This is a genomic window from Brevundimonas sp. (assembly GCF_013912005.1).
GTDB lineage: Bacteria > Pseudomonadota > Alphaproteobacteria > Caulobacterales > Caulobacteraceae > Brevundimonas.
Genome location: NZ_JACESB010000003.1, coordinates 167500 through 223200, shown reverse-complemented (window position 1 = coordinate 223200; position 55701 = coordinate 167500). Strand labels below are relative to the sequence as shown.

The following is a 55701-nucleotide window of genomic DNA, read 5'->3' as shown; positions in this document are numbered from 1 at the left end:
CTCGGACGTGCTGGAGTTCGACGGCGTGTCGATGCGCGGCCTGCCGCCGGGGTACACCAACATCCTGATCAACGGCCGTCGCGCGCCGGGCGGCGAGGACGACGGCGCCTTCTTCGTCGACCGCATCCCGGCCGAGCTGGTCGAGCGCATCGAGATCATCCGCAGCCCGCGCGCCGACCAGCCGTCGGACGGCGTGGCCGGCGCGATCAACGTGGTGCTCAAGGAAGGGGCGCAGCTGGAAGGCGGCGTGGTCCGCGGCGGCGTGCTCGTCAACGAGGACGGCGAGATGCGCGGCGCCGGCTCGGTCGCCTGGGCGGGCGGGACCGACAACACCTCGCTCTGGGTGGCGCTCAACTACCAGGGTCGCCGGAATCCGAAGGAGAAGCGGTCCGAGCGCTATGACGACGATCCGGCGAACGGCGGCGCGCTCGACAACATCGAGCTGCAGGACGACACGCGCGACGGCGAGGACCTGTCGGCCAACGCCGAGTTCACCGTTCGCTTCGACAACGGCCGGCTGCGCTTCAACGGCCTCGCGGTCGACACCGACCGCGACGAGGACGAGACCTCGCTGACCTACGTCGATAACGGCTCCGGCGTGTTCGACGAGCTGGACGAGACCGAGGTGCAGGCCGAGCGGATCAGCCAGCAGACCTACGCCCTCGGCATGGACGGCGAGTTCGACGTCGGACCGGGCGAGCTCGACTTCAAGGCTGGCTGGTCCGGCTTCCGGGAAGACAGCAGCAGCCGCACCGACGTGGCCGATCCCGGCGACCCGCTGGAGCTGGATGAATACGTCGAGCTGGACATCACCGACGATGAATACGAGTTCGGCGCGGCCTACACCCTGGGCGAGGGCGCCTTCCGGCTGAAGTTCGGCGCCGACTACCTGATCAAGGAGCGGGACGCGGCCGAGGTCGAGTTCGACATCTCGGGCGGCATGGTCGACGATCCGGATCCGGAGCCGGGCGCCATCTACAGCATCGAGGAGACCCGGCTGGAGCCGTTCGTGCGCGGGACCTTCGAGCTGAGCCCCGCCCTCACCCTCGACGTCGGCCTGCGCTACGAGTCGATGGACCGGGAGGTGACCAGCGATCTCGGGACGGTCGAGTCCGACGCGAGCGAGCTCTTCCCGTCGGCGCACCTGACCTGGTCGCCCACCAGCCGCGACCAGTTCCGCGCCTCCTGGGCGCGGACCCAGCGCCGGCCGGACTACAGCTTCCTGGCGCCCTATCTCGCCGACGAAGAGCCGGGCGACGAGGACGCCCTGCAGGGCAACCCGCTGCTCGAAAGCGAGTTCGCCAACGGCTTCGACCTCGGCTACGAGCACCGGATCGGCCGGCGCGGCGTCGTCGGCGTGAACCTGTTCTACCGCGAGATCGAGAACCTGATCGAGCTGGTCGACACGGGCCGGGAGGTCAACGAGGACGGGGATCCGCCGGCCGCCGGCGACGACGTCTACAACCTGTTCGAGCCGCGCAACATCGGCGACGGCACGACCTGGGGCGTCGAGGTCGACTTCTCGGCCCCGCTGGACTTCGTCGGCCTGCCGGAGACCGGGGTGTTCTTCAACTACACCTGGCTGGAGAGCGAGGTGGTCGACCCCTGGACCGGCGTCGAGCGTCAGTTCCGCAACCAGCCGTCGAACGTCTACAACCTCGGCTTCATCCAGAACCTCCCGTCGTGGGGCGCCAGCTTCGGCGCCAGCCTCTATGGCCGCGACGAGGGCTATGAGTCGGGTCTCGATGAGCTGGTCGAGGTCGAGTACGACCAGGACCTCGAGGCGTTCGTGGAGAAGCGCTTCGGCGACCGCATCGTGGTCCGCCTCTCCGCCATCAACCTGCTCGACAAGGAAAAGCGGGAGACGTTCTGGAAGTACGACGGCGACTCCGTCGAGGAGATCCTCGACAACCGCGCGAACGGGGACCTGGACGAGTTCGAGCTGGAGAGCGAGCGCTCGGGCGTGCTGTACCAGCTGACGGTCCGCGCCACGTTCTGATCCCGCACAGGTCCGGCCGGAAGGTTTCCGGCTGGACCGCCCGGGAAACCGCGGCTAGGTCGCCTTGGGGGCGAATGCGGGCTGTTCCGGTTCGCCCCTTGCAAGGTGTCTCCCGGACCGGCGCAGCGGCGCCAGAACGGGACAGTCAGGGCGTATGTTTCTCGAGGGCCAGATCAACTGGGTGTGGGTTCTGGGCGGGCTGGCCGCGGCCGGCTGGCTGCTGGGGTTTGTCGCGCTCTGGTTCGCCTGGACCAACCGGTCGCGTCACGTCGACGCCTCGGGCCAGCTCGACCTGGTGCAGAGGGTCGCCGAGGAATCGCAGAAGCGCCTGTTCGAGACCCTCAACGCCATCCCCGTCGCCCTCGTCGAGACCGACAAACAGGGGAAGTTCGTCTTCGCCAACCGTGCGGCGCACCAGCTGCTGGGGCGGCGCGACGCGGAGCTGATCGGGCTGCGTTTTCACTCGGCGACCTGGGGCATCACCTTCCCCGACGGGCGGCCGGTGCCGCCGGATCTGCTTCCCAGCGCCCGGGCCCTGCGCGGGCAGACGGTGAAGAGCTTCCAGCACCTGATCGCCAACCCGGCCAGCCGCCGCAAGATGCTGGTCTCGGTCACGGCGATGCCGATCGAGAACGAATGGGGCGAGATCACCGGCTCGACCGCGGCCATCGTCGAGACCGAGGGCCTGACCACCCCCGAGCCGCAGCCCGTCCCGTCGCAGACGACCGACGACGTCACCCGGCGGGTCTTCGACGCCGCGTCCAGCGCCCTGGTGGTCGTCTCCGCCGACGGAGCCGTGCGCGAGATCAACAACACCGCCCGCGCCCTTCTCGGACGGGAGCCGGCGGGCGGCGACTTCGCCGATCTGTTCCTCGCCGAGGACGAACGCGCCGAGGGCCGGCGCATCCTGCGTGGCGCGATCGACGTCCCGCCCGGAGAGGCGGAGCCGATCGTGTCCCGCCGCCAGGCGGACGGGGCCGTCCGCTGGTCGATCCTGCCGCTGCCGGACGCGGACGGACAGGTCGACGCCCTGCTGCTCGCCGGCGAGCGAGCGGAGGAGACGGCGGCTGCGGCGCCCGCCGGCGATGAGGCCGGGGTTCCGCCCGCCCCCGCGACGGACGAGGCCCTGCGGCTGCAGGCCGAGCTCGATGAGGCCCGGCGGATTGCGGAAGCGGCCGGCGCCGAGGCCGCTGAGGCCCGCGCCCGGGCTCAAGCCGCGCTCGACGAGGCCCGAAAGGCGCAGGAGGCCGCACAGGCGGAGCTGCAGGGCGGACGCCGGATGGAGAGCGTCGGCCGGCTGACCGGAGGGCTGGCGCACGATTTCAACGCCCTGCTCGGCGTCATGACGGGAGCCTTGGACATGATGCTGCGGCAGGCGGACGACCCCGGCCGCGTGCGTCGCCTCGGGGAGGCGGCGCTGGCCGCCGGCCGCCGCGGCGAGGCGCTCACCCGCCGCCTGACCGCCTTCGCCCAGGGCGACGACGAGCCGGTCCTGCCCCTTCTCGACGCCGGCCTCCTGCTGCGCGGTCTCGAAACCCGCCTGCGCGCCATGGTCGGCCCCGGCGTGGACCTGATGGTCGAGGCCCCGGCGCAGCCGGCGATGGCCCGGATCGACCCGGTGGCCTTCGAGGGGGCCGTGCAGGCCCTGACCCGGAACGCCGTCGAGGCCGTCGGCGGCCAGGGTTCGGTCGCGGTGCGACTGGAGCGGCAGCTCGAGGGCGGGCTGCGGCTCAGCGTGCGCGACACGGGCCCCGGCATGGACCGGGAGCTGGCCGCCCGCGCCGTCGAGCCCTTCTTCACGACCCGCGAGGGCGCGGCGGGGCTGGGCCTGTCCCAGGCCTACGCCTTCGCCCGCCAGTCGGGCGGCGTGCTGTCGATCGAGAGCCAGCCGGGTTCCGGCGCCGAGGTGTCGATCACCCTTCCGGACGCCGCCTGATCCTGCCTATCGCCGTTCGCCGTCGGCCGGTGTAGGCTGGTTAACGGAGAGGGAGTGCGGGTCATGAAAGTGCTGAGACTCATCGTGGCGGCGGCGGTGCTGGGCTATGCGGCCTGGCTGGCGTGGCCCTGGCTGGCCCCGCTGCTGGGGTCCGCGGCCCCGGAGGCGCCGATGGCCATGCGGAGCGCCGCCGAGGCGGGGGCGCCGCTGTTCGGCCTCGTGCCGGCCTGGGCGGTCCTGGCCGCCGCCATCCTCCTCTATGTGGTGGCGGCGCTGATGCTGGGCTCCGGCAATTCGCGGGCGGCGGTGGCCTATTTCCTCGGTTTCATCGCCGACGCGATCCTTCGCCTGGCCATGGACGGACGGCTGCCGGGCGCGGGGGCGCCCGCTGCGGAGGCCTCGGGCGCGGCCCTCCGCGGCCCGCCGGCGGGTCTGCCGGTCGATCCGCTGTGGCTGGCGCTGGGCGCGCTGCTGCTGCTCGGCGTTCTGGTGGTCGTCGCCGGCCGCCGCATCCGCCGCAAGCGCCTGCCAGGGCAGTTCGCCTACTGAGACGTCTGCGCGCGGGCGGTTGACCGGCGCGGCGGGGTCGCTAGGTTCCGGCCGCCTCCCCGCCCCAGCAGCCCAGAGACCCCCATGGCCGAAGCCGCAAACTACGACGTCGTCATCATCGGGGGCGGACCGGGCGGCTACAACGCCGCCATCCGCGCGGGCCAGCTGGGCCTGAAGGTCGCCTGCGTCGAGATGCGCGACACGCTCGGCGGCACCTGCCTGAACGTGGGCTGCATGCCCTCCAAGGCCCTGCTGCACGCCTCGGAGCTGTTCGAGGCGGCGACGAAGGAATTCCCGAAACTGGGCATCGAGGTCGGGGCGCCGAAGCTCAACCTCGACCAGATGATGGGCCAGAAGGCCGAGAGCGTCTCGGCCCTGACCAAGGGCATCGAATTCCTGTTCAAGAAGAACAAGGTCGAGTGGATCAGGGGCCGGGGACGGATCACCGGCCCGGGGGCGGTCGAGGTGACGGCGGCGGACGGAACCGTCACGACCCTGTCGGCGAAGAACATCCTGATCGCCACCGGTTCCGAGCCGACCCCGCTGCCGGGAGTCGCCTTCGAGGACGGCAAGGTGGTCGACTCCACCGGCGCCCTGTCGCTGGCGGCCGTGCCGAAGAAGCTGATCGTGGTCGGCGCCGGCATCATCGGTCTGGAGCTCGGCTCGGTGTGGCGCCGCCTCGGCGCGGAGGTGACCGTGGTCGAATACCTCGACCGCATCACCCCCGGCATGGACCTCGATGTCGCCAGGGCCTTTCAGCGCTCGCTGACCAAGCAGGGCATGAGCTTCCGGCTGGGCATGAAGGTCACCGGCGGGAAGACCGGCAAGGACGGCGTCGAGCTGACCGTCGAACCGGCCGCCGGCGGCGCGGCGGAGACCCTGAAGGGGGACGTGGTGCTGGTGGCCATCGGCCGCCGTCCCTACACCGAGGGGCTGGGCCTCGAGACGGTCGGGATCGAGCCCGACAAGCGCGGCTTCATCGCCAACGACCACTTCCGCACCAACGCCGGCGGCGTCTGGGTGATCGGCGACGTGACCCACGGGCCGATGCTGGCCCACAAGGCCGAGGAGGACGGCGTCGCGGCGATCGAGCTGATCGCGGGCAAGCCCGGCCACGTCGACTACGACCTGGTGCCGAGCGTCGTCTACACCGCTCCCGAGGTGGCCTGGGTCGGCAAGACCGAGGAGCAGCTGAAGGAGGCCGGCGTCGCCTACAAGGCCGGCAAATTCCCCTTCACCGCCAACAGCCGCGCGAAGATCAATCACGAGACCGACGGCTTCGTGAAGGTGCTGGCCGACGCCGCCACCGACCGCATCCTCGGGGTGCACATCTTCGGCCCGCAGGCCGGCGAGATGATCGGCGAGGCCTGCGTCGCCATGGCCTTCGGCGGGGCGTCGGAGGACATCGCCCGCATCTGCCACCCGCACCCGACCCGTTCCGAGGCCGTCCGCCAGGCGGCCATGGGCGTCGAGGGCTGGACCATGCAGGCCTGAGCCGGCTCAGCCGCGCAGCGTATCCTCGACCGATCGGGTCGTCTGCCGCCGCAGGCCGCGGAAGGTCACCGACCCGGCGTCGAAATCCATGGCGACATGGCGGAACCGGCCCAGCAGGTCGGCCCCGATAAGCAGGGCCGGCCGGTCGTCCAGCTCCAGCGTGCCGAAGCAATGCAGGTCGGCGAAGAGCAGCGGCGTCGGCCCGAGCCGGTTCGCGCCCAGACGGAGGTCGGACACCCGGGCCAGATCCGCTGACAGGCTCTGGCCGGTCACGCCGTAGAGCGGCACCCGCTGCGCCAGCCGTCCGAACTCGCTGCGGCGGGCGGCGACCGCCCGCTGAAGCCGCCCGTTGCCGATCGAATACTGGGCCCCGCTGTCGATGAAGGCCGCCGTCGGCACCCCCTCCACCGCCACCTGGGTCAGGATGAGCTGTCCGAACCGGCCGCGGACGGTGCGCACGCCGGCGCGGGGGAGGCGGGTGCCCGTCGTCATGTCCGCGCCGCCCATCAGGATGCGGACGCCGGGGATGCTCAGGCTGGCCGAGCGCCGGCTGACGTCGAAGCTCAGGCGGAAGCGGCCCAGCACGTCCAGCCCCAGCAGGCCGTCCGCGCCCAGATTGTCCGCCGGCAGCACCGGACAGACCAGATCGTGGAAGTTGAGGCCGCTGAGCTGGAGGCGATGGACGGCGACGCTGTCGGTGCGTGTCGCCGTGGTGATGCCGTGGACCAGCACCGGCGCCCGTTGCGGCAGGGCCAGCTCGGCCGCGACCGCATCGGAAACCGCCGTCGCCGCGGCGCCGGTGTCGATGACGAAGGTGAACGGTCCGCGCCCGTTCACGGTCACCGCCGCGCCGACCCGCGTGAACAGGTTGGCGAGCAGCTGCACCGGCTGCGCCGCGTCGGGCGCCGGCGGCGGCTCCTGGGCCCGGACCGGCGACCGGGACAGGGCGAGACCGGCCGCCCCCGCGCCCAGACCCGCCAGCATCCAGCGCCGATCCGGTCCCCTCATCCCTCTCTCCGCCGCGGCCCCCCGCCGCACGAACCCGCACTGTAGGCGCAGAGGGAGAGAACTGGCCAGTGCGCCGGATCAGGCGCGGGGGTGGGCGGCGGCGTAGGCGTCGAGCAGCCGGGCGGCGTCGACGGCGGTGTACTTCTGGGTGGTCGACAGGCTGGCGTGGCCTAGCAGCTGCTGGATCGATCGCAGGTCGGCGCCGGCCCCCAGCAGATGGGTGGCGAAGCTGTGGCGCAGGGCGTGCGGCGTCGCGCTGGCGGGCAGGCCCAGCCGGCCGCGCAGCCGCTGCATGGCGGCCTGCACCTGCCGCGGACCGAGCGGGCCGCCGCGCCGCGCCCGGAACAGCGCGTCGTCCGGAGCCAGCGGCCAGGGCTGCAGGGCGAGGTAGGCGTCGACCGCCTCGCGCACCGCGGGCAGCACCGGAGCCAGCCGGATCTTGCCGCCCTTGCCGAGGATGCGCAGGGCCTCGGACAGGGGCGCGTCCCGGCGGGTCAGGGCCAGGGCTTCGGAGATGCGCAGGCCGCAGCCGTAGAGCAGGGTCAGGACGGCCCGGTCGCGGGCGGCCTCCCAGGGCTCCACGTCCGGATCGGCCTGCGTCTCCTGCAGCAGGCCGCGGGCCTGATCCTCGCTCACCGGCCGCGGCAGGGTCGGCTTGATCCGCGGGCCGCGGACGAGCGCCAGCTGCGGCGCGGGCGTGGCCAGGCGGCGGTCGAGGAAGGCGTGAAAGGTGCGGATCGCCGCCAGGGTCTGGCCGATCGAGCGGGCGGCGAGGGGGCGGTCGCCGCCGCGCCGGGCGGCGAGGTGGGCGCGCACCTCGGCCGCCGTGACCGAGCCCAGGTCCGCGAGACGCAGGGCCTCGCCCCGGTGCTGCGCCAGGAAGGCCAGGTACAGCCGCCCGATGTGGCCGTAGGCCTCGAGGGTGCGCGGCGACAGCCGACGCTCGTGGGCGAGGTGCTCCAGCCAGGCGGCGAGCGCCTGCTCCGCGCTCAGCTGAGGATCGGCCATCGTTCGGCCGTCCGTTCGACGACCCGGGCGATGAAGGCGACGAGTTCGCAGCCCATGTTCGGCGTGAAGCCGTCCGGCTCGGACGAGCCGAAGGCGCAAAGACCCGCCCGCGCCGCCGTTCCGGAACCCGGGAAGTGCGGCGTCATCCGGATCAGGGCCACCGAGCGGACCTCGTCGGCGGCGGCCCCGAACAGGTTCAGCCCGTCGAAGTGCGGGCCCAGCCAGGCGAGGCCGTGCTCCCCGAGCAGGGCGTCGACCCGTCCGGCCTCGAGCGTCTTCCAGCCGAACGGCGCGCCGCCCGGCTTCTCCAGGGCCACCGCCGCGCCGGCGAGGCCGAAGCGGCCCTGGACCGCGGCGTCGAGCCGCCGGGCCAGGTCGGACAGGTTGCGCGCCTCCATCAGGTCGAGGGCGGCGACGTGGGTCTGGGTCTGGGCGGCGAAATTGGCGCGGGCGATCGCCTCGATGCGCTTGCGGGCGTCCGCCTCCCGCTCCGCGGCCGCCTCGAGACGGGTCAGGGCGGCGCGGCCGAAGTCGACCACGTTGCGGCCGTGCGGCTTCAGGCCGATCTCCTCGAGCAGGGAGCGGTCGTCGAGCAGGGTCTGCGGATTGGCCTGCAGCCAGGCCCGGATCTCCGGCCAGTGCGGCTCGGTCGGGGCGTCGGCGGAGAGGTCAGGCGATGCGCTCACGAAGACCTCTCCCCGAGGCGACTCTTACAGGATGGACTGGCCGGTCTTGCCCCAGTCGGCTAGGAAGGCATCAAGCCCCTTGTCGGTTAACGGGTGCTTGACCAGGGCCTTGAAAACGTCGGCCGGCAGGGTGGCGGCGTCGGCGCCGGCGAGGGCCGCCGCCGAGACGTGCGAGGGGTTGCGCAGGGAGGCGGCCAGCACCTCGGTCTCGAAACCGTGGATGTCGTACAGGGTGCGGATCTCCTCCAGCAGGGCCACGCCGTCGGCGCCGTGGTCCTCCAGCCGCCCCACGAAGGGCGAGATGAAGGTGGCGCCGGCCTTGGCGGCCAGCAGGGCCTGGGCGGCGGAGAAGCACAGGGTGACGTTGGTCTTCACGCCGCGCTCGGCGAAGGCGCGGGTGGCGCGCAGGCCGTCCCAGGTCAGCGGCAGCTTGACCACCACGTTCGGGGCGATGGCGGCGAGCTTCTCGCCTTCGCGGACCATGGTCTCGAAGTCGGTCGCCACCGCCTCGGCGGAGATCGGCCCCTCGACGAGGGCGCAAATCTCGGCGATGACCTCGGCGATGTTCCGGCCCGACTTGGCGATCAGCGACGGATTGGTGGTGACGCCGTCCACCATTCCGGTGGGGACCATGTCCTTGATGACGGCGACGTCGGCGGTGTCGAGGAAGAGTTTCATGCGCGGGCTTCTAGCCCTTCGGAGCCGCCGGTGAAAGTCGCCTCCGTCCTGATTCCCCTGCCGGTGCCCGAGGCCTTCGACTACGAGGTCCCGGAGGGGCTGGAGGTCGCGCGCGGCGACCAGGTCTCCGTCCCGCTGGGACCGAGGCTGGTGCGGGGCGTGGTGGCGGAGGCGCGCGAGACGACCGGCTCGAACCGGCGGCTGAAGGCCGTGGCCGGGCGCCTCGACGAGCCGGCCCTGCCGGAGCGGACGGTGGACTTCGTCGAATGGGCGGCCCGCTGGACCCTCAGCGCGCCGGGCGAGATGGCGGCGGCGGCGCTGAAGGGGCTCCGCGCCCCCCGGCCCCGCCCGGAGCGGCGGGTGCGGCGGGTCGGTCAGCGGCTGCCGGCCCGGCCGACCGCGGCCCGCACGGGCGTGCTGGAGGCCCTCGGGGCGCGGGCGATGCCCGCCGCCGACCTCGCCCGTCTCGCCGGCGTCTCTCCCGGCGTGATCAAGGGCCTTGTGGACGAGGGCGTGCTGGAGGTGGTCGAGATCGCGGCGACGGCCGCCTTCGATCGTCCGGACCCGGAGCATGCCCCCGCGGCGCTCAATCCCGACCAGGCTGTGGCCGCCCGGGCCCTCGCGGAGGCCGCAAGCGACGGCCGTTTCGCCCCCTTCCTGCTCGACGGCGTCACCGGCTCGGGCAAGACCGAAGCCTATCTGGAGGCGGCGGCGCAGGCCCTGAGGGCGGATCCCGGGGCGCAGATCCTGATCCTGTTGCCCGAGATCGCCCTGACCCAGGCGGTGATCGAGCGCATCGCCGCCCGCTTCGGCGCGGCCCCGGCCGAGTGGCACTCCGGGGTCGCGCCGCCGCGCCGTCGGCAGGTGTGGGAGGCGGTGCGGGCCGGGCGATGCAGCATCGTGGTCGGGGCCCGCTCGGCCCTGTTCCTGCCGTTTGTCCGTCTACGGATGATCGTGGTGGACGAAGAGCACGACGGCTCGTTCAAGCAGGAGGAGGGGCTGGTCTACCATGGCCGCGACCTGGCCGTGGCCCGGGCCCGGATCGAGGCGGCGACCGTGGTCCTGGCCTCGGCCACGCCGTCGCTGGAGACGCTGTGGAACGCCCGCCACGGCCGCTACGGCTGGCTCAAGCTGGGCGCCCGCCACGGGGCGGCGGTGCTCCCCGAGATCCGTCTGGTCGACCTGCGGGAATGCCCGCCCGATCCGCAGACCTGGCTGTCGCAGCCGCTGCGCGAGGCGATCGGCGAAACCCTGCTGAAAGGCGAGCAGAGCCTGCTGTTCCTCAACCGGCGCGGCTACGCGCCGGTGGTGCTGTGCCGCGCCTGCGGCCACCGGCTGACGGCGCCGGACACCGACAGCTGGCTGGTCGAGCATCGCTACACCGGCCGGCTGGTGTGCCACCTGACCGGCTTCTCCATGCCGCGGCCGAAGCTGTGTCCCGCCTGCGGCGCGGAGGAGTCGCTGGTGTCGGTGGGCCCCGGCGTCGAGCGGGTCGAGGAGGAGGTGCGCCAGCTGTTCCCCGAGGCGCGCACGGCGGTGTTCAGCTCCGACACCGTCCCCGACGGCCGCGCCGCCCGCGAGCTGATCCGCCGCATGGCCGAGGGCGAGATCGACATCCTCGTCGCCACCCAGGCGGCGGCCAAGGGCCACAACTTCCCGCGCCTGACGCTGGTCGGCGTGGTCGACGCCGACCTCGGCCTCAGGGGCGGCGACCTGCGGGCGGCCGAGCGCACCTTCCAGCTGCTCACCCAGGCGACCGGCCGGGCCGGCCGGGCCGAGCGGCCGGGCCGCGCCCTGCTGCAGACCTGGACCCCGGAGCACCCGGTGCTACAGGCGCTGGCGGCCGGCGACCGCGACGCCTTCGTCGAGGCCGAGATGGCCGAGCGCGAGGCGGCGTCGCTGCCGCCGCACGGCCGTCTGGCGGCGCTGATCCTGTCCGGGGAGAACCCGCAGGCGGTGGAGAAGGCGGCGCGCGACCTGGCCGAAGCCATCCCCAACGCCGACCGGCTGGAGGTCTACGGCCCGGCCGATGCGCCGCTCGCGCTGGTGCGGGGACGCCGCCGCAAGCGGCTGCTGGTGCGGGCCGACCGGGACGTCGACCTGCAGGCCTTCCTGCGCACCTGGCTGGGACGGGTGAAGATCCCGGCCTCGGTGCGGCTGAACGTGGACGTGGACCCCTACAGCTTCCTGTGAGCCCGGCGCGCGGCGTCAGGCGGCGTCGTCGACCTTGCCGGCGGCGGCCTGCTTCTCCTTGAAGGCGCGCATGCCGGCGGCGATCAGCTCGGCGGCCTCGCCGGCGTCGCCCCAGCCCTTGACCGTGACCGACTTGCCCTTCTCCAGGTCCTTGTAGCGGGTGAAGAAGTGCTCGATCTGCTCGACCAGGATGGCCGGGAGCTGCCGGTAGCTGGCGATGTCGGTGTAGTACGGGTTCAGCTTGTCGACCGGCACCGCCAGGATCTTCTCGTCCCCGCCCGCCTCGTCGACCATCTTGAGAACGCCGATCGGCCGCGAGCGGATGATGCAGCCCGGCACCACCGGGGTCGGGTTCAGCACGATCACGTCGCAGGGATCGCCGTCGTCGGACAGGGTGTGCGGCACGAAGCCGTAGTTGCCCGGATAGTACATGGCGGTGTGCAGGAAACGGTCGACGAACAGGGCGCCCGAGGCCTTGTCCATCTCGTACTTCACCGGCAGGCCGCCCTGCGGAATCTCGATGACCACATTGACGTCCCAGGGAGGGTTGGGACCGACGGGAACGGCGTCGAGGTTCATGACGGGCTCGTCTGTGTGCAGCTGCGAACGGGGAGGCGGGCGTGATAGGCGCGGCGGGCGGCGGACGCAAGGCGCGGCCGTGAGGGAAAGCGGCTTGAGCGGCCGGCGGTTGCGCGTCAGCATCGGCCGGCCGCCTCCGGAGCCCCGATGACCGCCCTCGACTACGCCGCCCTCGCCCTGTTCCTGGTGTGCTGGCTCGGCTACGGCCCGCTGCTGAAGCTGCTGGCCCACCGCACCGGCACCCTCAACGACGACATGATGGTGGTGCGCCGGGCGTGGATGAGCGCCATGGTGCGCCGCGAGGTGCGCATCGTCGACAGCCAGCTGATGGGCCACACCATCAATTCGGCCGGCTTCTTCGCCTCGACCAACCTGCTGCTGATCGCCGCGGTGGCGGGTATCCTGTTCGGCGGCGAGCAGGCGCTTCGCGGGGTGGCCGAAGTCGGCGCCGGGGATGTGCCGCGGCGGCTGCTGGAGGCCAAGCTGGCCCTGGTGCTGGTGTGCCTCGCCCGCGGTCTGCTCGACTTCATCTGGGCGATCCGGCAGCTGAACTACGCCCTGGCCGTGATCGGGGCGACGCCGGAGTCGGACTCCGCCGCGGGGGCGCAGGGTCTGGGCGAAGCCGCCGCCGCCCTGCTCAACCCGGCCCTCAGCGCCTTCAGCCAAGGGGTGCGCGGCTACTATTTCGCCCTCGCGGCGGCGGCCTGGCTGTTCGGCTCCGCCTGGCTGGCGGCGGCGGTGGCGGCCGCCTTCTGCCTGCTGGTCTGGCGTCAGGCCGCCTCGCCCGCGGCCCGCGCCATCCGCGCGGCGCGGCGCCTGCTGGAGCCCTGACCACGGCCGACCGTGAAGCCTGTTCGCATGCGCCGTGAAAAGCGGGTCAGATTTTCCGCTGTAAGCGTTTACTTGGCGAGCATACGGCCGAAGCGTGCCGTTACATCGTGTGAACGCGGGTGCGAAATGCCGACTTGACGATTTGTGCGCTGCACACTAGCTTTCCTGACGACGCCGCGAGGCGTCATGCCCTTCCTGGGCGTTTCCTCCCTAAAGACTTCAAGGCCGCGCCCCCGGGCGCGGCTTTTTTTCCGTCCCGTCGCCCGCGTCCAGCAGGCCGGCGATGACCCGCGCCACGCCGCGGGCGGCGCGCTCCCAGCCGGGGCCGGGGCGGCCGGCCGCCTCGTCCCAGTAGAGGGCGCGGTTGAGCTCGATCTGGATGGCGTGGAAGCCCTCGGCCGGCCGGCCCCACAGCTGGGTGCTCCAGCCGCCGGCGTAGGGCCGGTTCAAGGCCACCCGCCAGCCGAGAGCCTCGAAGGCCCGGCGCAGCCGCCGCGTCAGGGCGGCGTCGCAGGCGGCGCCGTGGCGGTCGCCGAGGACCACGTCCGGGCCGCGCACCCCCGGGGAGCCGGTGGCCCGGGCCGGCATCGAGTGCCAGTCGACCAGCACCGCCTCGCCCTGCCGCGCGTGCGCCGCCGCCATCTCCGCCGCCAGGGCGGCGTGGTAGGGGGCGTGGACCCGGGCCAGCCGGGCGTCGGCCTCGGCCAGCGACAGCTGGCGCGCGTACAGGGGGCGGCCGTCGCCGGTGAGGCGCGGGATCACCCCGTAGCCCGCCGCCGCGCGCGGCGAGGCCGGGCCGGGCGCGTCGGCGACAAGGACCGGATCGAGGTCGTCGGGCGCGCGGTTGAGGTCGACATAGGCGCGACTCCACTGGCCGAGCACCAGCACCGCGCCCGCCGCCGCCCCGGGGGCGATCAGCCGGTCCACCCGGGCGTCGCCGGCGCTGTGCAGGCTGGCGGCCGCCAGGGCCGGGTCGGGCGCGAAGTCGTCCGGCAGGAACAGGCCCGAGTGGGGCGAGGCGAAGACGAAGCGGCCGGGGGCCGGCGGGCGGACCACCGCCACCGGGGGCGGGGCGTCCCCGTCTCCCCTCCTGTGTTCGCCCCCTGCGCCGGACATGGCTCCCGCATACCCTGTTTCGCCGCCCGATCCACAGGCGCGCGCGCGGCCGTTCGCCGGAGCGGTGTTTTTCATGGCGGGTTTACCGGTCGGCGCGTAGCGTTCCGGTTTGACGACCCCGGGGCGGACGAACACACGAATGGCGCGCATCCTTCTGGCCGAAGACGACACCTCGCTTCGCGGCTTCCTGACCCGCGCGCTCGAGCGGGCCGGCCACTCGGTGGTCGACTGCGAGAACGGGGACGACGCCATCGACGCCCTCGACCAGGGACCGTGGGACCTGCTGCTGACCGACATCGTCATGCCCGGGGCCGACGGCATCGAGGTCGCCCGCGTCGCCGCGGCGCGCCAGCCGGGCATCCGCATCATGTTCATCACCGGCTTCGCCGCCGTCGCCCTGTCGGCGGCCCAGGCCAGCCCCCAGGCCAAGGTGCTGTCCAAGCCGGTGCACCTGCGCGACCTCGTCGGCGAGGTCGAACGGATGGTCGCGGCCTGAGGTCCTAGCCGCCGCCGCGGCGGCGTTGCGGATCGGTCGTTTGGCTCTTGCGGCGCCCGGCGCGGCCGGGTTATAGACCGCGCCTTCCCGCCCCCGGGACCTCCGAGGGCCGTCACGGCGGACGCGTAGCTCAGCGGGAGAGCACTACGTTGACATCGTAGGGGTCACAGGTTCAATCCCTGTCGCGTCCACCATTCTTTTCCATCAGTTAGCCAGTCTGCAGCCCCTCTCCACGTGGGCCTGCCGATGAGTGGTCATCAATGCTGAATCTGCCCGATGGGGACGATTCCCGGCGTGGAGGTTGTCCGTCCGCTCAGCGCCTCATGGCGCCTGCGCCGGCGACCAGGTGATCTTGCCGAGCGGTTGTTGTTGTCACCCGCATGCACCCCTCCCGCCGGGGTCTGGGCGATGGCCGCCGAGGGCGCCCGTCGTGTCAGATCGGAGGCGGCCTGACCGCTTTTCGCCCGGGAGTTCCGGCGAGGATCCAGGCGGCGGCGATCGCAGCGATCGCAGGCGCGATCATGAATGTGGCGAGGGCGTTCAGGACCTCGGGAGTCCCCCGCGCGTCCGGGGCGTAGCCTGCGACCGACAGGCCGAGAGCCATCAGCGCCGACCCTGCCCCTGATGCGATCTGCATGGCCATTATCACCAGGCCAAAGATCGCCCCGCCGTTCGCGCCGGGAACGCCCGGTCCCACGTCGGCGGCCTCGGAGGTCAAGGTCCAGATCAGGGTGAACACCCCGCCGGCCCCCACTCCGTAGAGACCGACCGCGACGAGGAACAGATATGAGGGCAGGACGAGGCCTGCGACGAGGGGCAGTGCGCAGACCCCCGCCACGCCGTGGGCCGTCGCCAACGCGAACCGGACGCCGGAGCCCCGCGACAGCCTGATCCAGAGGGGCATGCCGGAGACCTGGCCTATGGCGAGCGCCATTATGGCTCCCCCGGCGAGAGTGGCGTCGCCGTAAACCTGATCGGCGAGGTAGAGAGCCGCTTTCGCCACAAGCGCGGTCAGGCCGTTGCCGAGGCATGCCAGCATCAGGACTGTCCGGACCCGCGCCCGGCCGAGCACCGAGGCGAGGTGAACAAGGGGCGCCCTCGCACCGACGGCCGGCTGGCGCGGCCCCGCCCGATCGAACGGCGAGGCGGCCCAGGCGGACAGCATGAGCAGGGCCGTCGTGGCGGCGGCCGTCGCCGCCGCCCACAGGGCGAGAGCGTCGCGGGCTCGCGCCGCAGGCTCAATGGCGAGGATCACGGGCAAGGTGAAGCCCAGCAGGAAGGTCGCTGCGGCGCTGAAGACAAAGCGGGCCCCGGCGAGCAGCGACCGATCATGGGCCGTCCGGGCGATACGGGCGATCAGGGCGTTGTGGGGCACGTCGACAAGGCTGTAGGCCGTTCTCAGGCCCAGCAAGGCTACGGCGGCCGGCGCAGCGCCGCCGAGACCGAGGGAGGGGCTGGCGAAAAGGGCCGCGAAGCTCAGACCAAGCAGCGGGGCCGACCTCCAGACGAAGGGGGCGAATCGCCCGGTCCGGTCGGCGAGATCGCCGACGAAGGGATCCAGCAGCGCATCCCAGACAAGGGTCGCAAGGATGATGAGGCCCGCCGCCGCCGCCGGAATGCCCATCAGGTCCGTAAAGGTGAACAGCAACGCCAGTTCGGTGGCGTTCCAGATCAGGCTCTTGGCGAAATTCCCGGAGGCGTAGCCAACGCCGCGCAGCAGGGAGAGGCGAGGCGGATCCGGGCGCATCGTCATTCGATCTCCTCCGCCAGGGAACGCGGCGGCCGTCTCCACTCGCCGGCGCCTCCGACCGTTGCGCGAACGACGGGTTGCCCTTATGTCGGTCTATAAATTCTCTTCATGATAATAATGTTTCGGAGGGACCGCCGATGGCTTGCGCAGGGCGACGGACGCGTATGGCAGGAATCCTCCTGGCGGTCGCCTGCGCCGGCGGGGCCGCGGCCCATGCCGGGGACCCGGTCCGGCTTCACGAGATCCAGCTCATCGGAACCCACAACTCGTACCACGTCGCGCCCGATCAGGCCGTGTTCGAGAGGATGCGGGAGACCGGCTACGCCGAAAGCGCCGAATGGCCGGCGGAGCGCCTCGCGCCGGCGCTCGCCTTCACCCATGCGCCGATCCCGGAGCAGCTCTCCCGCGGCGTCCGCGTCCTCGAGCTGGACGTTCATGACGACCCCGACGGCGGACGGTTCTCCAGCCCGGGCTTTCTGAAGGCGCTGCCGCCGGAGGTCCTGGCGTCGCTGCCTCCGGTCGATCCGGAACGGGAGCTAGACCGCCCCGGATTCAAGGTCTTCCATGCGGCGGACACGGACGTCCGGAGCACCTGCCTTCGGTTCGCACGGTGCCTGGAAGAGATCAGGGCGTGGTCAGACGCCCATCCCGGCCACATCCCGATCATCGTTCAGATCGAGACCAAGGCGGGGCGGAAGCCGCCCCTGGCCGATGCGTATGAACCCGCAGAGGCGTCGGCGTTCGACGACGCCTCATGGACCCGTCTTCATGACGAGATCCTGGCGGTCTTTCCGAGGGAGAGGCTGTTCCTGCCGGCCGAGTTGCAGGGCGCGTTCGTCTCGGTCAACGCAGCCGTACGGCGGGAAGGCTGGCCGCCCGTCGCGGAACTGCGTGGACGTGTGATCTTCATGCTGCTGGACGATCCGGAGCCCCAGGCGGCGTATGCGAGATTCACGTCCGGCGCGGTCGAGCCGATCCTGTTCCGGTCGATAAGCGCTGATGATCCGGGAACCGGCTGGCTGATCCGCCCCCAGCCCGACGGATCAGGATTCCGCCCCCTGCTGGCGGCAGGGTTTCTGGTCTACACGCGGGCCGACGCCAACTCGGTCGAGCCCCGGCTTGGCGACCGTTCACGGGCGAGCCTCGCGATGGACAGCGGGGCCCAGCTGATCTCCACCGACTATCCATGGCCTGCGCCCGGCGCGGAATCCTATGAAGTGTCTTTCCGCGGCGGGTTCGTGCGCTGCAATCCCGTGACGCGCCCGAAGGGCTGTGCGGCTAGCCCGGGATGAGAAGCCGCTCGTAGAGCGGGGCCGCGGCCGCCCCGACGACGCCTGCGGTAGGTCCGAGCGATGAGGCGAACACCCTGGGCCGCGGCAACAGGGCGCCCTCATTGCAGAAGGAGGCGTCGTCGACCCTCGCAACGACCTCCTGCAGCAGGTGACGCGGGAGGCGGCCCCCGATGACGATCGCGTCCGGATCGATGATCCGGGCCGTGACCCACAGCCCCTGGCGCAACTGCTGGGCGGCGCGGACGATCCACGCCCTGAGCGGGGGGCAGTCCTGCGGATGCAGATCCTCGAGATCGGCGAAGTCGGACGCCGGCACGCCCTGGGCGCTGAGCGTCGCGAAGAGGTCCTGCCCCGAGGGGCGCGGTCGATCGTTCGGGAACTGCACGCCGATCATCCCGGCGTTGCCGTTGGATCCGCGGTACAGAAGTCCGTTCAGCACCAGTCCGCCGCCGATCCCGTGTCCGATATGGCAGAAGAAGTAGCTTGAGAGCGTCTGCCCGATTCCCACGAGGCGCTCTCCGAGAGCCGCGCAGGCGGCGTCGTTCTCGACAACGATCGGGAACGGGCAGACCGCCTGAAGCTCCGCCGACAGGTCCTGCCCGCGGAAACCCGGAAACCACTCATGGGCGTTGATCTGGCGGCGGTCGGTTATGAAGTCGCCGGGCAGGGCCACGCCGACGCCGAGCATTCTGTCGCGCGGAGCGACGCCGCGAGCCAGCGCGGCCTCGATTACATCGACGGCGGCCCGCGCCACTTCGCCGGGCGAGTCGGCGTCACAGGGTCGGGTCTCGTAGGCGAGAAGTCGGCCTGACAGGTCGATCAGTCCGACCTGCACCTGCCGGTTGGTGAAGTACAGCCCGGCCGAAAAGGCGGCGTCGGCGCGCACGGTGAGCGGGCGGGTGGGCTGACCCCTCGCCCCGGTGCGCTGAACGCCCTCCTCGAGGAGCCCGTGTTCCGACAGCTCCCTCGTGATCCGCGTCACCGACATGGTCGACAGGTCGGCGAGCGGACCGATGCCGATCCTCGCGATCGGGCCGTGGCGCCAGATGACGTCGAGCACCTTCCGTTCGCTCGGGCTCAAGGGGGCAAGGCTGGCCTTCATGCCCGCCTTCTAGGGCAGGATCCGTCACAGGTCGAGATCGATCCCGGCTCTTTAAATAGCGTCACGTTATTAAAATGTCATCCTGCTTCGCTAGAGCGCAGCGGGCAGAGGGGGGCGCGGGGCTCCCCCGGCGACCTGGGGGATTTGGGCATGTCGAAATCTGGCGATCACGGTTTGAGGACGCTCTTGTGCGCGTCCGGCCTCGCAACGGTCTGGCTGGCCGCACCGGCGGCTTTCGCGCAAGCGCCGTCGCGGCCAGACCCGGATCCGGTGACAACGGTGGAGGAGATCATCGTGACGGGGCGGCGGAGCGTGGCCCCCTCGCTTTCGACCTTGCGGCGGACCGAGCAGGGCGCGGCCGACAGTCTGACGATGCAGCAGATCGAGAACCTGCCGGACGTCAGCCTGGCCCAGACCCTGGACCGCATCGTGGGGGTCAGCTCGGACCGCGGCTTCGGCACCTCCGAAGGGCGGACGGTGACCGTGCGGGGCTTCGACGCGCGCTACAACTCGATGACCGTCGACGGAACGCCCGTCTGGAACTCGAGCCGCAACAACCGCGGCACGCAGCTCGACGTCTTTCCGTCGTCCGTCGTGGCGCAGGTGGACGTCTTCAAGACCGTCGGCGCCGGGCTCGACGCCAACTCCATCGGCGGCCACATCGCCATGCGGACGCTGCGGGCCTTTGATGGCGGAGCCCAGCCCTATTTCCGGGCCCGCACGCTGTACGGCGTCTACGACCAGAGCGGGGAGCCCGGAGACGGCCGTCCCTCCTACCGGGCCGAGGCGGGAGGCAAGTTCACCTTCGGGCCCGGAAACAACTTCGGGGTCGTCCTGGGCGCCGACTACCAGCAGCACGAATTCTTCGACGAGGCCAACGAGGTCACCGCCTACACGGTCGTCAACGGACTCGACGTCCTGAACGGGAGCGGATTCCGCGGAGTCTTCCAGCGCGAGACCTCGACCGCCTCCGTCTACGGGAAGGTGGAGGCCCGCGCGACTGACCAGCTCTACGCCTTCGCCTCCCTGAGCTATTTCGACGACAGTCGCAGTGAAGTCTGGAACCGCGGGGGCGTCTTTTCGGCCGCCAACCGGGTCACGGGCGCGACGCAAGGCGCCGGAGCCTTCACCGGCGCGACCGCCGAGCAGTACTTCGAGACCTACGAGCTCGACCGCAAGACCACTCAACTGGTGGGCGGTCTGGACTATCGTCTGGGCGACCGGAGCGCGCTCAGCGTGCGCACCTCATTCCTGACCTATGATCATGACGAGGCCCTGTTTCGCTCGGAACGGTTCCAGCTCGGCAGCCTCGCGGGGTCCTATGTCATCGGGGAAACCCGTCCGGAGATCGCCCTGAACGCGGACCCGCGGATCGCGACCCCGGCCAGCTGGGTGCATCGCACCCGTCGCAACGCCTTCGATCTTCTCATTCCGCACGAGGACGAGGTCTTCCACCTCCAGGGCGACTACCGCTTCAACAGCCATGCCGAGAGCCGCGGCCTCGGCTTCGAGGGCGGGCTCTACGTCCGGCGGCTGGACCGGACCCATGATCGAACGACCGACAACTGGCAGCTCAGCGCGGGCACGGTCTACACGCTGGCGACGGCGGCGCTTCCGGGGCAGACGATCGATGGCGTCTCACCCACCTACATCGACCCGGTCGCCTATCGCGACTTCATCGAGACGGCGGGCGTCTACAGTCGCACGACCGACGACACCTCGGACTACACGCTCGTCGAGGATGTGGCCGCCCTGCACGCAACGGCCATCTACGACCTCGGCGCCCTGCGCGTGCTCGGCGGTTTCCGGGTCGAGCGCACCCGGTTCGACAATACGACGGCCAGCACCCAGTCCGGAACCCTCCAGCCGGATCGTCGCGAAGTGGAGTACACCAACTGGCTGCCCAACCTGCAGGCGACCTACGACCTCAGCCCTGACCTTCGTCTTCGCGCGTCCGCCACGCGCACGCTGGCCCGTCCGGATTTCTCGGACTTCGCGTTCGGTCAGACGGTCACCTTCGACGGCAACGGCTATCCCGTGATCGCCGGCGCCAATCCGCGCCTGGACCCCCGGCTGGCCGACAACCTGGACCTCAGCCTCGACTGGTTCCTCGAAGGCGGCTTCCTCTCGATCGGGATCTTCCACAAGGATCTCGAGAACGAGACCTTCCGCGAGCGTCGCGAGACGCGGGACGGGTCGGGCGTCGTCGTGCGGACCGAAACCATCCCGCTCAACACCGGCAGCGCCAGGGTGACAGGTCTCGAACTGAGCGTGGTCAAGGACCGGATGGACTTCCTCCCCGCGCCCTTCAACGGGCTTGGCTTCTCCGGGAACTACACCTGGCTGGACGGGGAATGGGACGTCGTCTTCACGGACGGATCCACCCGCACGGTCGGCGGTCTTCGGAACCAGCCCGAGTGGCTGGCCAACCTGAACCTCAGCTACAGCATCGGCCGGTTCGACGCCCAGCTCGCCTATCGGCTGCGCGGCCGCACCTTCACCGGGACCTTCGGGACCACGGCGGCCGACGACCAGTGGATCGCGGACTACGATCGTCTGGATCTGAGCGTCAACTGGCGGCTGACGGACTCGCTCAAGCTCACCGGGCAGATCCGGAACATCAACGACGCGTTCTGGATCGAGCAGTCCGGCGTCGACGGCGACTCGCTGAGAGCAGCCTACAACCCGGGCCGCACGGTCTGGTTCGGCATCTCCTACAAGCCCCGTTTCCACTGACGCGGGACGACGGCAGACGGTGCGGCGTCCGTGGGGCGTCGCACCGTTCATGTCGCAATCCGCCGACGGGCCGACGCGGACGAAAGTGGCGTCAGGCGCCGGGTGGTCGGGAATGGTCGTGCTCTGTCTCCACCTGTAGGCCGAAACCATGGGTCACAGGCGAGTCAGCAGCAGCCGTCGGGGAGGATCCACAGCGGGTTCCATGGCGCCGCCGGACGCCGTGGCCGGGCGACAGCCGGAGGGGCCGGGGTCGTTCCCGCGCGTGGACGCCGCCGTCGATCGCCGCCCTGGCGCGCTGTACGGCGCGTGGTCAGGCGTCGTGGGGACCGGCGGTCGGGCGGCGGTGCGGGAACTCGAACCGGTCGCCGCTGGACAGCACGTGGGTGCGCACATCGAAGATCGACAGGGCGCGGTCGGCGCGGGCCTCGGCGATGTTCGAATGCGTCGCGCCTTCGCCGTCGACGACGTAGACCGCCCCTGACCCCAGCACCCGGCCCTCGTCGCCCTCGACCAGCAGGGCGGTGTCCTCGTCGACGCCGACGCCCAGCAGGCGCGGGTTGTGGGCCACGGCGCCGAGGAGGCGGCCGTAGCGGCCGCGCTCGGCGAAATGCTGGTCGATGATGACGTGGCGCATCAGGCCGAGGCCGGGCGCCATGTGCAGCTCGCCGATGCGGTAGGACTCGGCGCTCGGCCCCTTGACCAGCATGGTCTCGCTCATCACCGAGGCGCCGGCGGAGGTGCCGGCGATGACGCCGCCGGCGGCGTGCATCGCCTTGATCCGCCGCTCGATCGGCGTGTCGCCGATCTGGCTGGAGATGCGCAGCTGGTCCCCGCCGGTGAAGAAGACGCCGGCCGCGCCGTCCAGCTTCGACAGGGCCTGTTCCGCCGCGCTGTCCGAGCGCTCGTTGACGTAGAGCTCGACGAGGTCGGTGACGCCGAGGCCGGCGAAGGCCTTCTGGTAGGCCTCGAAATAGCCGTCCGGCTCATGCGAGGCGACGGTGGCGATCACCAGCCGGCCGCCGTCGAGCCGGCGGGCGAGGGCGTCGAGGATGACCTTGTCGCCCGCCTTGTCCTCGTGGCCGCCGATGATCAGCAGCGGTCCCTTGCGATCAGCCATGCGGCGGCTCCAGCACGATGTGGCCGGCGTCCGGGCCGGCGCCGGGACGCGACGGGCGGAAGTCCTGGATGATCTTCCAGACCGCCTCCACCCGGGTCGGGGTGAGGATCACGAGATCGTCGGGTTCGGCCAGGCGGAGGCAGAGCTCGGCCGCCTCCGACTCCTCGTGCACCTCGTGGATGCGGGCGGGGTCGCAGCCGGCGGCCAGGGCCCCCTCGCGCATCAGGCGCATCACCTCGCCCCTGCCCCGGCCGCGGTTGTCCGGCGACTCGCGGAAGACGAGGAGATCGAAATGCTCGGCGCCGATCTCCCCCATCTGCCGGATGTCGGCCTCGCGCCGGTCGCCCGGCGTGCTGATCATGCAGATGCTGCGATGGCCGGCGGGGCGGAGGGCGGAGACGACGCGGCCGAGGGCGCGCAGCGCCTCCGGATTGTGGGCGTAGTCGAGGATGACGCGGAAGCCGTGGTCCTCGTGGACGTTCATGCGGCCGGGGTTCTGCTCGAAGGTGGAGCGGAAGCTCGCCAGCGCCTCGCCGATGGCGGCGGGCGGGACCCCGGCGCCCCAGGCCATGGCGGCGGCGGCGAGGGCGTTCTGGACGTTGAACAGGACATGGCCGCCGAGGGTCGCCGGGATGCCGGCGGCCCGGCACACAAGCGTGCGCGCGCCCCGGTCGTGCAGCACGATCTCGTCGGTGGCCGGGTCGTGCAGGATGGCTGCGCCGCCGTCGGCGACGTGCTTGAGCACGAAACCGGGCGTCTGGTCGCCGCCGCGCAGGGAGAACCAGCAGACCCGGCCGCCGGTGTGGCGGGCCATGCGGATGGTCAGCGGGTCGTCGGCGTTCAGCACGCTGACGCCGCGGCGCGAGACGCTCTCGACCACCACCGACTTGACCGAGGCGAGGTCCTCCAGGGTGTCGATCCCCTTCATGCCGAGATGGTCGGGCTGGACATTCAGCACGGCGCCCACGTCGCACCGGTCGAAGGCCAGCCCCTCGCGGAGGATGCCGCCGCGGGCGCACTCCAGCACCGCCACCTCCACCGTGGGATCCCGCAGCACCATGCGGGCGCTTTTCGGCCCGCTGGAGTCGGCGGCGAGCACCTGTTCGCCGCCGACGTAGACGCCGCTGGTGTTGGTGAGGCCGACGACCTTGCCCTGGGCGCGGAAGATGTGCGCGACCATCCGGCCGACCGTGGACTTGCCGTTGGTCCCGGTGACGGCCAGCAGGGGGATGCGGGCCGGCGCGCCGCGCGGGAACAGGGAGGCGATGATCGGCTGGGCGACGTCGCGGGCCTGGCCCTCCGAGGGGGCGAGGTGCATGCGCAGGCCGGGCGCCGCGTTGACCTCGACCACGCCGCCGCCGGTCTCCCGGAAGGAGCGGGTGATGTCGGGGGCCAGCAGGTCGACCCCGGCCACGTCGAGGCCGATGGCCAGCGCCGCCCGCCGGGCGATCGAGGCGTTGTCCGGATGGATTTCGGCGGTGCGGTCCACGGCGGTGCCGCCGGCCGAGAGGTTGGCGGCGGTGCGCAGCAGCACCTCCCGGCCGGGCGCGGGGACGGAGTCCGCGGCGAGATCCTGCCGGGCCAGCACCTCAAGGGCGGCGGCGTCGAGGCGGATGCGGGTCAGCACGGCCTCATGTCCCGATCCGCGGCGGGGGTCGGCGTTCACCTGCTCGACCAGTTCGGCCACAGTGTGGACGCCGTCGCCGACGACCAGCGGCGGCCGGCGCTCGGCCACGGCGACGACCTGTCCGTCCACGACGAGGATGCGGTGATCGCGGCCGGGAAGCTGCTCCTCGACGATGACCCGGCGGCTGTGACGGATCGCCTCCACGAACGCCCCGCGCAGCTCGTCTTCGGTGCGCAGGCCGGTGGTGACGCCGCGCCCGTGATTGCCGTCCAGGGGCTTCACCACCAGCGGCGCGCGCAGGCGGGCGGCGGCGGCGACGAGTTCCTCCGCATCGCGCACCACAGCGCCGCGGGCCACGGGAACGCCGATCCGGTCCAGCAGCGCCTTGGCCTCGGCCTTGTCGCCCGCCGATTCGGCCGCCACCAGGCCGGTGCGGTCGGTCACGCTGGCGCGCAGCCGGCGCTGGTTCGCGCCCCAGCCGAGCTGCAGCAGGCTCTGGCCGTTGAGGCGTTCGACCGGGATGCCGCGCCGCCGCGCCGCGTCGACGAGCGCCTGGGTGCTGGGACCGAAGGCGGTCTTCCGGAGGGCGGCCGCGACGGCGGCCACGGCCGACGCGGGCTGTCCGTCGAACCCGCCGGGGCGGGGCGCGAGACGGTCCAGCCCCTCGGTCGCGCGGAGCTCCGCGGGCAACAGGTCCAGCACGAGCTCGATGGCGAGCCGGCCGGCGAGCAGGCCGGCGTCCTCGTCCTCGTAGGCGTACATGACGTTGTAGATGCCGGGCCGGCCGCGCACCGAGCGCGTCTTGCCGCGGGTGGCGCGCGCGCCGGCGGCGCTCTGCAGCTCCAGCGCGACATGCTCGATGACATGCCCCGGCCAGGTGCCCTCGTTCAGGCGGCGAACGAAGCCGCCCGGCGCGCCGTAGCAGCAGCCGTGCCGCGCCAGTCCCGGCAGGCGGGCCAGCAGGGCCTCGACGAAGCCGGGCATCCGGTCCGTCGGCCACTGTTCCAGCTCGCCCAGATCCAGCTGCACGCGGATCATGGGTCGCGCGCTGTAGAGATGCGGGCCGCGGTAGACGGCGCGCTCGAGCACCCGCAGCGGGCGCTGTCCCCCGATGATCCAGGTCATGCGGTGAGCGCCTCGCGTTGCGCCAGCACGCCGAGCGACATGGCGCGGGCGAGGAAGGCGGCCGCCTCGGCCCGGGTGCGGGCGAGGCCCTGGGTGAGGACTGTCTGGGTGTCGCGATCCACCGCCATCCAGCGCCACTGATCGCCCTCGGGGCGGAGGGTCCAGCTGTAGCCTGAGCCGTTCATTTCAGGTCTCCGTTAAGTCCCGAAAATGCGCGGGATTTCAGGCGGTTCCTGTGTAGGAAAAGCGACAGAGCGAAAGGCCGCCGGGGGCGGAACCGGACGGGCTGCGAAGCGTATTGCGGTCCCAACCCGACGGGAGCCATCGCCATGAGTCCGGCCGACAATCTCACCCTGCTCCGCCCGGAAGCCGCCGACCCGGCGGGCTTCCACCAGCGCCTGACGCGCTGGAACAGCCGGCGCCTGCGTCCGGGCACGCCGACGGAGGACTGGATCGCCCACGCCCGCGAGGACGCCGAGATGGTGCTGGTCGAAGGCGCCTTCATCGAGCGGATGCGCAAGGCGGCCGAACCCTGGCTGGCGGACCTGCCGACGGATCCGGCCGACTTCGTCCGGTGGTTCGAGGCGCTGCAGGGGCAGGGCCCGGGCGAGAACGACCCGCTGTTCCCGTGGCTGGCAGAAGAGGCCGACCTCGAGCAGATGCGCTGGTTCCTGCTCCAGGAGGTGGCGGGCGAGGCCGGCTTCGACGATCTCGTCGCGATGGCCCAGGTGCGCATGCCGGACCGGCCGAAGATGGAGCTGGCCCGCAACTACTGGGACGAGATGGGCCGCGGCAACCAGGCCGGCATGCACGGGCCGATGCTGCAGAAGCTGGCCGACCATCTCGACCTGCACCCGACCATCGAGGAGACGGTGTGGCCGTCGCTGGCGCTGGGCAATGTGCTGGTCGCCTTCTCGATGAACCGGCGCTACGCCTTCCACGCCCTGGGCGCCCTGGGCGTGGTGGAGCTGACCGCGCCGTGGCGGGCCGCGCACGTCGCCGCCGGGCTGAAGCGCCTGAACGTCGGGCCGGAGCGGAAGTACTACGCCCTGCATGCCACGCTGGACGTGGAGCATTCCAGGGCCTGGAACGCCGAGGTGCTCGTGCCGCTGGCGGAGACGCGGCCGGACGTCATCCGCAGCCTCGCCGAGGGCGCTGTGATGCGGCTGATGGCCGGCGCGGCCTGTTTCGAGGCCTATCGCGAGCGCCTCTGGGGACCGCAAGCCGAACTGAGGACCGCTTGACGGCCGAGCCGCTGGAGCAGGCCCCGGCCGCGCTCCGGACCGTGGAGGCGGCGCAGGTCGAGCTGCTCGATCGCCTCTCGGCGGCCGGTTACGACTTCGTCCAGCCGACGCCCTCCACCCACGCCCGCGTCGCGGGACGGCGCGAGCGGGCGCGACCCGGTTCGCTGCGCGACGTGTTCGGCTGGTCGCTGCCGTTCGCCCCGGGCGAGCTGCCGCCGGCGCTGTTCGACGCCCTGCTCGCGGCCCGGGCGGTCGAGCCGGCGGGGGACGATCTGCTCAGGTCGAGCCTGCGGGTCAGTTCGATCGAGGACCGGCTCCACCTCCACTCGGCGCCCGGCGCCGGTCGAGACGCGGTCTTTCTGGGTCCGGACTCCTACCGCTTCGTCCGCTTCCTGCGGCAGGAGCTGGACCGGCGGCCGGCCTTCACCCGCGCCGTCGACATCGGCGTCGGCGCGGGGGCCGGGGCGCTGACGCTGGCGGCGCGCAACCCGCTGGCCGAGGTGATCGGGACCGACGTGAACCGCGGGGCGCTCCGGCTGTTCGCCGCCAACGCCCGCCACGCCGCCCTGCCGGTCTGTCCGGTCGAGGGGCCGGGTCTGAAGGGGACGGCCGGCCGGTTCGACCTGATCGTGGCCAATCCGCCCTACATCGCCGGCGAGGGCGGCCGGGTCTACCGGGACGGCGGCGTGCGCGGCATCGAGCTGGGCCTGCGCTGGATGGAGGAGTCCGTCGACCGGCTCGCACCCGGAGGCCGTGTGATCCTGTACACCGGCAGCCCGATCCGCGACGGGGCCGATCCGGTGCGGGCGGCCCTGCTCGACCTCGCCGCGGCGCGGGGGCTGGACCTGGCTTGGGAGGAGATCGATCCGGACGTGTTCGGCGGAACCCTGGCGCGGCCCGCCTACCGCGACGTCGAGCGGATCGCCGCGGTGGGGGCGGTGCTGACCGCCCCCTAGCCCAGCGGCTTCTGGTAGATGTCGGCGGGACGGCCGCGCTCGCCCAGAATGCGCGCGATGTCCTCCAGCACCGCCTCACTGTCGCGATCGCGCGCCTCCGCTATCACCTCGCGAATGCGGCGCAGCTGGACGTCGCAGCGGTCCTCGCCGCCGCCGCGGGTTTCGCGGAACACCTGATCTGTCATGCCCATGAGCGGTCTCCTTTCCGGAAGAACCTTGACCGTCGCAGGAGGTTCCGGAGGGATTCGATCGCCCGGGGGATCGGCGGACGGCGCCGCGCGGGCGGAGCAGGGGCTCTGGACCCCGCCGCCGGGAGGAGGCAAGGGAGCAGCCATGTCGCAGACCTTTCCGACCCCGACGCCCGCTGAGTGGCGCGCGCTCGCCGAGACGGCGCTGAAGGACCGGCCGCTCGAAAGCCTCGTCCATCTCGACGCCGACGGCCTTGCGGTGCGGCCGCTCTACGCCGCCGCCACTGCGGTCGAGCCGCTGTTCGCGCCGCGCGCCGCGGACGCCGACGGCCGGGCCTGGGACCTCCGGGTCCTGGTCGAGGCGGACGACGCCGGCGAGGCGAACGCGCAGGCGCTGGCGGCGCTCGAGGGCGGGGCGGCCTCGATCCTGCTGGCGGGGGCGGTGGTGCGGGACGCCGACGCCCTGGTCCGGGCGCTGGACGGGGTCGCGCTGGAGCTGGCCCCGGTCGCCCTGGACGCCGGCTTCGCGGGACCAGCGGCGACGGACGCGCTGGCGGCCGCGGCCCGCGCCGCGCCGCGGGCGAGGCTGCTGTTCCACATGGACCCGGTCTCGGCCTTCGCCGGGACCGGCGCCTCGCCGGAGAGGATGGAGGATCATCTGGCCGCGGCGGGACAGGCGGCGGCGCGCCACGCCGGGACCTATCCGGACGCCCGCTTCTTCCTCGCCTCCGGCCGGGTGGCGCACGAGGCCGGAGGCTCGATCGGCCAGGAGCTGGGCTTTGCGGCGGCCAGCGCCGTGGCCCTGGTGAAGGCGGCGGTGGAGGCCGGCCTCCCCGTCGAGCGCGCCCTGCAGGGCCTGGTCCTCGGCGTGGCCGTGGACCAGGCGTATTTCGACAGCCTCGCCAAGGTCCGCGCGCTGCGGCTGATGTGGCGCTCGATCAGCCGGGCGTTCGGGACGGAAACCCCGGCGACGGTCGAGGCGCGCTCCTCGCGGCGCATGCTGGCGGCGCGCGACCCGTGGCCGAACCTGTTGCGGCTGACCGCGGCCGGGTTCGCCGGCGCCGTCGGCGGGGCCGAGGCGGTGGTGCTGGACGGCTTCACCCGCGCGCAGGGCCTGCCCGACGCCTTCGCCCGGCGGCAGGCGCGCAACACCCAGCTGGTGCTGATGGAGGAGGCGAACCTCGGGCGGGTCGACGACCCGGCGTCCGGGTCGTGGTTCCTGGATCACCGGACGCGCGAACTGGCCGAGGCGGGCTGGGAGGCCTTCCGCGCCATCGAAGCCGAGGGCGGAATCGTCGAGGCCCTGCGCGGCGACCTGATCCAGCCGCAGGTGGCGCGCGCCCGGCACGCGCTGGAGCACGCCCTGGGCGCGGGGAACGAGCACCTGGTGGGGGTGACGAAGTTCGTCGATGCGGAGCCCCGCCCCGCCCCCGCCGGCGCGGCGCGCCCGGCTCCGGCGGCGGGCGGCGGCGACGTGTGCGCCCCGCTGGCGCCGATCCGCCTCGCCGCCCCGTTCGAAGCCGAAGGAGCGGCCCGATGAGTTTTCCCGACTTCGCGAAGCTCCCGCTCGACCTCGCCTCGACCGGCGCCGGTCCGGCGCGCGAGCCTTGGCTGACGCCGGAGGGGCTGACGGTCGCGCCGGCCTATGCGCCGGAGGCCGTCGAGGGACTGGACTTCGTCCATGGCCTGCCGGGGATCGCGCCCTATGTGCGCGGGCCCTATCCCACCATGTACGCCTCCAATCCGTGGACCATCCGGCAGTACGCCGGCTTCTCGACGGCGGAGGAGTCGAACGCCTTCTACCGGCGCAACCTCGCCGCCGGTCAGAAGGGGCTGTCGATCGCCTTCGACCTGGCGACCCACCGGGGCTACGACTCCGACCACCCGCGGGTGAAGGGCGACGTCGGCATGGCCGGGGTGGCCATCGATTCCATCTACGACATGCGCACCCTGTTCGACGGCATCCCGCTCGACAAGATGAGCGTGTCGATGACCATGAACGGCGCCGTCCTGCCGGTGCTGGCGCTCTACGTCGTGGCGGCGGAAGAGCAGGGCGTGCCCCACGCGGCCCTGACCGGGACCATCCAGAACGACATCCTCAAGGAGTTCATGGTCCGCAACACCTACATCTATCCGCCCGCGCCCAGCATGCGGATCGTGTCGGACATCTTCGCCTGGACCGCGCAGGAAACGCCGCGCTTCAACTCCATCTCGATCAGCGGCTACCACATGCAGGAGGCCGGGGCCTCGGCCGATCTGGAGCTCGCCTACACCCTCGCCGACGGGGTCGAATATCTGAAGGCGGGCGTGGCGGCGGGGATGGACGTCGACCGCTTCGCGCCGCGGCTCAGCTTCTTCTGGGCCATCGGCATGAACTATTTCATGGAGGTGGCCAAGCTGCGCGCCGGCCGCCTGCTGTGGGCCGAGGCGGTGTCGAAGTTCGGCGCCAAGGACCCGCGCTCCCTGTCCCTGCGGGCCCACTGCCAGACCTCCGGCTGGTCGCTGGCGGCCCAGGACGTGTTCAACAACGTCAGCCGCACCATGGTCGAGGCCATGGCCGCAGCCGGCGGTCAGACCCAGAGCCTGCACACCAACAGCCTGGACGAGGCCCTGGCCCTGCCGACCGACTTCTCGGCCCGCATCGCCCGCAACACCCAGCTGCTGCTGCAGATGGAGACCGGCCTGACCCGGGTCATCGACCCGTGGGGCGGCAGCTTCTACGTCGAGCGCCTGACCTATGAACTGGCCGAAAAGGCCCGCGCCCACATGGCCGAGGTCGAGGCCCTGGGCGGCATGGCGAAGGCCATCGAGGCCGGCGTGCCCAAGCTGCGCATCGAGGAGTCGGCGGCCAGGACCCAGGCCCGGATCGACACCGGTCAGCAGACGGTGGTGGGCGTGAACAAATACCTCGCCGACCATGTCGACGACATTCCGGTGCTCAAGGTGGACAACGCCGCCGTGCTGGCCGCCCAGATCGACAAGCTGAAGCGGCTGCGCGCCGAGCGGGACGAGGCGGCGACGCAGGCCGCGCTGGAGGCGCTGACCAACGGGGCGCGCGGCAACGCCAACCTGATGGAGCTGTCGGTGCAGGCGGCCCGGGCCAAGGCGACGGTCGGGGAGATCTCGGACGCGCTGGAGGCGGCGTTCGGCCGGCACGTGGCCACGGTCAGCACGGTGTCCGGCGTCTACGCCCGCGAGGCCGGGGCCGACCCGAAGGTCAGCCGCGCGCGCGACATGGTCGCGGCCTTCGTCGACAACGACGGCGGACCGCCGCGCATCCTGATCGCCAAGCTCGGCCAGGACGGACACGACCGCGGCCAGAAGGTGGTGGCGACCGCCTATGGCGATCTCGGCTTCGAGGTCACCGCCGGCTCGCTGTTCCAGACCCCGGCCGAGGCGGCGCGCGAGGCGGTGGAGAAGAACGTCCACGCCGTCGGCGCCTCGTCGCTGGCGGCCGGCCACCTGACGCTCGCGCCGGAGCTGATCGCCGAGCTGAAGAAGCTGGGGCGGGAGGACATCACCGTGGTCGTGGGCGGGGTGATCCCGCCCGCCGACGTGCAGCCGCTGCTGGACGCCGGCGTGGCGGCCGTCTACCCGCCCGGCTCGGTGATCGCCGACACGGCCATCGACCTGCTGGAGCGGCTCAACCGGCGCCTGGGCTACGCGCAGAAGGGCTGAGCCGGCGCCGACGGGGGCCGATCGCCTACGGGCGGTGGGCCGCCGGCAGGGCGGCGATCTCCTCGGGCGTCAGCTTGCGCGCGATCCGGACGCGACAGGTGCTCCGGGCGGACGTGGCTCCGGGCACGACGGCTCTGGCCCAGTCGCCGGTGCACAGGCGGGTGCCGGTCGCGCCTGCGCCCTCGGGAACGAGGGAGAGCTGGATGGCCGCATCCAGATCGAAGCAGCCCGCGCCGTTCAGCTCATAGACGTCATCGCGGGCGACGCGGATGAACACCTGGTCCGACCGGCCCTGGCGGAAGTTCTCCACCTGCTGGATGCTGAAGCACTGGCGCGGCGCGCCCGCCATCTGTGTTCCGGCGGGGGGCGTGGTCGGCGCGCAGGCGCCGAGGGCCGCGGACAGCCCGAGTCCGACGAGAAGGGAAACGCGCATGAGTTCAACTCCCGGTGTTTCGACCGGGGCAGCCTGTTCCTTTCTCACGGGCCGCGCAAGGGCCATTGAAGCGCGCCGGGTCGACGCGCCATGCAAGGTTAGCGGGTAAGGGCGAGGATTCGTTGACGGCGCGGGCGGCGACGTGTTCGGCCAGCAGGGGGGCGGCGCAGAGGCCGCGGGAACCGAGGCCGCCGAGAACGAACAGTCCCTCGTCCAGGGCGCCGGCGACCGGCAGCCGGTCCGGCGTCGTCGCCCGCACCGCCGTTCGCGCCCGCGACGGGCCGGCGGCTGCGACGCGGGCGGCCAGCCGTGGAAGGCGCGCGGCGAGCGTCGCCAGATTCGCCGCGCTGGCCTCCTCGCTGACGCGGGGGGCCGTCTCGCCGCGGACATGCGTCGCCCCGAACAGGAGGCCGGGCCCGGCGGGCGCCGCGTAGCCTCCCCAGGCGACTGCGGCGGCCAGGGTCGGGTCCTGCTCGATCCAGTCCGCCTGCCCGGCGACCGGCGCCAGCGACAGACCGGGCGCCAGGGCGGCGGCGCCCCAGCCGGCCGCCAGCACCACGACGTCCGCCTCCGCAAGGGTGTCGCCCGCGGCGTCCTGCAGCCGCCAGCCGGTCGGCGTCCGCACCGCCCCCGCCACCGTGCTCCTGAGCAGGCGGACGTCCGCGAGCCAGGCGTCGAGAATCCGACGCGGCCGAACCGCGAGGGCGTCGCGCATCCACAGTCCGCCGGCGTCCACGGCCTCGCCCAGCCGATCCCGGCACGCCGGGGCGTCGAGCGGGCTCATCGCCTCCGGCGTCCAGATGTCCTGGGCCGCGATCGCGGCGTGGCGGCGGGCGTCCCGGGGCGCCTGCTCGAGCTGCAGCACGCCCCGGCTCGCGATCGCGTCCGGCGTGCGGGCGTAAAGGTCGCCGGCCCGCTCCAGCGCCTGCGCATAAAGGGCGGCGATGTCCCGGTCGCCGGCGTCGAGCCTTGGCGTGACGAGGCCGACGGGGAACCCGCTGCCGCCCGCCCCGGGCGCATCGGCCTCGATGACCAGCGGCTCAAGGCCGAGGTGACGGAAGGCCCGCGTCAGGGCGGCGCCTGCGATGCCGGCGCCGACGATGGCCACCGATGGGCGGCGGGCGCCGGAGGGAGGTCCCCCACGCCGCGCCTCCAGCCGCTCGCGCTTGCGGCCGTGGCCGGGGCGCTTCTCCACGACGAAGCCCCGGTCCGCCAGCCCGCGGCGGACCGCTCCCGCGACAGTGAAGGTCGCGAGGCGCGCGCCCGGCGCGGAGCGGGCGGCGACGCCGTCCAGCACCGCATCGGACCACATGCCCGGATTGGTCGAGGGCGCGAAGCCGTCCAGGAACCAGGCGTCGGCCTTTCCCGACCACTGCGCCAGCATCTCCGCGGCGTCGCCGATTCCCAGATCGATCGTGCAGTCGAACGCCGGCAGATCCAGTCGATGGAAGCCGGGCGTGGGCGCCGGCCAGACCGAGGTCAGGGCCGTGGCAACCTCCGCCAGCTCCGGCCAGGCCGAGAGCGCCCGAACGGCTTCCTCGCGATCGATCGGGAAACCCTCGACCGAAAACACCTGCAGCCGGCCGCCGGCCGGACGCGTGCGGCGCCAGAGGTCGAGCAGGGCGGCGATGTTGAGGCCGGTCCCGAAGCCGAGCTCGCCCACCGTGAAGCGGGGTCGGCCGGCCCAGGCTTCGGGAAGACCGCACCCGGCGAGGAAGACGGCGCGGCTCTCGGCCAGACCGTCTTCCCGCGAAAAGTAGACGTCGCCGAAGCGGGCGGAGCGCGGCGTTCCGTCTTCGGCCCATTCCAGCCGGGGCGAGCGATCCTCGGTCATCGCCTCCCCCTAGCGCGCCGGTCGCTGTGCGCAACCGGAAAGGCGGGCCGGAGGCGTCAGCCCGCCGGCGGGTTCTGCGGCGGGTCGAGCCGGCGCTCGGTGTCGGTCTGGTTGGCGGGGTCGATCCCGGGGTCGGCGGCGCTTCCGCTGCGGACCGTCGGCGCCATGGCGCCGTCATTCAGGCCGCGCCCGGTCGGGCTGTCCATCGACTCGGCCCCGGCCGACCCGCTGCGCCCGCCCGCCGCTCGCCCGGCGCCTGCGGATCCGGCTTCGCCGGCCGCCTCGGCGGCCATGGTTCCGTTCGCAGAGGCGGCGGCGGCGTCCATTCCGGCGTCGGCGGCCGCCGGGCTCTCGTCGCCGGTCGCGGCGGCCGTGTCGTCAGCGTTGTTCTGGCAGGCGGCGACGGCCAGGGCGGCGGTCGACGCGGCGATGAGGGGGATCAGGCGCATGGGGTGTCCTCTGCAGAGCTTTGGTCCGGCCAGAGGAATACCCGCGGTCGATCGACGTTCCCTTCGAACGTCCTCCGGCGAGGGCGCATAGAAAAAGGGCCGCCCCGGAGGACGGCCCTTCGTCTTTTTGCCGACCGGCGGAAAGCCGGTCAGGAAGTCGCTCTTAGTGAGCGGCCTTCTCTTCGGTCGCGGCCGGAGCGGCAGCGGCGTCGGCGGCCGGAGCCATCGAAGCGTCGGCGGCCGGAGCAGCGGCGTCGCCAGCGGCGGCGGCGGCGTCAGCGGCGGCGGCGTCGGCGGTCGCGGCGGCGTCGGTCGCGGTTTCGGCGGCGGCGTCAGCAGCGGCGGCGTCGGCGGCCGGAGCTTCTTCGGTGGCCGGCTGGCAGGCGGCCAGGGCCAGAGCGGCGGCCGAGGCGGCGATCAGAGCGGTGATGCGCATTGGGTTGTCCTTCAGAAGGGTGATGCGGGGTCATGAATCCCCGCAGCCCGGTGATAACGGGAACGTGACCGGACGCGCAAGCGATTTCTCACGGCTTCGTGAACACGATGCCGATGCACGAAAAAAGGGGCCGCCGGCGGCGACCCCTCTTCTTGCCGTAACGGCCGGATTACTGCGCCGGCGGGGTCGTTCCCGTAGCGCCGTCCTCGGGCAGGGTCGGCGGCGTGGAGCCGGTGGTTCCGGTCGTGCCGTCGGGGTTCGTCATCGTGCCGTCCTGGGTGGTCGTGCCCATGGTCCCGTCGGTCGGGGCCATGGCGCCGTCGGCCGGGGCCATCGAGCCGTCGGCGGGAGCCATGGCTCCGGTGTCGGCGCCGGTGGCCGCCGCGTCGGTCGCGGCGGTGTCTTCCCCGCCGCCCGAGCAGGCGGCCAGGGCCAGGGCGCCGGCGGCGGCCACGGTCAGTGAAATGAGTCGCATCTGGATTCCTCCGACGATCATGCGGACGAACCCCTCCGCCCGCTTCTTCGATCTGTCCGGGAGCTAACCGGCGAAACGCACGGGTGTTCCCGGCCGCGTGATCACGTTTGAGGACGCGTGAGGGAACCGTGAGATCAGGCGTCGGCCGGCGCGGCGGAAAGGGCTTCCTCCAGCTCGGAGAACGAGGGCTGGGCCGTCGACGGAACGTCGCCGCGGCCGATCTCGACCGAAATCTGCGCCGCGTTGCCGTGCAGGTGGGCGACCAGGACAGACTGGATGATCTTGTAGAAGGCGCCGTCTCCCTCGACGATTTCCTTCAGGCGGTTGGCCATCGGTCCGACGAGGCCGTAGGCGAGGAACACGCCGAGGAAGGTGCCGACGAGGGCGCCGCCGATCATGCCGCCGAGGATTTCCGGCGGCTCGGTGATCGAGCCCATCGTCTTGATCACCCCCAGCACGGCCGCGACGATGCCGAGCGCCGGCAGGCCGTCGGCCATCGTCTGCAGGGCGTGGGCGCCGGCGAGACCCTCGTGGTGGTGCTTCTCCAGCTGCTTGTCCATGGCGTCCTCGATCTGGTGCGGATCCTCGAGGTTCATGGTCATCATGCGCAGGGTGTCGCAGATGAAGTCGGTGGCGAAGTGGTCCTTCAGGATTCGCGGATATTTCTGGAAGATCGAGGACTCGGCCGGCTTCTCGATGTGGCTCTCAAGGGCGATGACGCCCTTGGACTTCATCGTCTTGGTCAGCTGGAAGAGCAGCGACAGCAGATCCTTGTAGTCGCCCTTCTTCCACTTGTTGCCGGCGAACACCTTGCCGAAGCCGCCCAGGGTGGCCTTGATGGTGGTGACGCTGTTGCCGATCAGGAAGGCCGCGACGCCCGCGCCCAGGATGGCCATCAGTTCGTAGGGCAGCGAGTGGAGGATGACCTCCATCTTGCCGCCGGCGAGGATGTAGCTGCCGAACACCATCGCGAACAGCAACACGATGCCGATGATCTGGAACATGGAAGGCGATGGTCCTGCTTGCGCGAGAGGCGCCGACCATCGCTGTTAATGATTAAGGGGCGGTTGCGAACGCCGCCCTACAGCCGCGTCTCGCCACTGAGGATGGCCGCGTGGGCCGTCTCCGTGAGTCGGGTGTATCCGCTCTTGCCGCCGCGAACGTACAGCTGCCCGTCGACCTTGGCCGGATCGAAGCCGTCGGCGACCAGGTCCACCTTGCGATACTTGAAGGTGCCGGTGGTCTCCGCGGCCTTGAGCAGGCGGACGAACACCGGGCGGGCGAAGAAGGGCAACTCCTCGTCGACCCATTCGGCGAAGGCCCGGGCCGAGAATCGTCCCTCGACGACGAGGGCGACCATGCCGGCCTTGCCGTCCTGCCCGGGCACCGGCACGCCGTAGGCGACCACCTCCCGTACGGCCGGCGCGCCGATCAGCCGCTGCTCGACCTCGGCGGTCGAGACGTTTTCGCCCTTCCAGCGGTAGGTGTCGCCGATCCGGTCGACGAAATAGACGTAGCCTTCGGAGTCCTGCCGCATCAGGTCGCCGGTGCGGAACCAGCGATCCCCCCGCACGAAGACGTCGCGCAGCACCTTCTTCTCGGACTCGGCGCGGTCGGCGTAGCCGGAGAAGGCGTGGCGGGTGTCGTCGGCGATCTGGCCGATGGCTTCCCCGACCTCGCCGGCGCGAGCCAGCTGGCACAGGCCGTCGGCCCCCCGCGCGGGCAGCTCGGACTCCATGTCGAAGCGGACCAGGCGGAAATTGATCTGCTTGCGCAGGAAGCCCGGGACCCGGCCGATGGCGCCCGGCTTGCCGTCGAAGTTGAACAGCGAGACGTTCCCCTCGGTCGAGCCGTAGAACTCGAGGATGTCGGGAACGGCGAAGCGCTTCTGGAACGCGCTCCAGACGTCGGGACGCAGGCCGTTGCCGAAAGCCAGCCGCAGCCGGTGGGCGCGCTCGTCCGGATGCTCGGGACAGTTGACCAGATAGCGGCACAGCTCGCCGATGTAGACGAACAGCGTGGCCCCGTTGGCCTTGAGGTCGGGCCAGAAGCCGGACGCCGAGAACCGCTTGCGCAGGATCAGCCGCCCGCCGTTGAGCAGGGCGGGCCCGATCCCGACCAGACCGCCCGTCGAATGATAGAGCGGCAGGACGTTGAAGGTGGCGTCCTTCGGCGTGGCCCCGGTGGCCCCGGCGAAGGCGCGCATGTAGGTGCGGGCGCGGGCGTGCGTGACCTTGGCCGCCTTCGGCAGGCCGGTCGTGCCCGAGGTGTAGATGTAGAGGGCGGTGTCGCGGTTGGTCAGCCCGGCCCGGGCCGACCGGGCGGGACGCACGGAGGAGCCGCTGCGCATCGGCTTGTCGAGCCCGCGGCGCTCGTCCGCCTCATCGGCGTCCGACAGCCCCAGCACCCACAGCATCAGATTGCGGCCGACCAGCGGGCGGGCCTCCTCGATCTGCCGCCAGCAGTCCTCGTCGGTGACGACCTGGGAGGCGTTCGAGATCGCCAGGCAGTGGGCGAGGGCGTGGCCGGACAGGTTGGTGTTGATCAGCGCCGTCGCCACGCCGACCTTGGCGAAGCCCATCCAGGCCGCGATGTACTCGGCCCGGTTCAGCATCATCAGGGCGACCGTGTCGCCGCGCTTCAGCCGCCGGCCCTGGGCCCAGTGGCCGAAGCGGTTGGCCATGGCGTCGAACTCGCGGTAGGTCAGCCGGCGCCGGTCGTCCTCCACGGCGACATTGTCGGGGAAGCGGTCCACCGCCTCCTCCCAGTCGTCGCAGACCAGGTCCACGCTATCGAGCTCGATCGGCTTGATGCGGTTGAGAAGGCGGCGCAGTCCCTTCACGAAGCGCAGGTCGCGCCGGATGTTCGCCACCAGACCCATGTCCACGTCACTCCGTGTCTGAACGCCGCCGTCCCCGGTGATGAACAAGCGGGCCCCCGGGGTCAACCGGCGCGGGAACGGCCGGCGCATCCGGGCGCGCTTTCCCCCGGTCCGTGGCGCCGAAGCGGCGGTGACGCAAGGTCAAGTCCCGGCAGGATGGAAGAGCTGCAAGAACAAGATCCGGCCCAAACCAATGGGAATCCCGCCACACCTGTGGCCGCAACAGTGTTTCTTCAGGGCTTTCCGCCGGGTGAAGGAACGGCGATCTGCCGCCGAGGTTCTTCTCACAACAACTGTGGAGAAGATCTATGTCCGTCACCTATCCTGAAGACCGGAGCCCTCTTTATTCCGCGCTGGAGAGCGGTGAAGCCGGGGACGCCTTCGTGCCCGTCTACGCCCGGACCCGGACCCGCAAGAAGCGGAGCGGCGTGCGCAGCTGGATGATCCTCGCGCCCGTGGGGGTCCTGGTGCTGGGCGGGGTGACGGCCATGATGCTGACTGACGACCGCGACGCGACCCCGACCGCCCTCGCCGAGCCGGCGGCGACGGCCCCGGTCCTGCCGGCCGCCCCGGCCGCCCTTCCGGCGCCGGACGCGACGGCCCTCGCGGCGGCCGAGCCGGTCGAGGCGGCGCCGGTCGCCCGGGATCCGGCTCCGGCCGCCCGGTCCGCGCCGGCGCGTCGCAGCGCCCCGGCCGGCCGGCGGGCTGCAGCGGCCGGGCCCGCCCCGGCGGCGGCTCCCGCGCCCGCCGCACCGGCGGCGACGCCGACCGTGACGCTCAACACCGCGGCGCCGGAACCGGCCGCCCCGACGGCCGCGCCTCCGCCGCAGATCGTGGTCGCGCCGCTGGACTGATCCCGTCCCCCGCACAGCCCCGGCTCCCCGAGCCGGGGCTTTCCGCGCGCGCCCTTCAGCCCGGGAGCACCTCCGCCGGCGCGCGAATGCGCCGGAACCGGGCCTCCACGAAGGAGAAGGCGCCGAAGGCCATGAAGCCGAGGGCGGCGGGAATCAGGAAGCCGGCGCCGCCGGGCTGGCGTTCAACCACGTCCAGGGCGGCGCCGAAGCTGGTGACATCCGCGGCGCGGGAGTTCAGCCCGGCCGCCACGACCAGGGCGGCGAGCGGCAACCAGGCCAGGCCGCGGGCGACGTAGCCGGCGCGGGCCAGCAGCGACACCCGTCGGCACAGCGCCTCCGAACAGGCGAGGTACTCCGAGAAATCCCCGCGCCACGCCCTGACCACATTGGCGACCCCGACGCCGGCGATGCTCAGGCCGACGCCGACGAGAAGCCAGTTCCCCAGCGGCAGGGACAGCAGGCGTTCCGCCCCGTCCCGGCCGGCGGCCAGTCCCGCCCCGTCGCCGGAGGGGGGACGGACCAGCATGTGAAAGGCGCTCGCGGCGAGCAGGGCGTAGCCGAGGCCGCTGAAGCCCTGACTCATGCGGGTGCTCAACCCCCGCCAGCTGCGGCCCTCATGGTCGGCGTCGAACACCGCCTGCAGCGCGCGCCAGATCACGAAGGCGAGAAGTCCGCCGCCGGCCAGCAGCAGCCAGGCCCGTCCGAACGGCTGCTGCGCCAGCCAGACGAGAGCCTCGCGCGCGCCTGCGGCGCCGTCCGTCCGGTCCAGGGTGGCGAGCAGCGTCAGCGCCCCCGCCGACAGGTAGACGAAGCCGCGCGCGCCGTAGCCGACGCGAGCGATCGCCTCCAGCGCCTCGCGGGTGAAGCGCCGTCGCGCGCTTCCGCCCAGGCGGCGCAGGCGGGACGACAGGGACAGGGAAGCGGACAGGGGGGCGGACACGGCGGTTCAAACACCCCGCCGCGAATATGGCTCCGCTCGCGCGCCGCCGCCCTTGAGGTGCGGCGGGACGACGCATATCTGGCGTGGACCTCGGGAGGGCGCGGATGCAGCCGGTGATCGCCATCGAAGGTCTGACCAAGACCTACAAGTCGGGCCTCCAGGCCCTCAAGCCGGTCGACCTGACCATCCGCAAGGGCGAGATCTTCGCCCTGCTCGGGCCGAACGGGGCCGGCAAGACCACCCTGATCTCCATCGTCTGCGGCATCGTCACGCCGACCACGGGAACCGTCGTCGCGGACGGCCACGACATCCAGCGCGACTACCGCCGGGCGCGGATGAAGATCGGTCTGGTGCCGCAGGAGCTGACCACCGACGCCTTCGAAACCGTCTGGGCGACCGTCACCTTCAGCCGCGGCCTGTTCGGCCGCGCCCCGAACCCCGCCTATGTCGAGCAGGTGCTGCGCGACCTCAGCCTGTGGGACAAGAAGGACGCGAAGATCATGACCCTGTCCGGGGGCATGAAGCGGCGGGTGATGATCGCCAAGGCGCTGAGCCACGAGCCGGACATCCTGTTCCTCGACGAGCCGACCGCCGGGGTCGACGTGGAGCTGCGCAAGGACATGTGGGCGATGGTCCGGCGGCTGCGCGAGCGCGGCGTGACCATCATCCTGACCACCCACTACATCGAGGAGGCCGAGGAGATGGCCGACCGGGTGGGGGTGATCCTCAGGGGCGAGCTGATCCTCGTCGAGGACAAGGCCGAGCTGATGAAGAAGCTGGGCCGCAAGACCCTGACCCTGCAGCTGCAGGAGCCGCTGGCCGGCCTGCCGCCCGGACTCGACGAGTGGGCGCTGGAGCTGAAGGCCGACGGTCACGAGCTGGAGTACGTCTTCGATTCCAACGCCGAGCGGACCGGGGTCCCCTCCCTGATGCGCCGGCTCAGCGATCTGGGCGTCGGCTTCAAGGATCTGAGCACCCGCCAGAGCTCGCTGGAGGACATCTTCGTGGGCCTGGTCCAGCAGTCGAAGACGGAGACGGCGCAATGACGTTCAACGGCCACGGCGTCTGGGCCATCTACCGCTTCGAAATGGCGCGGGCGCTGCGCACCCTGTGGCAGTCCGTGGTCACGCCGGTGATCACCACGGCGCTCTACTTCGTGGTGTTCGGCTCGGCCATCGGCAGCCGCATGACGGAGATCGACGGGGTCGCCTACGGCGCCTTCATCGTGCCCGGCCTGATCATGCTCAGCCTGTTCACCCAGTCGATCTTCAACGCCAGCTTCGGCATCTACTTCCCGAAGTTCACCGGCACCATCTACGAGCTGCTCTCGGCGCCGGTGTCGCCGCTGGAGATCGTCATCGCCTATGTCGGCGCGGCGGCGACGAAGTCGGCGGCGCTCGGCCTGATCATCCTGGCCACCGCCTCCTTCTTCGTGCCGCTGCAGATCCTGCACCCGTTCTGGATGCTGGCCTTCCTGATCCTGATCTCGACCACCTTCAGCCTGTTCGGCTTCATCATCGGCGTCTGGGCGCAGAATTTCGAACAGCTGCAGTTCATCCCGATGCTGATCGTGACGCCGCTGACCTTCCTGGGCGGCGCCTTCTACTCGATCGACATGCTGCCCGAGCCGTGGCGGACCGTGACCCTGTTCAACCCGGTGGTCTATCTGATCTCCGGCTTCCGCTGGGCCTTCTACGAAAGCTCCGACGTCAGCCTGGCCGTCAGCGCCGCGGCGACGCTGGGCTTCTTCGTCGCCTGCCTCGCCGTGGTCGGCTGGATCTTCCGCACCGGCTACCGGCTGAAGAACTGAGGCGTCACGAAACCGGCCAGATCGGTCGCCACCTTCGGCGGCCCCGGGCGTTCGAGTGCGCGCCAGCCGCGGCGCGGGAGAGATGATGGCCGACAGCAACGAGACCCGCGTGAACGGAACGCCGCAGCCCTTCCGCCGTCCGGTGGAGTGGGGCCGGCCGCCCGCGACGGTGTTCCGCGCGGGCCCGCTGCCGCGCGGTGCCGCCAGTCCGCCGCCCGCCGCGCCGCCGAAGCCGGCGCCCGGCCCCGCCCGGCCGGCGAGCCCGTCGGCATCGGGAATCTTCAGCGGCTCCATGATCCCGCGCGCCGCTCCGGCGCCGCGGCCGGAGCCGCTCGCAGAGGCGAATCCCGCCGGCCCGGCGGCCCTCGCGGACGTCGCCCCGGCGGCGGCGCCATCGGACCTCGAGGTGCGGCCTCTGCCGGCGGCCGACCCGGTCCCGGCGGCGGAGCTCCCGGCGCCACCGGCGGAGCCGACGCCTGCCCCCGCGCGCCGCGCCTCACGGCCGAACCGGGCCCCGCTCTACGCCGGCGCGGCCGCCGCCGTGCTCGCGGCGGCGCTCGGGGGCTGGTGGCTGATCGGGCGTTCCGACGAGGCGCCGCCCTCGGCCGCCGATGCTCCCGTCCCGGCGGCGACCGTCGCCCCGGCCGAACCCCTTGCGCCGGAACCCGCCGCGGCCGCGCCCGTCGAGCCGGCCCCGACCCCGACCCCGGCGCCGATGCCGGCGACGTCCGCCTCGCCCGGTGCGGCGGACCCGGCGCCCGCCCGGCCCGCTGCGGAGCCGCGAACCGCCGCCGCCGCCCCGCCCTCAAGACCCGCCGCGCCGCCGCGCGGGACCGAAACGGACCGGCCGGCGACCGTGGTCGTGGCGCCCCCTCCGTCGGTCGAGGCGCCCGAACCGGTGGTCGTGGTTCCTCCGGCGACGCCGGCCGGGCCTCCGCCGACGGCCGCCGAGCGCCCGCCGGTCGATCCCGACGCGCCGATCGCCACGCGGCCGCAGCCGCTCGGCGAGACCTGATCAGCGCAGGTTGAGGTAGCCGCGCTCGACCATGCGCCGCAGACCTTCGTAGGCCTCCGCCAGCTCCTCGTAGGCGGTGCGGGCGGCGGTCAGGCGGGCGATCTGGTCGACGGTCGAGGGCGCGCCGGACTCCGACTGGCGCAGCCCCTCCGCAACCCACTTGCCGCGTGCGGTGGCGGTCATCACCGCCAGGCGCTGGAAGGCCGCGGCGTCCACCTTCGGCAGCATCTGGCCGATGACCTCGCGGTTGGCGACGAAGGCGGCGTAGTCGATTTGCTCGAGCAGGCCGCGGAGCCGCCGCTGCTCCTGCGGATCCGCGTCCTGGGGCTCGAAATGGTCCCGCTGGCGGCGATAGGCGCCGGTCTGGATGGTCGACATCGCGCGTCCCTCCGAACACGAGTCCGCCGAGGGTGCGCCGCGTCGATTAACGGGGCGTTGCGGTCGCGGCCGATCGCCGCGCGGCCTTGGCCCGCGGTCCGCCCGGCCCTAGCCTTCCGCGAACACCCGAGGAGACGACGATGCCGCTTCTGATGTGCCCGAACGACAACGCCGCCATGCAGACGCTGGAGCGGGGCGGGGTGCAATTCGACATGTGCCCGAGCTGCCGCGGCGTCTGGCTCGACCGCGGCGAACTGGAGAAGCTGATGGAGGCGGCGACCGCCGAGGGCCGCGCCAGCGCGCCGCCGGCGCAGGCGTCGCAGCCCCATCCGCCGCAGGCTTCGCAGCCGTATCCGCCGCAGCAGCCGGCGCCGCAGCCCTGGGGCGGGCAGGGCTATCGCGACGACCGCTACCGCGACGACCGTCGTCGCGACGACGACTACCGCTACAAGAAGAAGAAGCGGATGGACATCTTCGACATCTTCGACTGAGCCGGGATCAGGCGGCGAGTCCGGCCGCCTGCATCAGGCTGCGCAGCGGGCCGAGGCTCTCCGGCGCGGCCGACAGGGCCGCGCGGGACTCCGGCGCGCGGAACAGCTTGACGGCCTCGGCCTTGGCGCGATCGGCCGCCGGGCCCAGCGGGGCGGTCTCGCCCGCGGCCAGCCGCAACAGGACGGCCAGCTTCTGCGGCGCGGGCGCGGGGGACCGCGCCAGCATGGCCACGATGCGGGCGTCCGCCTCGACCGCCCCGCCGACGGTTCCGATGGCCGCGGCGATCTCGGTTTCGTCGCGTTCGGCCAGGCTGCAGCTCCGGACGGCCCTCTGCAGCGACGCCAGCACGCCCAGCTTCTGGGCCGGGGTCTGGGTCGCGCTCTGGCCGCGCATCTCGGTCTCGAACCGGAGGGAGCCGACGCAGGCCGACAGCCAGCGCGCCGCCGACCGCTTGTTGGCGGTCCCGGTGACGTTCTCGCACAGCCGGGTCAGGGATTCCGCCTCGCACAGCACGGTGCTGCAGGACTTCACATAGGCGGCGACGAAGTCGGCCGTGACCAGCGACTTGGAGCGCTCGTTGAAGGCCGACTGCACCTCCTCGAGCGTCAGCAGCCGTCCGGCCGTGGCCGTCAGGGTCATGGCCAGGGTGCGCAGGATGTCGATCTCCCCGGCGGCGTCGTTGGGCCGCAGCCGGCGCGGGCTCATCAGTTCGCGCAGAACCATGCGGGCGAGCGCCGCGGACAGGAGGGGGAACTCCCCGGCCTGGATACGCTCGCCGAGGCGGGCGGCGGGGCCGTCCACCGCGGGCACCTGCAGCGCCATCTTCGGGTCCTGCCGCACGAGGGCCTCGACCTCGCGGGGCGCGACCATGCGCACCACGGCCGCCAGGGACGCGCCCTGGTCCAGCGACGGGCCGAGCACCTCCGCCAGGCTGGTGCGGGCGGCGAGCATCTCGCACAGCAGCTGCTCGATGGCGACGAGGACGAGGGCGCGGGGCTGGCCGTCCATCGGCGCCCGGTCGGCGAGATCCATCAGCCGGTCGAGCCGCGCGCGACCGCCGCGGACGCCCTTCAGCGCCCCGGCGATGATGCCGCCCATGATGAAGGCGCGTTCCGGCTGGCCGTCGAGACGGTGGGCGAGGTCGGCGAGCGAATGGTGGGCGAGATCGGGGAAGCGGTTCCGCCGGCCGGCCGAGACGAGCCGCTCGACCGCCGCGTCGGCGAGGCGCTGGTAATGGCGGACGAGCTCGTGAACGGGCTGGCCGACGGCCTGGCTCTCCGGCACCGCCACCTTCTGCACGGCGTGCTGCAGCTCCACGCCCGACGCGTCGAGCTTTTCGGCGAGGTCCGGCCGGTGCAGGAGTTCGAAGGCGGTGACGCCCTGCCGCTGCAGCCAGTCCTCCAGCACCCGGCTCACCGTCTCGCGGGCCGCGGCGACATACAGGTCCTGGGGCGTGTTGCAGCGCGGGCCGGCCTGGTCGTCGGCGACCGCCCGCTTGCGCGGCGCCTCGGGCGCGCCGCGGGTCAGCACCGTCAGGCTGTTGAACTCCATCGTGTCCGGGTCGAGCGTCTCCTTGGTGACCCGGACGGCGACCGCGCGTTTGTCGGCGAGCATCTCCTCGGCGCTCTGGATCGCGTGCGCGCGATCCTCCGTCGCCATCTGGAGCGCCCAGGGGGCCGGAGCCGTCTTGCGGATGTAGACTTCGTAGTGGACGGGGCCGGCCATGGAACGCTCGCACTGATTGAGCGCCCATCATGCCCCGGAGACCTTTAAGGTCGGGTTTCGTTGCCAATCCGGGCCCGGCGGCCCATGTTTCCCGCCGTAATTGCACCGCGATCGCATAGAACGGTTACGCTTGCCGCGCGTTGCTGTCGTGGACGACGAGCCCTGCAAGGAGACGCCCTTGGCCAACATCACCCTGGTCGACGACGACGAGAACATCGTCGCCTCCGTGTCGCTGGCGCTGGAGAGCCATGGCCACAAGATCACCGCCTATCACGACGGCGCCTCGGGCCTGGAGGCGCTCGAGACCTCGCCCCCCGACCTCGCCATTCTCGACGTGAAGATGCCGCGCATGGACGGCATGGAGGTGCTGCGCCGGCTGCGCCAGACCTCCACCCTGCCGGTGATCATGCTGACCTCCAAGGACGAGGAGATCGACGAGATCCTCGGCTTCAACCTCGGCGCCGACGACTACATCCACAAGCCGTTCAGCCAGCGCCTGCTGATCGAGCGGGTGAAGGCGCTGCTGCGCCGCACCGGCGCCGACGGCGGCGACGCCGAGGCCGCCGCGGCCGACGGCTCGAACAAGGCGATCAAGCGCGGCAAGCTGACGATGGATCCGGCCCGGCACGAGTGCACCTGGGACGGCCGCCCGGTGAAGTTGACCGTCACCGAATTCCTGCTGTTGCAGGCGCTGGCCCAGCGTCCCGGCTTCGTGAAGAGCCGCGACAACCTGATGGACGCCGCCTACGACGACCAGGTCTATGTCGACGACCGCACCATCGACAGCCACGTCAAGCGGATGCGCAAGAAGTTCCGGGTCGTCGATCCCGAGTTCGACGCCATCGAGACCCTGTATGGCGTCGGCTACCGCTACCGCGAGAGCTGAGCCGTCCGGTCCGGGCGGAGACGAAAGCCCCCGCCGGCCGCGACGGTTCGGCGGGTCGCGGCTCGGCGGCCTGATCCTCGCCCTCAACCTGCTCAGCCTGCTGATCCTGTTCGTCGGCGCCCTGGCGCTGAACGAGTGGACCCGCGGCCTGATCGAGGCGCGGCAGGAGACGCTGAAGGCCGAGGGCGAAATCCTCGCCCAGGTGCTGGCCGAGCGCGGCGTGACCCAGGGCGAGCCCCAGCCCTCGTTCGACGAGATCGCCGCCAGCAAGCTGTTCGTCGACGTGATCATTCCGGAAGGGCAGCGGGCGCGCCTGTTCGGCATCGACGGCACGGTGGTCGCCGACAGCTACCGGGTCACCGAGGCCATTCCCGGCGGGCCTCTGCCGCCGGCGCGGCCGGCCGGGTCGTCGGCCCCGGAGCGGGACGTGGAAGCCGACACGATCGCGCTGCAGCGGGCCGAGGCGGCGCTGTCGGAGGAGATCCGGGGCGCCCTGGATGGCGAGCCGCAGGCGACCGTACGCACCTCCGAGACCGGCGACCGGGTGGTGTCGGTCTCCCTGCCAGTCCGCCACGTCCGCCAGGTGCTGGGCGTGCTGACGCTGGAGGCCGGGGACGTTGACGAGACCCTCGCCGCCCAGCGCCGGGCCCTGATGCCCTTCGCCCTCGTCGCCCTGGCGGTGAACCTGCTCGGCTCGCTGCTGATGCACCTGTTCGTGGCCCGGCCGGTCATGCGCCTGTCGGCGGCGGCCGACGAGGTGCGCCTGCAGCGGGCGCGCGCCATCTCCCTGCCCGACCTCGAGAGCCGCAAGGACGAGATCGGCGACCTCGCCCGCTCGCTCGAGACCATGACCGCGGCCCTGTCGGACCGGATGGACGCCATCGAGGCCTTCGCCGCCGACGTCTCGCACGAGATCAAGAACCCCCTGACCTCGATCCGCTCGGCGCTCGAGACCCTGCCGCTGGTCAAGACCGAGGCGCAGCGGGAGAAGCTGACCGCCCTTCTGCAGCAGGACGTGCGCCGGCTGGATCGCCTCATCACCGACATCTCGAACGCCTCGCGTCTCGACGCCGAACTGAACCGCGACCGGCCCCGCCCCATCGACCTCGGCGTGCTGCTGGGCGAGATCGTCGGCGTCTACGAGGCCGGGGCCAAGCCGGGCGAGGCGCGGGTGGTGTTCCAGCCCGCCGGCGGCCCGGCGCTGGTCAACGGCCGCGACGGCCCGCTCGGCCAGGTGTTCCGCAACCTGATCGACAACGCCCGTTCCTTCAGCCCGCCCGACGGGACGGTCCGGGTCAGCCTGTTCCGCGAGGAGCAAGACGGTACCGCCCGCGTCCATGTGCGGGTCGAGGACGACGGACCGGGCGTCCCGCCCGACAACCTCGAGACCATCTTCGAGCGTTTCTACACCTCGCGCCCGCGCGGCGCGGCCTTCGGGACCAACTCGGGCCTCGGCCTGTCGATCGTCCGTCAGATCGTCGAGGCGCACGGCGGCCGGGTCTGGGCGGAGAACCGGACCGGTCCGGACGGCGGCGTCGCCGGGGCGCGGCTTGAGGTGGCCCTGCCCGCCGCGACCGCCCGGCGTCCGTGAGCGCGCCCGTCCACGCCACCGCCGTTGCGGCGCCGGGCGCCGGCGGCCTCTGGCGGGCGGTGCTGATCACCGGCCGGCCCGGCGCGGGCAAGAGCGATCTGGCGCTGCGGCTGCTCGGCCGCGGCTGGCGGCTGGTCGGCGACGACTATGTGCACCTGTTCGGTTCCGGCGGCCGCCTCTGGGCCGCTCCGCCGGAGACCATCGCCGGGCGGATGGAGGTGCGCGGCCTCGGCATCGTCCCGGCCGCCGGCCTGCGCGTCGCCCGCGTCGTCCTGGGGGTCGAGCTGACGACAGGGGAGGTCGAGCGCCTGCCGGAGGCGGCGTTCCGGGAATTCGCCGGGGTGTCCACGCCGTGGCTGCGGCTCGACCCGCGCGAGGCCTCGGCGGTCGAAAAGGTCGCGACGGCCGTGGGGCGGCTTTAACCCGGCGCGGCTTTGGGCTATTCCGCGCGGCTTGCGGCGCGCCTGCGGGCGGCCGGACGCGGGGGCGCGAGTCTTGGTGAAGCCTTCATGATCGGGCTGGTGATCGTCACCCACGGGGGACTGGCCTCGGAATTCCTCTCGGCCATGGAGCACGTGGTGGGCCCGCAGCGCGGGGTCGCCGCCATCTGCATCGGGCCCGAGGACGACATGGAGCGCCGGCGGCGCGACATCGTCGACGCGGCCCGCGCCGTCGACGACGGCGACGGGGTGATCCTGCTCACCGACATGTTCGGGGGCACGCCCTCCAATCTCGCCATCTCGGTGATGGAGGAGACCCGCGCCGAGGTCATCGCCGGGCTGAACCTGCCGATGCTGATCAAGCTGGCCAGCGTGCGCACGCGCGAGCCGCTGGACGTCTGCGTGGCCCACGCCCAGGACGCCGGCCGCAAGTACATCTCGGTCGCCAGCTGGGTGTTGCAGGGCGAGAAATGAGCGCTTCCGCCTCCGCCGTCGTCGGCATCTGCAACCAGCGCGGCCTGCACGCCCGCGCCTCGGCCAAGTTCGTCAAGCTGGCCTCCACCTTCGAGAGCGAGATCCGCGTCACCCGCGACGGGGTCACGGTGAACGCCCTGTCGATCATGGGCCTGCTCATGCTCGGGGCCGGCAACGGCTGCGACGTGCGCATCGAGGCCGAAGGCCCGGACGCCCCGGCCGCGGTCGAGGCGCTGGCCGATCTGGTCAACCGGCGGTTCGACGAAGATCAGTAGAAATACCGCCTGTCCTTCATCCTGCGAAGCGCGTCCGCGCGGAGCAGGATGGTGGAGCCGAGGGGAGTCGAACCCCTGACCTCGTCATTGCGAACGACGCGCTCTACCAACTGAGCTACGGCCCCCCAAAGTCCGACGGAACGTCGGGTTCAGGCGAGGGCGCGACATAGGGGCGGGGCGTCGGTCCTGTCAACGGGCTTGCCGCGGAATCCGGCGTGGCCGGCGCGAATCCTTGGAGAGCGGAGCCGTCCGCGCTAGAAGCGGCCAAACCTCGGAGTTCCTTGCATGGGTTACGCCCTCGTCTGGCTGGTCGACGCCATTCTCAGCCTCATGGTGTGGCTGATCATCGCCTCGGCCATCCTCAGCTGGCTGTTCGCCTTCGACGTGGTCAACCATCGCAACCGGTTCGTCAGCCAGCTGGCGATGTTCCTCGATGCGGTGACGGGGCCGATCCTGGCGCCCTTCCGGCGGGTGATCCCCACCCTCGGCGGCATCGACATCAGCCCGATCGTGGCCATCCTGGTGATCCAGTTCCTCAACATCCTGTTCATGCGCACCAGCGCCCCCTTCCTGATCTCGGTGCTGGGCTGATCCGAGGCGGCGGCGCCACGGCGGGGCGGTTCGCGCCGGCGTGCGACGTTCGCGGCTTGGCGCCCCGGCGGCCGGCGGCCTAAGGTGCCGGCGACGGGGCCCGCGGGCCCGGCAGACATCCGGACTTCATGACCACCATCCACACAGTCGCCATTGTCGGCGCGGGCCAGATGGGCGCGGGGATCGCCCAGACCGTGGCGACCGGCGGCTACGACGTGCTCCTCTACGACTCCGCCGCCGACCGGCCCCAGCAGGCGCTGGGGGCGATCGCCGCCAGCCTCGCCCGACAGGCGGGGCGCGAGCTGATGCCGCAGGCGGCGGCCGACGCCGCGCTGGGACGCATCCGGGCGGTCCCGACCCTGGCCGAGGCGGCGCGGGCCGACCTGATCATCGAGGCCGCGGTCGAGGACGAGGCGGTCAAGAAGTCGATCCTCGCCGAGCTGACGCCGCTGCTCGGTCCCGACACCCTGCTGGCCTCGAACACCTCCTCGATCTCCATCACCCGGCTGGCCTCGGCCACCGACCGGCCGGACCGCTTCATCGGCCTGCACTTCATGAAGCCGGCGCCGGTGATGAAGCTGGTCGAGATCGTGCGCGGCATCGCCACCTCGGCGGCCACCTATGAGGCGGCCGTCGCCTTCGCCGAGTCGCTGGGCAAGACCACCACCAACGCCGAGGATTTCCCGGCCTTCATCGTCAACCGCATCCTCGTGCCGATGATCAACGAGGCGATCTACACCCTCTACGAGGGGGTCGGGAACGTCGCCTCGATCGACAAGGCGCTGAAGCTGGGCGCCAACCACCCGATGGGGCCGCTGGAGCTGGCCGACTTCATGGGCCTGGACGTGGTGCTGGCGATCATGAACGTGCTGTACGACGGCCTGGCGGATTCCAAGTACCGGCCCTGCCCGCTGCTGGTGAAGTACGTCGAGGCGGGCTGGCTGGGACGCAAGTCCGGCCGCGGCTTCTACGACTATTCCGGCGATACGCCGGCGCCGACGCGATGATCCGGCGCCTGGACAGGCCGGAGAACTTCCCCGGGCAGCAGCGGGTCGTCTGGCGCGGCGAGCCGCAGCGCGTGTTCCTCGCCGTCCTCGCCGGCGCCCTGTGGCCGCCCATGGTGCTGACGCTGCTGATCTGGCCGCCGCAGAACTGGATGCCGGGTCCCGAGATGGACTGGCGGCTGACGGTGCTCGTCGCCGGCGCCGCAGCGGTTCCGGTCGGGCTGTGGCTGCTGGTGCGCGAGCGCCGCCGTCACGGCCGCCCGTCCACCCGGCTGGGCGTGGTCTGGCGCTTCATGTTCTACGGCGGCCTGCTGGCGGCGGCCCTGGGCGCCGTGCTCGCCCTGATCCAGGCGGTGATGCAGTGGTTCAGCGCCGCCAGCCTCGGCGAGGGCATCGGCGGCAGCGAGACCTCCCTGCTGATCTACGGGGTCGGGGGGCTGCCGTTCGCGGTGCTCATCGGCGTCGCCTACGCCCTCTGGGCCGGCCTGTGCGCCGCCTTCATCGCCTTTACGCCGCAGCCCGAGGTGCGCGACCGGCTGGGCCTGATGCGGAACGAACCCGCCGGGGAGTGAGCCCGCCTGACGGCGAATTCACTTGGGTCAGGCGCCGCCCGGCGCCAGGCTGGGACGGGCTGCAAGGGGGGGACCATGGCCGCTGTCGACATCGCTTCCGCACGACCGGCCGACGCCGCGCTCGGGCCGGTGAGGCCGAAGGACCGGATCCACAACCTGGACATGCTGCGCGGCTGGGCGATCCTCGGGATCCTCGCCGTCAATGCGGTGTCGTTCGGGTGGCCGGCCGAGGTCACCATGTCGGGGAACCCGCCGCCCGCGGCGCTGTCGCCGGGCGATCTGATCGGGGTCTGGGTCACCGACGTCTTCTTCTCCGACAAGTTCCGCACCCTGTTCACCATGCTGTTCGGGGTCTCCATCTTCCTCGTCGGCGGAGAGAAGCACGACGCGGCCCGCGGCCCGGTGCTGACGCGACGGCTGCTGTGGCTGGGCCTGTTCGGCCTGCTGCACGGGACGTTGCTCTGGTACGGCGACATCCTGCTGCACTACGCCTACTGCGGCCTGATCATGATGATGTTCCGCTCGTGGACGGCGCGGCGACTGTTGTGGATCGGCGGCGGACTGACCCTGCTGTGGGGCGTGATCGCCACCCTCGGCTACTGGGGCATGGCCAACCTGCCGCCGGAGTTCGCGGCCAAGATGGCTTCCGGACAGCCGGCCTCGGATCCGGCCGCCATCGCCGCCGCGATCGATCTGTACCGGGCGGGATGGCCCTCCGGCCTGGTCGAGAACCTCAAGCACTGGGCTCTCCTCCAGCTGCTGGCCAGCCCCTTCCTGATCCCGGTCAGCGTGCCGCTGATGATGGTGGGGCTGGGGCTGTTCAAGTCGGGCTATCTGTCGGGCCGCGCCCCTCTCTGGAGCTACGCCTTGGTGCTCCTGATCGGCGGCGCCAATCTCGCGGCGCTGGCCGTCTGGGGCTGGCAGGACATCATGGCCGGACCCGATGCCGATCCGACCCGCGGCCTCGCCGCCGCCGCCGGCGGCATGGCCCCGCTGATCACCCTGTTCTACGTCAGCGTGCTGGTGCTGCTGGTCCGCTTCGGGCTGAAGGCGCTGACGGTCTGGCTGGTCCCGGTCGGCCGGATGGCCTTCACCAACTACCTGACCCAGACCCTGATCATGGCGACCCTCTACTACGCCCCCTGGGGGCCGATGTGGTTCGGCGCGCACGGTCCGGCCGAGATGTGGGCGGTGGTCGGGGCCGTCTGGGTCGCGCAACTGGTCTGGTCGCCCCTGTGGCTGTCGGTCTTCCAGATGGGGCCGCTGGAGTGGCTGTGGCGTTGCCTGACCTACGGGCGGATGGTGCCGCTCCGGAAGCCTGCGGCGGCCTGATCGTTGCCCGGCGGCGGGGGATGGCTTAAGCGCGCGGCATGACCGACGCCGCCGCCGCCCGCCCCGAAGCCCGCAATCCGCGGGGGTTCGCCGACCGCCGCGGCCGCGACCTCGTCGCCGAGCGCCGCCTCGTGCAGCGGGTCTCGGCCGTCTACGAACGCTGGGGCTTCGAGCCGCTGGAGACGGGGGCGTTCGAGTACGCCGACGCCCTCGGCAAGTTCCTGCCCGACGCCGACCGGCCGAACGAGGGCGTCTTCGCCCTGCAGGACGATGACGACCAGTGGATGGCGCTGCGGTACGACCTGACCGCGCCGCTGGCCCGGTTTGCGGCGCAGAACTGGGAGACCCTGCCCAAGCCGTTCCGCCGCTACGCCTTCGGGCCGGTGTGGCGCAACGAGAAGCCGGGTCCCGGCCGCTTCCGCGAGTTCGTCCAGTGCGACGCCGACACCGTGGGGTCGGACCGCCCCGAGGCCGACGCCGAAATCATCGCCATGGCCTGCGAGGGCCTGCAGGCCGCCGGCCTGGCGGCCGGACAGGCCGTCATCCGCGTCTCGAACCGCAAGCTGTTCGACGGCCTGTTCGAGGCCGGCGGGGTGACCGACCCGGCGCAGAAGCTGACCGCGCTGCGGGCCATCGACAAGTTCGACCGGCTGGGCTGGGAGGGCGTCGCCGCCCTGCTGGGCGAGGGACGGCTGGACGAGTCCGGCGACTATACGAAGGGGGCCAATCTGCCGCTGGGCGTCGCCGCCACCATCGAGGCCTTCCTGGCCTCGGCCGGGGACGCCGACCTGTCGCGGGCGGCCACGCTCGAGGCGGTGGCGCGGGCGGGCGGCCTGGGCGCCGCCGGCGAGGCGGCGCTGGAGGAGCTGGCGGCCATCGACCGGGCGCTGTCCGCCATGCGGGTGGAGGAGGCGGCGGTGCGCTTCGATCCGACCATCGTGCGCGGGCTGGAGTACTATACGGGCGCCGTGTTCGAGGCCGAGCTGCTGCTGGAGACCACCGACGACCGGGGCCGGAACGTGCGCTTCGGCTCGATCGGCGGGGGCGGGCGCTACGACGACCTGGTGGCGCGGTTCACCGGCGAGCGGCTTCCGGCGACGGGCTTCTCGTTCGGCGTCTCGCGCCTCGCCTCCGCCCTGCGGGCCGCCGGCCGCGGCGACGCGGACGCCGTCCGCGGGCCGGTGGTGGTGATCGTCTTCTCGGAGGCCGACATGCAGCACTATCTCGACGCCGTGTCGGAGCTCCGCAACGCCGGCGTTCCGGCCGAGCTCTACCTCGGGCGGGCCGGGATGAAGGCGCAGATGAAGTACGCCGACCGGCGGGGCGCGCCGGCGGCCGTCATCCTCGGCGGCGACGAGATCGCGGCCGGGCAGGTGACGATCAAGGATCTCGACGCGGGGCGGGCCCTGGCGGCCGGGGTCGTCGACAACGAGGCGTGGAAGGCGGAGCGGCCGGGGCAGCGGATCGTCCCCCGCGGCGAGCTCGTGGCGACGGTGCGCGGCATCGTCGAGGCGGCGCGCACAGCTTCGTGAGTTATCGCTGATAACAAAGGAAAATCCGGAGCCGCCGAGCGCCAGTCGATTGACTTGAGCCGAAATTTGTCGTCTTTCTGTCGTCACTCGGGAAGCGCGGCGTGAAGACGCCGCAGCCGCCCGGAGGCGTTTCGGGGAGGAAACGTCCGCTCCTCAGAGAGCGAAAAGAAAGCCCGCCGCGACGTATCCCCCGCGGCGGGCTTTTTTGCGTCTGCGGCCTCAGGGAAGAAGGGCCGGAGCGTCGCCGCTCCGGCCTTTGTATCCATGCAGGCGCGCGCCTACCAGATGCGCACCCGCTCTTCCGGCGGCAGGTAGTATTTGGCGCCCGGCTGGACGTCGAACGCCTCGTACCAGGCGTCGATGTTGCGCAGCGGCCCGATCACCCGGAATTCGGCCGGGCTGTGCGGATCGGTGGCGATCTGCTGGCGCAGGGCGTCGTCGCGGTACTTGGACTGCCACACCTGGGCCCAGCCGTAGAAGAAGCGCTGGTCGCCGGTCAGGCCGTCGATCACCGGCGCCGGCTGGCCGTTGAGCGACAGGTGGTAGGCCTCGAGGCCCACCGCCGTGCCGGCGGCGTCGCCGATGTTTTCGCCCATGGTCAGGCCGCCCTGGACGTGGAAGCCGGGGATCGGCTCGAACTGGTCGTACTGGGCGCCGAGGCGGGTGGTGAGCGCCTCGAAGCGGGCCTTGTCCTCGGGCGTCCACCAGTTGCGCAGCACGCCGTCGCCGTCGGACTTGGAGCCCTGGTCGTCGAAGCCGTGACCGATCTCGTGACCGATGACGCCGCCGATGCCGCCATAGTTGACCGCCGGGTCCGCGTCCGGATCGAAGAAGGGCGGCTGCAGGATTGCGGCCGGGAAGACGATCTCGTTGTTGGCCGAGTTGTAGTAGGCGTTGACCGTCTGCGGGAACATGCCCCACTCATCCTTGTCGACCGGGTCGTTCAGACGGTTGAGCTGGTAGTTCCACTGGAAGAGCCCGGCCCGTTCGGCGTTGCCGAACAGGTCATCCGGGCGGATCTCCAGGCCGGAGTAGTCGCGCCACTTGTTCGGGTAGCCGATCTTGACCGTGAACTTGGCCAGCTTGTCCTGGGCGGCGGCCTTGGTCTCGTCGCTCATCCAGTCATAGGTGTTGATGCGGTTGCCCAGCGCGGTGCGCAGGTTGGCGACCAGCTCCTCCATCTTGGCCTTGGATTCGGCGGGGAAGTACTCGGCCACGTACTGGCGGCCGATGGCCTCGCCCATCATGCCCTCGGCGAAGCTGATGGCCCGCTTGTCGCGGCTGCGCTGGGCCGGCTGTCCCTGCAGATCGCGCGAGCGGAACTCCCACTGGGCGTCGGAGAAGCGGCGCGACAGGCGGCCGGCGGCGTCGTCGGTGGTGTGGAAGGCCTGCCAGGCCTGGATCACCTCGACCGGGGTCTCGGCGTAGATGGCCGCGATCTTCGGCATGGCGGTGTCCTGCCGGACGATCAGCCGCGGCACGTCGCCCACGCCGACTGCGTCGTAGTAGGCCTGCCACGGGAAGCCCGGCGCCTCGGCCGCCAGCCGGGCGATGGTGTACTCGTTGTAGGTCTCGTCGCGGTTGCGGTTCTGCACCGGCGTCCAGTGCGCCTCGGCGATCCGGGTCTCGAAGGCCAGGATGGCGTCGGCCGCGGCGGCGGGATTCTCCCAGCCGATCATGCCCAGCATGCGCTCGATATAGGCGCGGTACAGGGCCTTCTTCTCGGCCCACCGCTCTTCGAGATAGTAGTCGCGGTTGGGCAGCCCCAGACCCGACTGGCCGGTCGACACGACGTAGCGGGTCGGCGCCTTCTGGTCGATGGTGATGCCCGTGCCGAAGATCGATCCGCCGACGCGGCCCTGGGTCTCGCCCATGTAGACCGCCAGCTTGTCGT

At 72.0% G+C, this 55701-nt stretch carries 51 protein-coding genes and 2 tRNA genes (2 of these 53 cut by a window edge); 29 read left to right on the top strand and 24 right to left on the bottom strand.

The genetic code is table 11. The annotated features are described in order from the left end of the window. The 4 genes from H2038_RS04165 to lpdA form a co-directional block, all read left to right on the top strand. Positions 1 to 1999 carry the 3' portion of a TonB-dependent siderophore receptor gene (locus tag H2038_RS04165; RefSeq protein WP_292109438.1) on the top strand. Its footprint begins 254 nt before the window's first position, so 1999 of the gene's 2253 nt are visible here — the last part of the coding sequence; its start codon lies off the left edge, out of view; it ends in the stop codon at positions 1997 to 1999. Positions 2000 to 2153: 154 nt separating this feature from the next. Next, on the top strand, positions 2154 to 3935 hold the full coding sequence (locus H2038_RS04160; protein ID WP_292109436.1) for an ATP-binding protein: 1782 nt from the start codon (positions 2154 to 2156) through the stop codon (positions 3933 to 3935). Between the two features lie 63 nt (positions 3936 to 3998). Next, positions 3999 to 4484: a hypothetical protein gene (locus H2038_RS04155; RefSeq protein ID WP_292109433.1), complete on the top strand. Its 486-nt coding sequence runs from the start codon at positions 3999 to 4001 to the stop codon at positions 4482 to 4484. An 84-nt stretch (positions 4485 to 4568) separates the two neighbouring features. Continuing rightward, positions 4569 to 5978: a dihydrolipoyl dehydrogenase gene (gene lpdA / locus H2038_RS04150; RefSeq protein ID WP_292109431.1), complete on the top strand. Its 1410-nt coding sequence runs from the start codon at positions 4569 to 4571 to the stop codon at positions 5976 to 5978. A gap of 6 nt (positions 5979 to 5984) precedes the next feature. Here lpdA and H2038_RS04145 read toward each other — a convergent pair whose 3' ends face one another. From H2038_RS04145 to fsa, 4 genes are all read right to left on the bottom strand, one after another. Further along, positions 5985 to 6986: a retropepsin-like aspartic protease gene (locus H2038_RS04145; protein WP_292109430.1), complete on the bottom strand. Its 1002-nt coding sequence runs from the start codon at positions 6984 to 6986 to the stop codon at positions 5985 to 5987. Positions 6987 to 7064: 78 nt separating this feature from the next. Continuing rightward, entirely contained in the window at positions 7065 to 7994 is a 930-nt protein-coding gene (locus H2038_RS04140) for a tyrosine recombinase XerC (protein ID WP_292109428.1), read from the bottom strand. Then, positions 7976 to 8680, bottom strand: a complete 705-nt coding sequence (locus H2038_RS04135) for a DUF484 family protein (protein WP_292109426.1) — start codon at positions 8678 to 8680, stop codon at positions 7976 to 7978. Before H2038_RS04135 ends, H2038_RS04140 begins: the two co-directional genes overlap by 19 nt. A 24-nt stretch (positions 8681 to 8704) precedes the next feature. Next, positions 8705 to 9358, bottom strand: a complete 654-nt coding sequence (fsa, locus tag H2038_RS04130) for a fructose-6-phosphate aldolase (RefSeq protein WP_292109424.1) — start codon at positions 9356 to 9358, stop codon at positions 8705 to 8707. A 30-nt stretch (positions 9359 to 9388) separates the two neighbouring features. Here fsa and H2038_RS04125 point away from each other — a divergent pair, with 30 nt between their 5' ends. Further along, positions 9389 to 11551 (top strand): primosomal protein N', encoded by a 2163-nt coding sequence (locus H2038_RS04125; RefSeq protein WP_292109422.1) that lies wholly within the window; start codon positions 9389 to 9391, stop codon positions 11549 to 11551. Between the two features lie 15 nt (positions 11552 to 11566). Here H2038_RS04125 and ppa read toward each other — a convergent pair whose 3' ends face one another. Continuing rightward, complete coding sequence (gene ppa / locus H2038_RS04120) at positions 11567 to 12130, bottom strand: inorganic diphosphatase (protein WP_292109420.1); 564 nt, start codon at positions 12128 to 12130, stop codon at positions 11567 to 11569. A gap of 147 nt (positions 12131 to 12277) precedes the next feature. On the opposite strand from ppa, the gene H2038_RS04115 reads away from it, so the two are divergent. Further along, on the top strand, positions 12278 to 12961 hold the full coding sequence (locus H2038_RS04115; protein ID WP_292109418.1) for a DUF599 family protein: 684 nt from the start codon (positions 12278 to 12280) through the stop codon (positions 12959 to 12961). A gap of 219 nt (positions 12962 to 13180) precedes the next feature. Here the strand turns inward: H2038_RS04115 and H2038_RS04110 are convergent, their stop codons facing one another. Beyond that, a complete protein-coding gene (locus H2038_RS04110) occupies positions 13181 to 14152 on the bottom strand; it encodes an N-formylglutamate amidohydrolase (protein WP_292109417.1) in 972 nt (323 codons plus the stop codon). A gap of 64 nt (positions 14153 to 14216) precedes the next feature. On the opposite strand from H2038_RS04110, the gene cpdR reads away from it, so the two are divergent. Both cpdR and H2038_RS04100 read left to right on the top strand, forming a co-directional pair. Beyond that, on the top strand, positions 14217 to 14573 hold the full coding sequence (gene cpdR, locus H2038_RS04105) for a cell cycle two-component system response regulator CpdR (RefSeq protein WP_141625518.1): 357 nt from the start codon (positions 14217 to 14219) through the stop codon (positions 14571 to 14573). Positions 14574 to 14692: 119 nt separating this feature from the next. Beyond that, a tRNA-Val gene (locus tag H2038_RS04100) sits at positions 14693 to 14767 on the top strand. Between the two features lie 239 nt (positions 14768 to 15006). On the opposite strand, the gene H2038_RS04095 is transcribed toward H2038_RS04100, so the two are convergent. Further along, entirely contained in the window at positions 15007 to 16326 is a 1320-nt protein-coding gene (locus H2038_RS04095; protein WP_292109415.1) for an MFS transporter, read from the bottom strand. 134 nt (positions 16327 to 16460) lie between these two features. On the opposite strand from H2038_RS04095, the gene H2038_RS04090 reads away from it, so the two are divergent. After that, positions 16461 to 17615 (top strand): Ca2+-dependent phosphoinositide-specific phospholipase C, encoded by a 1155-nt coding sequence (locus H2038_RS04090; protein WP_366926482.1) that lies wholly within the window; start codon positions 16461 to 16463, stop codon positions 17613 to 17615. Here the strand turns inward: H2038_RS04090 and H2038_RS04085 are convergent. Beyond that, positions 17602 to 18717 carry an ROK family transcriptional regulator gene (locus H2038_RS04085; protein ID WP_292109413.1) on the bottom strand — a complete coding sequence of 372 codons (1116 nt, stop codon included), beginning with the start codon at positions 18715 to 18717 and terminating at the stop codon, positions 17602 to 17604. The genes H2038_RS04090 and H2038_RS04085 overlap by 14 nt on opposite strands. Before the next feature lie 150 nt (positions 18718 to 18867). Here H2038_RS04085 and H2038_RS04080 point away from each other — a divergent pair, with 150 nt between their 5' ends. Further along, the gene (locus tag H2038_RS04080; protein ID WP_292109412.1) at positions 18868 to 21453 is read left to right on the top strand and encodes a TonB-dependent receptor; all 2586 of its coding nucleotides are present in this window, start codon (positions 18868 to 18870) and stop codon (positions 21451 to 21453) included. 310 nt (positions 21454 to 21763) lie between these two features. Here H2038_RS04080 and H2038_RS04075 read toward each other — a convergent pair whose 3' ends face one another. The 3 genes from H2038_RS04075 to H2038_RS04065 are packed head-to-tail and all read right to left on the bottom strand — an operon-like array spanning position 21764 to position 25507. Beyond that, a complete protein-coding gene (locus H2038_RS04075; protein ID WP_292109411.1) occupies positions 21764 to 22570 on the bottom strand; it encodes a cyanophycinase in 807 nt (268 codons plus the stop codon). Further along, on the bottom strand, positions 22563 to 25322 hold the full coding sequence (gene cphA, locus H2038_RS04070; protein ID WP_292109409.1) for a cyanophycin synthetase: 2760 nt from the start codon (positions 25320 to 25322) through the stop codon (positions 22563 to 22565). The genes H2038_RS04075 and cphA overlap by 8 nt, the downstream gene beginning before the upstream one ends. After that, complete coding sequence (locus H2038_RS04065) at positions 25319 to 25507, bottom strand: hypothetical protein (protein ID WP_292109408.1); 189 nt, start codon at positions 25505 to 25507, stop codon at positions 25319 to 25321. The genes cphA and H2038_RS04065 overlap by 4 nt, the downstream gene beginning before the upstream one ends. Before the next feature lie 144 nt (positions 25508 to 25651). On the opposite strand from H2038_RS04065, the gene H2038_RS04060 reads away from it, so the two are divergent. After that, positions 25652 to 26566, top strand: a complete 915-nt coding sequence (locus H2038_RS04060) for an iron-containing redox enzyme family protein (RefSeq protein WP_292109407.1) — start codon at positions 25652 to 25654, stop codon at positions 26564 to 26566. After that, positions 26563 to 27522, top strand: a complete 960-nt coding sequence (locus H2038_RS04055; protein WP_292109405.1) for a methyltransferase — start codon at positions 26563 to 26565, stop codon at positions 27520 to 27522. The genes H2038_RS04060 and H2038_RS04055 overlap by 4 nt, the downstream gene beginning before the upstream one ends. On the opposite strand, the gene H2038_RS04050 is transcribed toward H2038_RS04055, so the two are convergent. Continuing rightward, on the bottom strand, positions 27519 to 27713 hold the full coding sequence (locus H2038_RS04050; RefSeq protein ID WP_292109404.1) for a hypothetical protein: 195 nt from the start codon (positions 27711 to 27713) through the stop codon (positions 27519 to 27521). The two genes, H2038_RS04055 and H2038_RS04050, sit on opposite strands and share 4 nt — an antisense overlap. 142 nt (positions 27714 to 27855) lie before the next feature. Between H2038_RS04050 and H2038_RS04045 the strand changes: the two genes are divergently transcribed. Both H2038_RS04045 and scpA read left to right on the top strand, forming a co-directional pair. After that, positions 27856 to 29250: a methylmalonyl-CoA mutase family protein gene (locus H2038_RS04045; protein WP_292109403.1), complete on the top strand. Its 1395-nt coding sequence runs from the start codon at positions 27856 to 27858 to the stop codon at positions 29248 to 29250. Beyond that, positions 29247 to 31388, top strand: coding sequence for a methylmalonyl-CoA mutase (scpA, locus tag H2038_RS04040; RefSeq protein ID WP_292109401.1), 2142 nt, complete (start codon positions 29247 to 29249; stop codon positions 31386 to 31388). The genes H2038_RS04045 and scpA overlap by 4 nt, the downstream gene beginning before the upstream one ends. A gap of 25 nt (positions 31389 to 31413) precedes the next feature. Here the strand turns inward: scpA and H2038_RS04035 are convergent, their stop codons facing one another. The 7 genes from H2038_RS04035 to H2038_RS04005 all read right to left on the bottom strand — a co-directional run bounded on the left by H2038_RS04035 (position 31414) and on the right by H2038_RS04005 (position 37896). After that, complete coding sequence (locus H2038_RS04035) at positions 31414 to 31821, bottom strand: DUF6491 family protein (protein WP_292109399.1); 408 nt, start codon at positions 31819 to 31821, stop codon at positions 31414 to 31416. A 4-nt stretch (positions 31822 to 31825) separates the two neighbouring features. Beyond that, positions 31826 to 33655 (bottom strand): FAD-dependent 5-carboxymethylaminomethyl-2-thiouridine(34) oxidoreductase MnmC, encoded by a 1830-nt coding sequence (gene mnmC / locus H2038_RS04030; RefSeq protein ID WP_292109397.1) that lies wholly within the window; start codon positions 33653 to 33655, stop codon positions 31826 to 31828. A 56-nt stretch (positions 33656 to 33711) separates the two neighbouring features. After that, positions 33712 to 34104: a hypothetical protein gene (locus H2038_RS04025; RefSeq protein WP_292109396.1), complete on the bottom strand. Its 393-nt coding sequence runs from the start codon at positions 34102 to 34104 to the stop codon at positions 33712 to 33714. A 163-nt stretch (positions 34105 to 34267) separates the two neighbouring features. Further along, positions 34268 to 34540, bottom strand: a complete 273-nt coding sequence (locus H2038_RS04020) for a hypothetical protein (RefSeq protein WP_292109395.1) — start codon at positions 34538 to 34540, stop codon at positions 34268 to 34270. Between the two features lie 169 nt (positions 34541 to 34709). Continuing rightward, a complete protein-coding gene (locus tag H2038_RS04015) occupies positions 34710 to 35015 on the bottom strand; it encodes a hypothetical protein (protein ID WP_292109393.1) in 306 nt (101 codons plus the stop codon). 134 nt (positions 35016 to 35149) lie between these two features. Further along, complete coding sequence (gene motA / locus H2038_RS04010; protein WP_292109391.1) at positions 35150 to 36019, bottom strand: flagellar motor stator protein MotA; 870 nt, start codon at positions 36017 to 36019, stop codon at positions 35150 to 35152. A gap of 77 nt (positions 36020 to 36096) precedes the next feature. Beyond that, complete coding sequence (locus tag H2038_RS04005) at positions 36097 to 37896, bottom strand: long-chain-acyl-CoA synthetase (protein WP_292109467.1); 1800 nt, start codon at positions 37894 to 37896, stop codon at positions 36097 to 36099. Between the two features lie 308 nt (positions 37897 to 38204). Here H2038_RS04005 and H2038_RS04000 point away from each other — a divergent pair, with 308 nt between their 5' ends. Then, positions 38205 to 38750 (top strand): hypothetical protein, encoded by a 546-nt coding sequence (locus H2038_RS04000; RefSeq protein WP_292109389.1) that lies wholly within the window; start codon positions 38205 to 38207, stop codon positions 38748 to 38750. Positions 38751 to 38805: 55 nt separating this feature from the next. On the opposite strand, the gene H2038_RS03995 is transcribed toward H2038_RS04000, so the two are convergent. After that, a complete protein-coding gene (locus H2038_RS03995; RefSeq protein WP_292109387.1) occupies positions 38806 to 39690 on the bottom strand; it encodes a DUF1206 domain-containing protein in 885 nt (294 codons plus the stop codon). 104 nt (positions 39691 to 39794) lie between these two features. On the opposite strand from H2038_RS03995, the gene H2038_RS03990 reads away from it, so the two are divergent. The 3 genes from H2038_RS03990 (at position 39795) to H2038_RS03980 (ending at position 42515) form a co-directional block, all read left to right on the top strand. Next, on the top strand, positions 39795 to 40736 hold the full coding sequence (locus H2038_RS03990; RefSeq protein ID WP_292109385.1) for an ABC transporter ATP-binding protein: 942 nt from the start codon (positions 39795 to 39797) through the stop codon (positions 40734 to 40736). Further along, entirely contained in the window at positions 40733 to 41500 is a 768-nt protein-coding gene (locus H2038_RS03985) for an ABC transporter permease (RefSeq protein ID WP_292109383.1), read from the top strand. Before H2038_RS03990 ends, H2038_RS03985 begins: the two co-directional genes overlap by 4 nt. An 85-nt stretch (positions 41501 to 41585) precedes the next feature. After that, positions 41586 to 42515 carry a hypothetical protein gene (locus H2038_RS03980; protein ID WP_292109381.1) on the top strand — a complete coding sequence of 310 codons (930 nt, stop codon included), beginning with the start codon at positions 41586 to 41588 and terminating at the stop codon, positions 42513 to 42515. On the opposite strand, the gene H2038_RS03975 is transcribed toward H2038_RS03980, so the two are convergent. Further along, positions 42516 to 42893 carry a hypothetical protein gene (locus tag H2038_RS03975; protein WP_292109379.1) on the bottom strand — a complete coding sequence of 126 codons (378 nt, stop codon included), beginning with the start codon at positions 42891 to 42893 and terminating at the stop codon, positions 42516 to 42518. Between the two features lie 140 nt (positions 42894 to 43033). Here H2038_RS03975 and H2038_RS03970 point away from each other — a divergent pair, with 140 nt between their 5' ends. Continuing rightward, on the top strand, positions 43034 to 43384 hold the full coding sequence (locus tag H2038_RS03970) for a zf-TFIIB domain-containing protein (protein WP_292109377.1): 351 nt from the start codon (positions 43034 to 43036) through the stop codon (positions 43382 to 43384). A gap of 7 nt (positions 43385 to 43391) precedes the next feature. On the opposite strand, the gene H2038_RS03965 is transcribed toward H2038_RS03970, so the two are convergent. Then, positions 43392 to 45110, bottom strand: a complete 1719-nt coding sequence (locus H2038_RS03965; protein ID WP_292109375.1) for a hypothetical protein — start codon at positions 45108 to 45110, stop codon at positions 43392 to 43394. 178 nt (positions 45111 to 45288) lie between these two features. Here H2038_RS03965 and H2038_RS03960 point away from each other — a divergent pair, with 178 nt between their 5' ends. The 5 genes from H2038_RS03960 (at position 45289) to H2038_RS03940 (ending at position 48776) form a co-directional block, all read left to right on the top strand. Further along, positions 45289 to 45996: a response regulator transcription factor gene (locus H2038_RS03960; RefSeq protein ID WP_292109373.1), complete on the top strand. Its 708-nt coding sequence runs from the start codon at positions 45289 to 45291 to the stop codon at positions 45994 to 45996. Then, a complete protein-coding gene (locus tag H2038_RS03955; protein WP_292109371.1) occupies positions 45965 to 47587 on the top strand; it encodes an ATP-binding protein in 1623 nt (540 codons plus the stop codon). Before H2038_RS03960 ends, H2038_RS03955 begins: the two co-directional genes overlap by 32 nt. Continuing rightward, complete coding sequence (locus H2038_RS03950) at positions 47584 to 48009, top strand: HPr kinase/phosphorylase (protein ID WP_292109370.1); 426 nt, start codon at positions 47584 to 47586, stop codon at positions 48007 to 48009. The genes H2038_RS03955 and H2038_RS03950 overlap by 4 nt, the downstream gene beginning before the upstream one ends. An 87-nt stretch (positions 48010 to 48096) precedes the next feature. Continuing rightward, positions 48097 to 48501: a PTS sugar transporter subunit IIA gene (locus H2038_RS03945; RefSeq protein ID WP_292109368.1), complete on the top strand. Its 405-nt coding sequence runs from the start codon at positions 48097 to 48099 to the stop codon at positions 48499 to 48501. Next, entirely contained in the window at positions 48498 to 48776 is a 279-nt protein-coding gene (locus tag H2038_RS03940) for an HPr family phosphocarrier protein (protein ID WP_292109367.1), read from the top strand. The genes H2038_RS03945 and H2038_RS03940 overlap by 4 nt, the downstream gene beginning before the upstream one ends. 49 nt (positions 48777 to 48825) lie before the next feature. On the opposite strand, the gene H2038_RS03935 is transcribed toward H2038_RS03940, so the two are convergent. Further along, positions 48826 to 48901: transfer RNA gene (locus H2038_RS03935), tRNA-Ala, on the bottom strand. 160 nt (positions 48902 to 49061) lie between these two features. On the opposite strand from H2038_RS03935, the gene H2038_RS03930 reads away from it, so the two are divergent. The 5 genes from H2038_RS03930 to hisS all read left to right on the top strand — a co-directional run bounded on the left by H2038_RS03930 (position 49062) and on the right by hisS (position 53807). Further along, on the top strand, positions 49062 to 49367 hold the full coding sequence (locus H2038_RS03930) for a YggT family protein (RefSeq protein ID WP_292109365.1): 306 nt from the start codon (positions 49062 to 49064) through the stop codon (positions 49365 to 49367). Between the two features lie 128 nt (positions 49368 to 49495). After that, positions 49496 to 50374 carry a 3-hydroxybutyryl-CoA dehydrogenase gene (locus tag H2038_RS03925; RefSeq protein WP_292109363.1) on the top strand — a complete coding sequence of 293 codons (879 nt, stop codon included), beginning with the start codon at positions 49496 to 49498 and terminating at the stop codon, positions 50372 to 50374. Next, entirely contained in the window at positions 50371 to 50943 is a 573-nt protein-coding gene (locus tag H2038_RS03920; protein ID WP_292109361.1) for a phthalate transporter, read from the top strand. The genes H2038_RS03925 and H2038_RS03920 overlap by 4 nt, the downstream gene beginning before the upstream one ends. Positions 50944 to 51018: 75 nt before the next feature. After that, complete coding sequence (locus H2038_RS03915; RefSeq protein ID WP_292109359.1) at positions 51019 to 52275, top strand: DUF418 domain-containing protein; 1257 nt, start codon at positions 51019 to 51021, stop codon at positions 52273 to 52275. Between the two features lie 38 nt (positions 52276 to 52313). Beyond that, a complete protein-coding gene (gene hisS, locus H2038_RS03910; RefSeq protein ID WP_292109357.1) occupies positions 52314 to 53807 on the top strand; it encodes a histidine--tRNA ligase in 1494 nt (497 codons plus the stop codon). 278 nt (positions 53808 to 54085) lie between these two features. Here hisS and H2038_RS03905 read toward each other — a convergent pair whose 3' ends face one another. Then, positions 54086 to 55701: the 3' portion of a M13-type metalloendopeptidase gene (locus H2038_RS03905; RefSeq protein ID WP_292109355.1), read on the bottom strand. Its footprint extends 511 nt past the window's final position; 1616 of the gene's 2127 nt are visible here — the last part of the coding sequence; its start codon lies beyond the right edge, outside the window; its stop codon occupies positions 54086 to 54088.

Bases quoted from the DNA above. Each gene is read 5' to 3' on its own strand.
- H2038_RS04160 (WP_292109436.1), top strand. From the start codon at position 2,154: ATGTTTCTCGAGGGCCAGATCAACTGGGTGTGGGTTCTGGGCGGGCTG.
- H2038_RS04155 (WP_292109433.1), top strand. From the start codon at position 3,999: ATGAAAGTGCTGAGACTCATCGTGGCGGCGGCGGTGCTGGGCTATGCG.
- lpdA (WP_292109431.1), top strand. From the start codon at position 4,569: ATGGCCGAAGCCGCAAACTACGACGTCGTCATCATCGGGGGCGGACCG.
- H2038_RS04145 (WP_292109430.1), bottom strand. From the start codon at position 6,986: ATGAGGGGACCGGATCGGCGCTGGATGCTGGCGGGTCTGGGCGCGGGG.
- H2038_RS04140 (WP_292109428.1), bottom strand. From the start codon at position 7,994: ATGGCCGATCCTCAGCTGAGCGCGGAGCAGGCGCTCGCCGCCTGGCTG.
- fsa (WP_292109424.1), bottom strand. From the start codon at position 9,358: ATGAAACTCTTCCTCGACACCGCCGACGTCGCCGTCATCAAGGACATG.
- ppa (WP_292109420.1), bottom strand. From the start codon at position 12,130: ATGAACCTCGACGCCGTTCCCGTCGGTCCCAACCCTCCCTGGGACGTC.
- H2038_RS04115 (WP_292109418.1), top strand. From the start codon at position 12,278: ATGACCGCCCTCGACTACGCCGCCCTCGCCCTGTTCCTGGTGTGCTGG.
- H2038_RS04110 (WP_292109417.1), bottom strand. From the start codon at position 14,152: ATGAAAAACACCGCTCCGGCGAACGGCCGCGCGCGCGCCTGTGGATCG.
- cpdR (WP_141625518.1), top strand. From the start codon at position 14,217: ATGGCGCGCATCCTTCTGGCCGAAGACGACACCTCGCTTCGCGGCTTC.
- H2038_RS04095 (WP_292109415.1), bottom strand. From the start codon at position 16,326: ATGACGATGCGCCCGGATCCGCCTCGCCTCTCCCTGCTGCGCGGCGTT.
- H2038_RS04090 (WP_366926482.1), top strand. From the start codon at position 16,461: ATGGCTTGCGCAGGGCGACGGACGCGTATGGCAGGAATCCTCCTGGCG.
- H2038_RS04085 (WP_292109413.1), bottom strand. From the start codon at position 18,717: ATGAAGGCCAGCCTTGCCCCCTTGAGCCCGAGCGAACGGAAGGTGCTC.
- H2038_RS04080 (WP_292109412.1), top strand. From the start codon at position 18,868: ATGTCGAAATCTGGCGATCACGGTTTGAGGACGCTCTTGTGCGCGTCC.
- H2038_RS04075 (WP_292109411.1), bottom strand. From the start codon at position 22,570: ATGGCTGATCGCAAGGGACCGCTGCTGATCATCGGCGGCCACGAGGAC.
- cphA (WP_292109409.1), bottom strand. From the start codon at position 25,322: ATGACCTGGATCATCGGGGGACAGCGCCCGCTGCGGGTGCTCGAGCGC.
- H2038_RS04065 (WP_292109408.1), bottom strand. From the start codon at position 25,507: ATGAACGGCTCAGGCTACAGCTGGACCCTCCGCCCCGAGGGCGATCAG.
- H2038_RS04060 (WP_292109407.1), top strand. From the start codon at position 25,652: ATGAGTCCGGCCGACAATCTCACCCTGCTCCGCCCGGAAGCCGCCGAC.
- H2038_RS04050 (WP_292109404.1), bottom strand. From the start codon at position 27,713: ATGGGCATGACAGATCAGGTGTTCCGCGAAACCCGCGGCGGCGGCGAG.
- H2038_RS04045 (WP_292109403.1), top strand. From the start codon at position 27,856: ATGTCGCAGACCTTTCCGACCCCGACGCCCGCTGAGTGGCGCGCGCTC.
- scpA (WP_292109401.1), top strand. From the start codon at position 29,247: ATGAGTTTTCCCGACTTCGCGAAGCTCCCGCTCGACCTCGCCTCGACC.
- H2038_RS04035 (WP_292109399.1), bottom strand. From the start codon at position 31,821: ATGCGCGTTTCCCTTCTCGTCGGACTCGGGCTGTCCGCGGCCCTCGGC.
- mnmC (WP_292109397.1), bottom strand. From the start codon at position 33,655: ATGACCGAGGATCGCTCGCCCCGGCTGGAATGGGCCGAAGACGGAACG.
- H2038_RS04025 (WP_292109396.1), bottom strand. From the start codon at position 34,104: ATGCGCCTGATCCCCCTCATCGCCGCGTCGACCGCCGCCCTGGCCGTC.
- H2038_RS04020 (WP_292109395.1), bottom strand. From the start codon at position 34,540: ATGCGCATCACCGCTCTGATCGCCGCCTCGGCCGCCGCTCTGGCCCTG.
- H2038_RS04015 (WP_292109393.1), bottom strand. From the start codon at position 35,015: ATGCGACTCATTTCACTGACCGTGGCCGCCGCCGGCGCCCTGGCCCTG.
- motA (WP_292109391.1), bottom strand. From the start codon at position 36,019: ATGTTCCAGATCATCGGCATCGTGTTGCTGTTCGCGATGGTGTTCGGC.
- H2038_RS04005 (WP_292109467.1), bottom strand. From the start codon at position 37,896: ATGGGTCTGGTGGCGAACATCCGGCGCGACCTGCGCTTCGTGAAGGGA.
- H2038_RS04000 (WP_292109389.1), top strand. From the start codon at position 38,205: ATGTCCGTCACCTATCCTGAAGACCGGAGCCCTCTTTATTCCGCGCTG.
- H2038_RS03990 (WP_292109385.1), top strand. From the start codon at position 39,795: ATGCAGCCGGTGATCGCCATCGAAGGTCTGACCAAGACCTACAAGTCG.
- H2038_RS03985 (WP_292109383.1), top strand. From the start codon at position 40,733: ATGACGTTCAACGGCCACGGCGTCTGGGCCATCTACCGCTTCGAAATG.
- H2038_RS03980 (WP_292109381.1), top strand. From the start codon at position 41,586: ATGGCCGACAGCAACGAGACCCGCGTGAACGGAACGCCGCAGCCCTTC.
- H2038_RS03975 (WP_292109379.1), bottom strand. From the start codon at position 42,893: ATGTCGACCATCCAGACCGGCGCCTATCGCCGCCAGCGGGACCATTTC.
- H2038_RS03970 (WP_292109377.1), top strand. From the start codon at position 43,034: ATGCCGCTTCTGATGTGCCCGAACGACAACGCCGCCATGCAGACGCTG.
- H2038_RS03965 (WP_292109375.1), bottom strand. From the start codon at position 45,110: ATGGCCGGCCCCGTCCACTACGAAGTCTACATCCGCAAGACGGCTCCG.
- H2038_RS03955 (WP_292109371.1), top strand. From the start codon at position 45,965: ATGGCGTCGGCTACCGCTACCGCGAGAGCTGAGCCGTCCGGTCCGGGC.
- H2038_RS03945 (WP_292109368.1), top strand. From the start codon at position 48,097: ATGATCGGGCTGGTGATCGTCACCCACGGGGGACTGGCCTCGGAATTC.
- H2038_RS03940 (WP_292109367.1), top strand. From the start codon at position 48,498: ATGAGCGCTTCCGCCTCCGCCGTCGTCGGCATCTGCAACCAGCGCGGC.
- H2038_RS03930 (WP_292109365.1), top strand. From the start codon at position 49,062: ATGGGTTACGCCCTCGTCTGGCTGGTCGACGCCATTCTCAGCCTCATG.
- H2038_RS03925 (WP_292109363.1), top strand. From the start codon at position 49,496: ATGACCACCATCCACACAGTCGCCATTGTCGGCGCGGGCCAGATGGGC.
- H2038_RS03920 (WP_292109361.1), top strand. From the start codon at position 50,371: ATGATCCGGCGCCTGGACAGGCCGGAGAACTTCCCCGGGCAGCAGCGG.
- H2038_RS03915 (WP_292109359.1), top strand. From the start codon at position 51,019: ATGGCCGCTGTCGACATCGCTTCCGCACGACCGGCCGACGCCGCGCTC.
- hisS (WP_292109357.1), top strand. From the start codon at position 52,314: ATGACCGACGCCGCCGCCGCCCGCCCCGAAGCCCGCAATCCGCGGGGG.